The 56,467-nt window shown below is 57.9% G+C and carries 59 protein-coding genes (2 of these 59 running past the window's edge); 46 read left to right on the forward strand and 13 right to left on the reverse strand.

What is annotated here, in order from left to right; all coding sequences use genetic code 11:
* The 5 genes from thyA to G5332_RS09025 all read left to right on the forward strand — a co-directional run.
* Positions 1-76 carry the end of a thymidylate synthase gene (thyA, locus tag G5332_RS09005; RefSeq protein WP_421172261.1) on the forward strand. 719 nt of this gene lie to the left of the window's left edge, so the window shows 76 of its 795 coding nt (coding positions 720-795); the start codon falls outside the window, past its left edge; it ends in the stop codon at positions 74-76.
* A gap of 223 nt (positions 77-299) precedes the next feature.
* Positions 300-1,490 carry a Na+/H+ antiporter NhaA gene (gene nhaA, locus G5332_RS09010; protein WP_421172260.1) on the forward strand — a complete coding sequence of 397 codons (1,191 nt, stop codon included), beginning with the start codon at positions 300-302 and terminating at the stop codon, positions 1,488-1,490.
* A gap of 38 nt (positions 1,491-1,528) precedes the next feature.
* A complete protein-coding gene (locus G5332_RS09015) occupies positions 1,529-1,894 on the forward strand; it encodes a hypothetical protein (RefSeq protein ID WP_421172290.1) in 366 nt (121 codons plus the stop codon).
* Positions 1,881-2,813, forward strand: coding sequence for a transcriptional activator NhaR (gene nhaR / locus G5332_RS09020; RefSeq protein WP_005340434.1), 933 nt, complete (start codon positions 1,881-1,883; stop codon positions 2,811-2,813). Before G5332_RS09015 ends, nhaR begins: the two co-directional genes overlap by 14 nt.
* A gap of 51 nt (positions 2,814-2,864) precedes the next feature.
* Positions 2,865-3,167 carry an ArsR/SmtB family transcription factor gene (locus G5332_RS09025; protein WP_013724128.1) on the forward strand — a complete coding sequence of 101 codons (303 nt, stop codon included), beginning with the start codon at positions 2,865-2,867 and terminating at the stop codon, positions 3,165-3,167.
* A gap of 49 nt (positions 3,168-3,216) precedes the next feature.
* Here the strand turns inward: G5332_RS09025 and rpsT are convergent, their stop codons facing one another.
* Positions 3,217-3,480, reverse strand: a complete 264-nt coding sequence (rpsT, locus tag G5332_RS09030; RefSeq protein WP_005308808.1) for a 30S ribosomal protein S20 — start codon at positions 3,478-3,480, stop codon at positions 3,217-3,219.
* A gap of 191 nt (positions 3,481-3,671) precedes the next feature.
* On the opposite strand from rpsT, the gene murJ reads away from it, so the two are divergent.
* From murJ to tppA, 12 genes are all read left to right on the forward strand, one after another.
* Positions 3,672-5,234, forward strand: a complete 1,563-nt coding sequence (murJ, locus tag G5332_RS09035) for a murein biosynthesis integral membrane protein MurJ (RefSeq protein WP_227341907.1) — start codon at positions 3,672-3,674, stop codon at positions 5,232-5,234.
* Between the two features lie 154 nt (positions 5,235-5,388).
* A complete protein-coding gene (gene ribF / locus G5332_RS09040) occupies positions 5,389-6,363 on the forward strand; it encodes a bifunctional riboflavin kinase/FAD synthetase (protein ID WP_019445579.1) in 975 nt (324 codons plus the stop codon).
* Positions 6,363-9,224, forward strand: a complete 2,862-nt coding sequence (ileS, locus tag G5332_RS09045) for an isoleucine--tRNA ligase (protein ID WP_421172258.1) — start codon at positions 6,363-6,365, stop codon at positions 9,222-9,224. Before ribF ends, ileS begins: the two co-directional genes overlap by 1 nt.
* Positions 9,224-9,721: a signal peptidase II gene (lspA, locus tag G5332_RS09050; RefSeq protein WP_005340447.1), complete on the forward strand. Its 498-nt coding sequence runs from the start codon at positions 9,224-9,226 to the stop codon at positions 9,719-9,721. The genes ileS and lspA overlap by 1 nt, the downstream gene beginning before the upstream one ends.
* Complete coding sequence (fkpB, locus tag G5332_RS09055) at positions 9,718-10,170, forward strand: FKBP-type peptidyl-prolyl cis-trans isomerase (RefSeq protein ID WP_005341354.1); 453 nt, start codon at positions 9,718-9,720, stop codon at positions 10,168-10,170. The genes lspA and fkpB overlap by 4 nt, the downstream gene beginning before the upstream one ends.
* Positions 10,170-11,105, forward strand: a complete 936-nt coding sequence (gene ispH / locus G5332_RS09060) for a 4-hydroxy-3-methylbut-2-enyl diphosphate reductase (protein ID WP_227341909.1) — start codon at positions 10,170-10,172, stop codon at positions 11,103-11,105. Before fkpB ends, ispH begins: the two co-directional genes overlap by 1 nt.
* A 250-nt stretch (positions 11,106-11,355) precedes the next feature.
* Entirely contained in the window at positions 11,356-11,859 is a 504-nt protein-coding gene (gene tppE / locus G5332_RS09065; protein WP_100646794.1) for a type IVa pilus pseudopilin TppE, read from the forward strand.
* A gap of 14 nt (positions 11,860-11,873) precedes the next feature.
* Positions 11,874-12,269, forward strand: a complete 396-nt coding sequence (pilV, locus tag G5332_RS09070; RefSeq protein ID WP_421172257.1) for a type IV pilus modification protein PilV — start codon at positions 11,874-11,876, stop codon at positions 12,267-12,269.
* The gene (locus tag G5332_RS09075) at positions 12,266-13,366 is read left to right on the forward strand and encodes a PilW family protein (protein WP_421172256.1); all 1,101 of its coding nucleotides are present in this window, start codon (positions 12,266-12,268) and stop codon (positions 13,364-13,366) included. The genes pilV and G5332_RS09075 overlap by 4 nt, the downstream gene beginning before the upstream one ends.
* Before the next feature lie 11 nt (positions 13,367-13,377).
* Positions 13,378-13,854 (forward strand): pilus assembly PilX family protein, encoded by a 477-nt coding sequence (locus G5332_RS09080; protein WP_123173790.1) that lies wholly within the window; start codon positions 13,378-13,380, stop codon positions 13,852-13,854.
* Positions 13,855-13,864: 10 nt separating this feature from the next.
* Complete coding sequence (locus G5332_RS09085; protein WP_421172255.1) at positions 13,865-17,218, forward strand: pilus assembly protein; 3,354 nt, start codon at positions 13,865-13,867, stop codon at positions 17,216-17,218.
* A gap of 8 nt (positions 17,219-17,226) precedes the next feature.
* Positions 17,227-17,628, forward strand: coding sequence for a type IVa pilus pseudopilin TppA (tppA, locus tag G5332_RS09090; RefSeq protein WP_421172254.1), 402 nt, complete (start codon positions 17,227-17,229; stop codon positions 17,626-17,628).
* A gap of 3 nt (positions 17,629-17,631) precedes the next feature.
* On the opposite strand, the gene G5332_RS09095 is transcribed toward tppA, so the two are convergent.
* Positions 17,632-18,021 carry a type IV pilin protein gene (locus tag G5332_RS09095; RefSeq protein WP_100654566.1) on the reverse strand — a complete coding sequence of 130 codons (390 nt, stop codon included), beginning with the start codon at positions 18,019-18,021 and terminating at the stop codon, positions 17,632-17,634.
* Positions 18,022-18,116: 95 nt separating this feature from the next.
* On the opposite strand from G5332_RS09095, the gene G5332_RS09100 reads away from it, so the two are divergent.
* From G5332_RS09100 to luxS, 8 genes are all read left to right on the forward strand, one after another.
* Positions 18,117-18,668, forward strand: coding sequence for a GspH/FimT family pseudopilin (locus G5332_RS09100; protein ID WP_216952860.1), 552 nt, complete (start codon positions 18,117-18,119; stop codon positions 18,666-18,668).
* Between the two features lie 20 nt (positions 18,669-18,688).
* Positions 18,689-19,276 (forward strand): PilW family protein, encoded by a 588-nt coding sequence (locus G5332_RS09105; protein WP_216954532.1) that lies wholly within the window; start codon positions 18,689-18,691, stop codon positions 19,274-19,276.
* 4 nt (positions 19,277-19,280) lie between these two features.
* The gene (locus G5332_RS09110; protein ID WP_216952861.1) at positions 19,281-20,387 is read left to right on the forward strand and encodes a PilX N-terminal domain-containing pilus assembly protein; all 1,107 of its coding nucleotides are present in this window, start codon (positions 19,281-19,283) and stop codon (positions 20,385-20,387) included.
* 8 nt (positions 20,388-20,395) lie between these two features.
* Positions 20,396-22,504 carry a type IV pilus modification PilV family protein gene (locus G5332_RS09115; protein WP_421172253.1) on the forward strand — a complete coding sequence of 703 codons (2,109 nt, stop codon included), beginning with the start codon at positions 20,396-20,398 and terminating at the stop codon, positions 22,502-22,504.
* Positions 22,505-22,577: 73 nt separating this feature from the next.
* Positions 22,578-24,200, forward strand: a complete 1,623-nt coding sequence (locus tag G5332_RS09120) for an NAD+ synthase (RefSeq protein ID WP_421172252.1) — start codon at positions 22,578-22,580, stop codon at positions 24,198-24,200.
* Between the two features lie 9 nt (positions 24,201-24,209).
* The gene (gene glnB / locus G5332_RS09125; protein ID WP_005308848.1) at positions 24,210-24,548 is read left to right on the forward strand and encodes a nitrogen regulatory protein P-II; all 339 of its coding nucleotides are present in this window, start codon (positions 24,210-24,212) and stop codon (positions 24,546-24,548) included.
* Between the two features lie 59 nt (positions 24,549-24,607).
* Positions 24,608-25,201, forward strand: coding sequence for a hypothetical protein (locus G5332_RS09130; protein WP_272502552.1), 594 nt, complete (start codon positions 24,608-24,610; stop codon positions 25,199-25,201).
* A gap of 18 nt (positions 25,202-25,219) precedes the next feature.
* Complete coding sequence (luxS, locus tag G5332_RS09135; protein ID WP_005340462.1) at positions 25,220-25,729, forward strand: S-ribosylhomocysteine lyase; 510 nt, start codon at positions 25,220-25,222, stop codon at positions 25,727-25,729.
* A 324-nt stretch (positions 25,730-26,053) separates the two neighbouring features.
* Here the strand turns inward: luxS and G5332_RS09140 are convergent, their stop codons facing one another.
* Positions 26,054-26,671: a type II secretion system protein gene (locus tag G5332_RS09140; protein WP_421172251.1), complete on the reverse strand. Its 618-nt coding sequence runs from the start codon at positions 26,669-26,671 to the stop codon at positions 26,054-26,056.
* 41 nt (positions 26,672-26,712) lie between these two features.
* Between G5332_RS09140 and G5332_RS09145 the strand changes: the two genes are divergently transcribed.
* From G5332_RS09145 to deoD, 7 genes are all read left to right on the forward strand, one after another.
* Positions 26,713-27,492: a TatD family hydrolase gene (locus tag G5332_RS09145; RefSeq protein WP_216952865.1), complete on the forward strand. Its 780-nt coding sequence runs from the start codon at positions 26,713-26,715 to the stop codon at positions 27,490-27,492.
* 216 nt (positions 27,493-27,708) lie between these two features.
* Positions 27,709-28,983 (forward strand): NupC/NupG family nucleoside CNT transporter, encoded by a 1,275-nt coding sequence (locus G5332_RS09150; protein WP_005340466.1) that lies wholly within the window; start codon positions 27,709-27,711, stop codon positions 28,981-28,983.
* A gap of 125 nt (positions 28,984-29,108) precedes the next feature.
* Entirely contained in the window at positions 29,109-29,279 is a 171-nt protein-coding gene (locus G5332_RS09155) for a XapX domain-containing protein (protein WP_005340467.1), read from the forward strand.
* Positions 29,280-29,703: 424 nt separating this feature from the next.
* The gene (deoC, locus tag G5332_RS09160; RefSeq protein WP_005340468.1) at positions 29,704-30,477 is read left to right on the forward strand and encodes a deoxyribose-phosphate aldolase; all 774 of its coding nucleotides are present in this window, start codon (positions 29,704-29,706) and stop codon (positions 30,475-30,477) included.
* Between the two features lie 109 nt (positions 30,478-30,586).
* A complete protein-coding gene (deoA, locus tag G5332_RS09165; RefSeq protein WP_005358033.1) occupies positions 30,587-31,918 on the forward strand; it encodes a thymidine phosphorylase in 1,332 nt (443 codons plus the stop codon).
* A 14-nt stretch (positions 31,919-31,932) separates the two neighbouring features.
* Entirely contained in the window at positions 31,933-33,141 is a 1,209-nt protein-coding gene (locus G5332_RS09170; protein ID WP_216952866.1) for a phosphopentomutase, read from the forward strand.
* Between the two features lie 76 nt (positions 33,142-33,217).
* The gene (gene deoD, locus G5332_RS09175; RefSeq protein WP_040096807.1) at positions 33,218-33,934 is read left to right on the forward strand and encodes a purine-nucleoside phosphorylase; all 717 of its coding nucleotides are present in this window, start codon (positions 33,218-33,220) and stop codon (positions 33,932-33,934) included.
* 60 nt (positions 33,935-33,994) lie between these two features.
* On the opposite strand, the gene G5332_RS09180 is transcribed toward deoD, so the two are convergent.
* The gene (locus tag G5332_RS09180; RefSeq protein ID WP_216952867.1) at positions 33,995-34,630 is read right to left on the reverse strand and encodes an AhpA/YtjB family protein; all 636 of its coding nucleotides are present in this window, start codon (positions 34,628-34,630) and stop codon (positions 33,995-33,997) included.
* 119 nt (positions 34,631-34,749) lie between these two features.
* Between G5332_RS09180 and serB the strand changes: the two genes are divergently transcribed.
* On the forward strand, positions 34,750-35,760 hold the full coding sequence (serB, locus tag G5332_RS09185) for a phosphoserine phosphatase SerB (protein ID WP_216952868.1): 1,011 nt from the start codon (positions 34,750-34,752) through the stop codon (positions 35,758-35,760).
* 28 nt (positions 35,761-35,788) lie between these two features.
* The gene (locus G5332_RS09190; protein ID WP_216952869.1) at positions 35,789-36,694 is read left to right on the forward strand and encodes an alpha/beta fold hydrolase; all 906 of its coding nucleotides are present in this window, start codon (positions 35,789-35,791) and stop codon (positions 36,692-36,694) included.
* 38 nt (positions 36,695-36,732) lie between these two features.
* Here the strand turns inward: G5332_RS09190 and G5332_RS09195 are convergent, their stop codons facing one another.
* Positions 36,733-39,114 (reverse strand): PilZ domain-containing protein, encoded by a 2,382-nt coding sequence (locus tag G5332_RS09195; RefSeq protein ID WP_227341917.1) that lies wholly within the window; start codon positions 39,112-39,114, stop codon positions 36,733-36,735.
* Between the two features lie 100 nt (positions 39,115-39,214).
* Between G5332_RS09195 and radA the strand changes: the two genes are divergently transcribed.
* Positions 39,215-40,582 carry a DNA repair protein RadA gene (gene radA, locus G5332_RS09200; RefSeq protein ID WP_005341318.1) on the forward strand — a complete coding sequence of 456 codons (1,368 nt, stop codon included), beginning with the start codon at positions 39,215-39,217 and terminating at the stop codon, positions 40,580-40,582.
* Positions 40,583-40,663: 81 nt separating this feature from the next.
* On the opposite strand, the gene G5332_RS09205 is transcribed toward radA, so the two are convergent.
* Positions 40,664-41,044 carry a PilZ domain-containing protein gene (locus tag G5332_RS09205; protein ID WP_005340482.1) on the reverse strand — a complete coding sequence of 127 codons (381 nt, stop codon included), beginning with the start codon at positions 41,042-41,044 and terminating at the stop codon, positions 40,664-40,666.
* Between the two features lie 100 nt (positions 41,045-41,144).
* Positions 41,145-41,627, reverse strand: a complete 483-nt coding sequence (locus G5332_RS09210; RefSeq protein WP_005340483.1) for an Rsd/AlgQ family anti-sigma factor — start codon at positions 41,625-41,627, stop codon at positions 41,145-41,147.
* A 337-nt stretch (positions 41,628-41,964) separates the two neighbouring features.
* Here G5332_RS09210 and hupA point away from each other — a divergent pair, with 337 nt between their 5' ends.
* Entirely contained in the window at positions 41,965-42,237 is a 273-nt protein-coding gene (gene hupA / locus G5332_RS09215; RefSeq protein ID WP_005340484.1) for a nucleoid-associated protein HU-alpha, read from the forward strand.
* A gap of 144 nt (positions 42,238-42,381) precedes the next feature.
* On the opposite strand, the gene G5332_RS09220 is transcribed toward hupA, so the two are convergent.
* The 3 genes from G5332_RS09220 to G5332_RS09230 form a co-directional block, all read right to left on the reverse strand.
* A complete protein-coding gene (locus tag G5332_RS09220; RefSeq protein ID WP_265783796.1) occupies positions 42,382-42,780 on the reverse strand; it encodes a PACE efflux transporter in 399 nt (132 codons plus the stop codon).
* Positions 42,781-42,985: 205 nt separating this feature from the next.
* Entirely contained in the window at positions 42,986-43,843 is an 858-nt protein-coding gene (locus G5332_RS09225) for a hypothetical protein (RefSeq protein WP_227341919.1), read from the reverse strand.
* A gap of 111 nt (positions 43,844-43,954) precedes the next feature.
* Entirely contained in the window at positions 43,955-45,178 is a 1,224-nt protein-coding gene (locus G5332_RS09230; protein WP_421172250.1) for an Nramp family divalent metal transporter, read from the reverse strand.
* A gap of 237 nt (positions 45,179-45,415) precedes the next feature.
* Between G5332_RS09230 and rpsF the strand changes: the two genes are divergently transcribed.
* From rpsF to G5332_RS09250, 4 genes are all read left to right on the forward strand, one after another.
* Positions 45,416-45,802: a 30S ribosomal protein S6 gene (gene rpsF, locus G5332_RS09235; RefSeq protein WP_005308887.1), complete on the forward strand. Its 387-nt coding sequence runs from the start codon at positions 45,416-45,418 to the stop codon at positions 45,800-45,802.
* A gap of 30 nt (positions 45,803-45,832) precedes the next feature.
* A complete protein-coding gene (rpsR, locus tag G5332_RS09240; protein WP_005308890.1) occupies positions 45,833-46,063 on the forward strand; it encodes a 30S ribosomal protein S18 in 231 nt (76 codons plus the stop codon).
* Between the two features lie 52 nt (positions 46,064-46,115).
* Positions 46,116-46,562 (forward strand): 50S ribosomal protein L9, encoded by a 447-nt coding sequence (gene rplI / locus G5332_RS09245; RefSeq protein WP_005340490.1) that lies wholly within the window; start codon positions 46,116-46,118, stop codon positions 46,560-46,562.
* A 101-nt stretch (positions 46,563-46,663) separates the two neighbouring features.
* Positions 46,664-47,404, forward strand: a complete 741-nt coding sequence (locus G5332_RS09250) for a ferredoxin--NADP reductase (RefSeq protein WP_201953778.1) — start codon at positions 46,664-46,666, stop codon at positions 47,402-47,404.
* A gap of 50 nt (positions 47,405-47,454) precedes the next feature.
* Here the strand turns inward: G5332_RS09250 and G5332_RS09255 are convergent, their stop codons facing one another.
* The gene (locus G5332_RS09255) at positions 47,455-47,805 is read right to left on the reverse strand and encodes a hypothetical protein (RefSeq protein ID WP_042053367.1); all 351 of its coding nucleotides are present in this window, start codon (positions 47,803-47,805) and stop codon (positions 47,455-47,457) included.
* Between the two features lie 19 nt (positions 47,806-47,824).
* The gene (locus G5332_RS09260; RefSeq protein ID WP_139494910.1) at positions 47,825-48,121 is read right to left on the reverse strand and encodes a hypothetical protein; all 297 of its coding nucleotides are present in this window, start codon (positions 48,119-48,121) and stop codon (positions 47,825-47,827) included.
* Between the two features lie 255 nt (positions 48,122-48,376).
* On the opposite strand from G5332_RS09260, the gene G5332_RS09265 reads away from it, so the two are divergent.
* Positions 48,377-49,387 (forward strand): Preprotein translocase subunit SecY, encoded by a 1,011-nt coding sequence (locus G5332_RS09265; RefSeq protein ID WP_265784091.1) that lies wholly within the window; start codon positions 48,377-48,379, stop codon positions 49,385-49,387.
* A gap of 54 nt (positions 49,388-49,441) precedes the next feature.
* On the opposite strand, the gene G5332_RS09270 is transcribed toward G5332_RS09265, so the two are convergent.
* A complete protein-coding gene (locus G5332_RS09270) occupies positions 49,442-49,609 on the reverse strand; it encodes a hypothetical protein (protein WP_005308905.1) in 168 nt (55 codons plus the stop codon).
* A 56-nt stretch (positions 49,610-49,665) separates the two neighbouring features.
* On the opposite strand from G5332_RS09270, the gene G5332_RS09275 reads away from it, so the two are divergent.
* The 5 genes from G5332_RS09275 to G5332_RS09295 all read left to right on the forward strand — a co-directional run.
* Positions 49,666-50,643, forward strand: coding sequence for an NADP-dependent oxidoreductase (locus G5332_RS09275; protein WP_421172248.1), 978 nt, complete (start codon positions 49,666-49,668; stop codon positions 50,641-50,643).
* Entirely contained in the window at positions 50,640-51,077 is a 438-nt protein-coding gene (locus G5332_RS09280; RefSeq protein WP_005348990.1) for a YqaA family protein, read from the forward strand. Before G5332_RS09275 ends, G5332_RS09280 begins: the two co-directional genes overlap by 4 nt.
* A 27-nt stretch (positions 51,078-51,104) precedes the next feature.
* Positions 51,105-53,918, forward strand: coding sequence for a M16 family metallopeptidase (locus tag G5332_RS09285; protein ID WP_107683770.1), 2,814 nt, complete (start codon positions 51,105-51,107; stop codon positions 53,916-53,918).
* A gap of 61 nt (positions 53,919-53,979) precedes the next feature.
* The gene (gene gshA / locus G5332_RS09290; RefSeq protein ID WP_227341926.1) at positions 53,980-55,578 is read left to right on the forward strand and encodes a glutamate--cysteine ligase; all 1,599 of its coding nucleotides are present in this window, start codon (positions 53,980-53,982) and stop codon (positions 55,576-55,578) included.
* A gap of 120 nt (positions 55,579-55,698) precedes the next feature.
* Positions 55,699-56,467, forward strand: a protein-coding gene (locus G5332_RS09295) for an IS3 family transposase (RefSeq protein WP_421249537.1) whose coding sequence is annotated in 2 segments (ribosomal slippage) — positions 55,699-56,047 and positions 56,047-56,467 — 1,221 coding nt in all (it continues 451 nt past the right edge of the window). Because the reading frame shifts where the segments join, the coding sequence is not laid out codon by codon here.

Raw genomic sequence — 56,467 nt, forward strand, 5'->3', positions numbered from 1 at the left:
CGACTACAAGTTCGAGGATTTCGAGATCGAGGGTTATGACCCCCATCCCGGCATCAAGGCGCCCGTCGCCATCTGATAGCAAGGCGCCTCAGGGCGCCTTTTTTATGCAGTTAAATAATTGAAAATTCATTTTATTGATTAATAAGACGGTAGCCAGAGACGAGGAAAAACCTGCTTATAGCAGGTATGTTCTATTTTGCTTTCGGTTTTTTCGTTGTATTGAGCAGCAAGAAACGATTTTCCATTGGTTGTTGCAAGGGATAGACTCAAACCAAAGCAATACGGTGGAAAATTTAACCATGAGTGACGTAATCAAAAAGTTCCTGAAGCTGGAGGCCGCCTCCGGAATTATTCTGATCATGGCTGCCATGCTGGCAATGATTTTAGCCAATACCGCGCTGGCTGGCGGGTATCAGGCGTTTCTCGACACGCCGGTGCAGGTGCGCATCGCGGCCCTCGACATCAACAAGCCGCTGCTGCTCTGGATCAACGATGGCTTTATGGCGATCTTCTTCCTGCTGGTTGGTCTGGAAGTGAAGCGTGAAATGCTGGAGGGGGCGCTCTCCTCTCGGGTGCAAGCGACTTTTCCGGCTATTGCGGCGGTGGGCGGCATGCTGGCTCCGGCCTTGATCTACGCCTTTTTCAACTATGCGGATGAAGTGGCGCGTGCTGGCTGGGCGATCCCGGCTGCGACCGACATCGCCTTTGCCCTCGGGGTGATGGCGCTGCTCGGCAAGCGGGTGCCGGTGAGCCTCAAGGTATTCCTGCTGGCGCTGGCCATCATGGATGACCTCGGCGTCATCATCATCATCGCACTCTTCTATACCCAGCAGTTGTCGCTTGAGGCGCTGGCGATCGGCCTTCTGGCTACCTTTACCCTATTCTGGATGAACCGTCGTGGCGAGGACAGGATCAGCCTCTACATGCTGGTTGGTCTGGTGCTCTGGGTTGCTGTACTCAAGTCGGGCGTTCACGCGACGTTGGCCGGTGTGGTGGTCGGATTTATGATCCCGCTCAAGGGGAAGCGTTATGAGTCGCCACTCAAGCATCTTGAGCACTCGTTACATCCCTGGAGCGCCTATCTGATCCTGCCGCTGTTTGCCTTTGCCAACGCAGGGGTATCCCTTGAGGGGATAGGTCTCTCCTCCCTGTTGAATCCGGTGCCCATGGGCATCATGCTGGGACTGTTTATCGGCAAGCCGCTCGGGGTGTTTACCATCAGCTGGCTGTCGGTCAAACTGGGTATCGCCCAGTTGCCGCCCGGGGTTAACTTCAAGCAGATTTTTGCGGTCAGCATCCTCTGTGGTATCGGATTCACCATGTCGATGTTTATCGCGTCACTGGCCTTTGAGCATGGTGGGCTGGATTACGGCAGCTACTCGCGCCTCGGGATCCTCGTTGGATCCAGCATTGCAGCGCTGGTTGGCTATCTGGCCTTGCGATTGTCACTCCCCAAGAGTGATGGGGACCAGAATGCGGAGGGTTTATGAGAAAACAGGCATGGTTACTGCTCTTCTTGGTCAGTCCTATGGGATTAGCTGGCGGGTTTGAAGAGTGTCGACAGGAGGCTGGTTCGGCCAGCTGTTCGGCCTATCTCAACGGGGTGGTAGACAGCGCCCTGCTGCTGGGGGACAAGCAGGCCAAGGCGCGCTTTGGCGAAACCTTCTCCGAGCGGGCGCTAAGCAGCCGGGCTGGCGAGATGGTCAAGCGCTCCAACAAGCGTTATTGCGCTGACCGGATGCCGGACAAGGCACGCCTCAAGGCCACTCTGATGGAGCAGCTTGGCGCGAACAAGGTTGACTCGGTCAGCGACATGTATGACATTCTGGCGGTTGAACTCAGCTGCTACCGGAGTCCGCGTCAAGCGGGAACCCCATCGGATGTCACACCTTAACTACAACCATCTCTACTATTTCTGGATGACTCAGAAGAAGGGCTCCGTTACCCAGGCAGCGGAAGCCCTTTTTTTGACCCCGCAAACCGTCACCGGTCAGATCAAGCTGCTGGAGCAGCGCCTCGGGGGCAAGCTACTCAAACGCAAGGGGCGCTCCCTTGAGGCGACCGAGCTGGGCCAGCTGGTGTTTCGCTATGCCGACAAGATGTTCAGCCTCTCCTACGAGATGCTCGATATCGTCAACTACCGCAAGGAGAGCCAGATCCTGTTCGACGTCGGCATCGCCGATGCCCTCTCCAAGCGCCTTGCCAGCCGCGTGCTGCTCTCTGTCATCCCCAATGATGGTTCCATCCATCTGCGCTGTTTCGAATCGACCCACGAACTGCTGCTGGAGCAGCTGAGCGAGCACAAGCTCGATATGATCCTCTCCGACTGTCCGGTGGACTCCAGCCAGCATGCGGGCCTGCTCTCCAAACGGTTGGGCGGCTGTGGCGTCAGCTTCTTCTGCAAGGCGCCGTTGCCTGAAAAGCCCTTTCCAGCTTGTCTGGAAGAGCGCAAGCTGCTGATCCCCGGTCGCCGTACCGCCATGGGGCGTCAGCTGACCCAGTGGTTCGAGCAGCAGGGTGTCTCCCCCAGCATTCTTGGCGAGTTTGATGATGCCGCCTTGATGAAGGCGTTTGGCTTCTTCAATCAGGGCATCTTCATGGCCCCTACCATCTACCGGGAGGAGATCCTTGAGGGGGAGGGGGTGATGTTGATCGGGGAAACTCAGGATCTGATGGAGGAGTATTACGTCATCTTCGCCGAGCGGATGATCCAGCATCCGGCGGTAAAGCGGGTCTGCGAGAGCGATTTTACCTTTCTCTTTTCCGGCCAGGAGAACTTCTCCGCCATCCAGCCAGCCACCCTGTCGTTTTAAAACAGCCCGTCACCACGTATCATCGGCGATGAGTGGTAGAGGAGAGATGTGATGCAACTTGAAGAGATGGAAGCCAATGCGAGTAAAGCGGTGGCCTTGCTCAAGGCGCTGGCCAACGAGCGGCGGCTGTTTATTCTGTGCCAGTTGCTGGAGCGCGAACTGTCAGTGGGGGAGCTCAACGAGCGACTGGGATTGAGTCAGTCGGCCTTGTCACAGCATCTGGCGCTGCTGCGGCGGGATGAGCTAGTGACGACGCGCAAAGAGGCCCAGACGGTCTACTATTCGCTGCGCAGCCATGAGGTGCGTGAAATGATTAGTTTGCTGCATCGACTTTATTGCAGCGCAGATAAATAAAAAACCGGCACTAAGGCCGGTTTTTTCAGCTTTGATCAGCAGAAGCTGATTAAGCCATAGCTTTGATCTGGGCAGACAGGCGGCTCTTGTGACGAGCAGCTTTGTTCTTGTGGATCAGGCCTTTGGTCGCCATACGATCCATGATCGGCTGAGCAACAGCGAAAGCGGCAGTCGCAGCAGCTTTGTCGCCAGAGGCGATAGCAGCAATGACTTTCTTCAGGTAGGTACGGGTCATGGAACGACGGCTGGCGTTGTGCTGACGGCGTTTTTCTGACTGAAGAGCGCGCTTCTTAGCAGATTTGATGTTAGCCAAGGTAAAACTCCTAAAACTGTCTTAGCGAGTGTATTGAAAAGGCCCGGAAATATGCCCTTCCAACCACATATTGTCAAATGATTTGTGCAAATAAACACCGCCTCCCGGTGGTGTGTCAGTAGGGAGACGGTTAAACTGTCGGCCGATTCTAGCAGCATTCTTTTCATTCTGACAGTTCCAGAGGCCTCGTCTTGAGTAAGAAATTGATCAAATCCGGTATGATAGTGTCCGGAATGACGCTGGCATCCCGCGTAATGGGCTTGGTTCGCGATGTGGTCATCGCAAATCTGCTTGGTGCAGGGGTGGCCGCCGACGTCTTCTTTTTTGCCAATCGCATTCCCAACTTTCTGCGTCGCCTGTTCGCCGAAGGTGCCTTCAACCAGGCCTTTGTTCCCGTGATGACGGAGTACAAGAAAAATGGCGACGAGGGGGAAGTGCGTGAATTGCTGGCTGCGGTGGCGGGTACGTTGGGGGGCATAGTGACTGTGGTCACCCTGCTCGGTGTGCTGGGGTCGGGTGTGCTGACCGCGCTGTTTGGCTGGGGCTGGTTCTGGGACTGGCTGCATGGCGGCCCTGCGGCCGAGAAGTTCGAGCTCGCCAGTCTGATGCTCAAAATCACCTTCCCTTACCTCTGGTTCATCACCTTTACCGCCATGGCGGGGGCTATCCTCAACACCTTCGGCCGCTTTGCGGTCTCGTCGTTTACGCCGGTGTTTCTCAACATCACAATGATTGCCGCGGCCTGGTGGATTGCACCGCTGATGGACAAACCTGAGATCTCGCTGGCGATTGGTGTCTTTTTGGGCGGTTTGGTGCAGTTTTTGTTCCAATACCCCTTTTTGCGCCAAATCAACATGCTGGTATGGCCCAAGTGGGGATGGAATCACCCTGGGGTAGTGAAGATCCGCACACTGATGATCCCGGCCCTGTTCGGGGTCTCGGTCAGCCAGATCAACCTGCTGGTCAACACCATGCTGGCTTCCTTCCTGGCGACTGGTGCCATCAGCTATCTCTACTACTCGGATCGCCTGCTGGAGTTCCCCCTCGGGCTGTTTGCGGTGGCCATCAGTACCGTGATCCTGCCAGCGCTGGCCAAGAAGCATGTGGATGCCGATCCGGCGGACTTCTCCCGCACTATGGATTGGGGGGTGCGGATGGTGATGCTGCTCGGCCTGCCCGCCATGATAGGCATTGCGGTCATGCGCGAGCCCATTTTGCGAGTGCTGTTCATGCGCGGCGAATTTGGCCTGCATGAAGTGAGCATGTCGAGCGCCAGCCTGCTGGCCTCCACTACCGGTCTGCTCTCCCTGATGCTGATCAAGGTGCTGGCCCCCGGTTATTACGCCCGTCAGGATACCAAGACGCCGGTGCGGATCGGGGTGATGTCGATGATTGCCAACATGGTCTGCAACCTCATCTTCATCTACCCGCTCGGTTACGTGGGGCTGGCGCTCTCGACCGCCTGCTCGGGCACTCTGAATGCGGCCTTGCTGTTCAAGGGGTTGTACCAGCAGAGCGTCTATCGTCCCTCCCGCCATACTGGCGTGTTCTGCCTCAAGCTGCTGGTCGCCAGCGTGCTGATGGGCTGTGTGCTCGCCTATCTGTCGCCGGATTTGGCCCAGTGGGGGGCGTGGAGCATGGGCAAGGCCAGTTTGCAGCTGACCATGCTGCTGTCGCTGGGGGCTGCGGTCTATGCCGTGGTGTTGCTGCTGCTGGGCATTCGGCCGCGTCACCTTAAATCGGGGCAGCAGTAGCCGTGATCCTGCGGCGCCATGGGGATAGTGCCTCATGGCGCCGCAGGGGGCGTGATTGGGCCCGGATAGTTGAAATCAGGCTATGAGGGCTGACCCTGCCTGCTGCCTGATATATAATCCGCCGATTTCCATGGCAGCAACGCACAAGGCACTGATGGAGCTTATTCGCGGCATTCACAATCTCAAGCCCCGTCACCGGGGATGTGTATTAACCATTGGCAACTTTGATGGGGTTCATCAGGGTCACCATGCGGTATTGGCACGTCTCAAGGAGAAAGCGGCCCAGCTGGGATTGCCCGCCTGCGTCATGCTGTTTGAGCCGCAGCCGCTGGAACTGTTTGCCGGCACGGCAGCGCCCGCCCGGCTGAGCCGGTTGCGGGAAAAGTACGAAGCGCTGCAGGGGCTGCATATCGATCGCATGCTCTGCGTGCGCTTCAGCCACCGTTTTGCCGAGCAGGCGGCCTCGACCTTCATCGAGCAGTTGCTGGTGGAGAAGCTCGGGGTGCGCTATCTGGTGGTCGGCGATGATTTTCGCTTCGGCAAGGGGCGGGAAGGGGATTTCCACCTGCTGGAGGAGGCGGGCCATCGCTTCGGCTTCGAGGTGATCAGCACCCAGAGCTTCCAGCTCGAACGGCAGCGGGTCAGCAGCACCCTGGTGCGTGAAGCCCTTAAGGCGGGCCGGATGGCGGAGGTGGAGCTGATGCTTGGCCGCCCCTACACCATCAGCGGCCGGGTGGCCCACGGCGACAAGCTAGGGCGCACCATAGGTTTTCCCACCGCCAATCTGGCCCTCAAGCGTCAGGTGATCCCGGTCGGTGGCGTGTTTGCGGTGGAAGTGATATGTTCCGGCAAGACCTTCCCCGGTGTAGCCAATGTGGGTGTTCGGCCGACCTTGAGCGGTACACAAGCCAGATTGGAAGTACATCTATTTGATTTTTCTGGTGATCTATATGGTCAGCAGGTCAAGGTGCTGCTTCGCCACAAGCTGCGCGAAGAGCAGAAGTTTGCCTCTTTCACTGCCTTGAAAGAGCAGATCGAACGAGATGCCCTGGCGGCCCGAGCCTGGTTCGGGCTGCCACAATTCAATTTACCCAGCACTCTTTTAGAAAAGAAGGGAACCCAGGACTGATGAGCGACTATAAACACACCCTGAATCTTCCGGAAACCGAGTTTCCGATGCGTGGCGATCTGGCCAAGCGCGAACCCAACATGCTGAAACGTTGGTACGATCAGGATCTCTACGGCGCTATTCGCCGCGCCAAAGCGGGCAAGCCTTCTTTCATTCTGCACGATGGCCCCCCCTATGCGAACGGCAACATTCACATCGGTCACTCGGTCAACAAGATCCTCAAAGACATCATCATCAAGTCCAAGGGCCTCTCCGGTTTCGATTCCCCCTATGTGCCGGGTTGGGATTGCCACGGTCTGCCTATCGAACTGAAAGTGGAAGGCATGGTCGGCAAGCCGGGCGAGAAGGTTTCCGCTGCCGAATTCCGCGCCGAGTGCCGCAAATACGCCAAGACCCAGATCGAAGCGCAGAAGACCGACTTCATCCGTCTGGGTGTGCTGGGCGACTGGGAACATCCCTACCTGACCATGGATTTTGGCACCGAAGCCAACATCATCCGCTCCATGGCCAAGATCGTTGAAAACGGCCACCTGCACAAAGGTTCCAAACCGGTGCACTGGTGTACCGATTGCGGCTCCGCGCTGGCTGAAGCCGAAGTGGAGTACTACGACAAGAACTCCCCCTCCATCGATGTGCGCTTCAAGGCCGTTGATGAGGCATCCGTTGCCGCCAAGTTTGACTGCGCCGAAGGCCACACCGGCAAGGGCCCGATCTCTGCGGTGATCTGGACCACTACTCCGTGGACCCTGCCAGCCAACCGCGCCATCGCCATGCACGCCGATCTGGATTACGCACTGGTGCAGGTTGAAGGTGAGCACCCAGAGCGTCTGATCCTGGCCGCCGAGCTGGTCAAGGACGTGATGGATCGCGCCGGTATCGAGAAGTTCCACAATCTGGGCTATGCCAAGGGTGCCGCGCTCGAGCTGCTGCGCTTCAACCACCCCTTCTACAGCTTCGATGTGCCGGTGGTACTGGGTGATCACGTTACCCTGGATGCCGGTACCGGCGCCGTACACACCGCCCCTGGCCACGGTCAGGAAGACTTCGTGGTCGGTCAGAAGTACGGTCTGGAAGTGGCCAACCCGGTTGGCAGCAACGGTGTTTACCTGCCGGATACCGAACTGTTTGCCGGCCAGCATGTGTTCAAGGCCAATGCCTCCGTGATCGAAGTGCTGACCGAGCGCGGCGCCCTGCTGCATCACAAGGTGTTCAACCACTCCTATCCGCACTGCTGGCGTCACAAGACCCCGATCATCTTCCGTGCCACCCCGCAGTGGTTCATCAGCATGGAGCAGAAGGGTCTGCGCAAGCGCGCACTGGAGGAGATCGAGCGCATCGAGAAGGACGGCATTGCCCAGCAAGGCCAGAGCGGCTGGGTACCGGCTTGGGGTAAAAACCGCATTCAGGCGATGGTCGAGAACCGTCCTGACTGGTGTATCTCCCGTCAGCGCACTTGGGGTGTGCCCATCTCCCTGTTCGTCCACAAAGAGACCCAGGAACTGCACCCGGAATCCGTGCGCCTGATGCACGAAGTGGCCAAGCGGGTCGAGCAGTCCGGCATTCAGGCATGGTGGGATCTGGACAAGGCCGAGCTGCTGGGTAGCGACGCCGACATGTACGACAAGGTGCCTGACACTCTGGACGTCTGGTTTGACTCCGGTTCTACCCACGCCTCCGTGGTCGATGCCCGTCCCGAGTTCAACGGCAAGCCGGCCGACATGTATCTGGAAGGTTCTGACCAGCACCGTGGCTGGTTCATGTCCTCCCTGATGATCGGTGTGGCCATGAAAGACAAGGCTCCCTATAACCAGGTGCTGACTCACGGCTTCACTGTGGATGGTCAGGGTCGCAAGATGTCCAAGTCCATCGGCAACGTGGTGAGCCCGCAAGACGTAATGAACAAGCTGGGTGCCGACATCCTGCGTCTGTGGGTAGCGAGCACTGATTACACCGGCGAGATGACTGTCTCCGATGAGATCCTCAAGCGCTCTGCCGATGCTTATCGCCGTATTCGCAATACAGCCCGCTTCCTGCTGGCCAACCTGAACGGCTTCAATCCGGCGACCGACATGGTGGCACCTGCCGACATGGTGGTGGTGGATCGCTGGGCTGTGGGTCGTGCCAAAGCGGTACAGGCCGAGATCATGGCGGCATTCGACGAGTACAACTTCCACGGTGTAACCCAGAAGCTGATGCAGTTCTGCTCCATCGAGATGGGCTCCTTCTATCTGGATGTCATCAAGGATCGTCAGTACACCGCCAAGGCTGACAGCCTGGCCCGTCGCTCCTGCCAGACAGCCCTCTATCACATCGCCGAGGCCATGGTGCGCTGGATGGCGCCGATCATGAGCTTCACCGCCGATGAAATCTGGGCACTGCTGCCGGGTGAGCGCGGCGAGTTCGTCTTCACCGAAGAGTGGTACGACGGCCTGTTCGGGCTGGAAGCGGGTGAAACCCTCAACGACGATTTCTGGGCCGAGATCCTCACCGTGCGTGGTGAAGTGAACAAGGCGCTGGAAGTGGCCCGTGGCGAGAAGCGTATCGGCGGCTCCCTGCAGGCCGAGCTGACCCTGTTCGCCAAGCCGGAGCTGGCTGCACGCCTGAATGCCCTGGCTGATGAGCTGCGCTTCGTGCTGCTCACCTCCAAAGCCAATGTGGTTGAGGCTGACACTGCGCCGGAAGGCTCTGTGGCGACCGAGCGTGATGACCTGTGGCTGAGCGTGGCCCAGTCTGCTGCCGCCAAGTGCGACCGCTGTTGGCACCATGTAGAAGATGTGGGCACCATCGCGGGTCACGAAGAGATCTGTGGTCGCTGTGTGACCAACGTTGAGGGTGACGGCGAAACTCGTCAATTTGCCTGATGAACATGACTCAACATAAAAGCGGCCTGCGTTGGCTGTGGCTGGCAGTGCTGGCCTTTGTACTGGACCAGGCGAGCAAGCTCGCCGTGGTCAAGTTGCTGCCATTTGGTTACCCGGGGGTGGAGATCACCCCCTTCTTCAATCTGGTTCACGTCTACAACAAGGGGGCCGCATTCAGCTTTCTGGCTGATCAGGGGGGCTGGCAGCGCTGGTTCTTCGCGGTGCTGGCTTTTGCCATCTGTGGATTGCTGATCCACTGGCTGCGCAAGCAGTCGGTGACCCAGCGTTGGAGCGGTATCGCCTATTCACTCATCATCGGCGGCGCCCTTGGCAACGTCTTTGATCGACTGGTGTTGGGCCATGTGGTCGATTTCCTCGACTTCTACTGGCAGCGTGCGCACTGGCCGGCATTCAATCTGGCCGACAGCTTTATCTTTATCGGGGCCGCCATGATTGTGCTGGACGGTTTCCGTGGTGAGAAAAAGGAGCAGGCATGAGCCAGCAGATCACCGCTAACAGCAGCGTGCTGTTCCACTTCTCCATCAAGCTGGAAGATGGCTCGGTTGCCGACAGCACGGCGCTGCACGGCAAACCTGCCCGCCTGCGGATGGGCGATGGCAGCCTGACCCCCACCTTTGAGCAGTGCCTGCTGGGGCTGAGCGAAGGGGAGAGCAAGAGCTTCACGCTGGCGCCGGAAGAGGCCTTTGGTCTCTCCAATCCCGACAATATCTACCATCTCGACCGTGCCAAATTTGGCGCCGATGTGGAGCCAAAAGTCGGCACCATCATCCTGTTCGATCAGCCCAATGGCAGCGAGCTGCCGGGCATCATCCGGGCGGTAGCCGGGATGTCGGTCACGGTCGATTTCAACCACCCGCTGGCCGGTCATACCGTCACCTTCGAGGTGGAGATCCTGGGCGTTGATGATGAGGAGAAGGTGCATTAATGGATATTCTGCTCGCTAACCCTCGTGGTTTTTGCGCCGGTGTCGATCGCGCCATCAGCATTGTCGAGAGCGCGCTGGAGAAGTTCGGTGCCCCCATCTATGTCCGCCACGAAGTGGTGCATAACCGTTATGTGGTGAACAAGCTGAAAGAGGCTGGAGCAGTCTTCGTCGAGGAGCTGGACGAGGTGCCGGACGACAGCATCGTCATCTTTTCTGCTCACGGCGTGGCCAAGACAGTGCGCGAGATGGCCAAGTCCCGCGCCCTCAAGGTATTTGATGCCACCTGTCCGCTGGTGACCAAGGTTCACATGGAAGTCCATCGCGCCAGTCGCAAGGGCTCAGAAGCTGTGCTCATCGGCCACGCCGGTCACCCCGAGGTGATCGGGACCATGGGGCAGTATGAGAATCGCGAAGGCGGCATGTATCTGGTGGAGACGCCGGAAGATGTCGCCAAGCTCAAGGTGAAGAATCCGGATGACCTCTGCTTCGTCACCCAGACTACCCTGAGCGTGGACGAGACCTCTGATGTGATCGATGCGCTGCGCAAGCACTTCCCCAAGATCCAGGGGCCGCGCAAGGATGACATCTGCTATGCCACCCAGAACCGTCAGGATGCGGTGCGGGAGATGGCGGGGCTGGTGGACGCCATGCTGGTGGTGGGGTCTCGCAACTCCTCCAACTCCAATCGTCTGCGCGAGCTGGCAGAGAAGGTGGGCGCCAGAGCCTATCTTATCGATGATGCGTCGATGATTGAGGCGAGCTGGCTGGAAGGCGTGAAAGCGATCGGCGTCACTGCCGGTGCGTCCGCTCCCGAGGTGCTGGTGCAGTCCGTGATTGCACGCCTGCGGGAGTTGGGTGGCAAGGTCGTTGCCGAGCACCCCGGTCGCGAAGAGAACGTGGTGTTTGAGGTACCACCCGAGCTGCGGATCCTCTGATCCCTGTCATCTTGCTAGATGTCGGTTTATTGCCAGAGCCACCTCGTTGAGGTGGCTTTTTTGGTCCTAACGAGTCCTTTGTGCATGTTCGCAACCAGATCGCAGCAAAAATTGATGATGTAGCTCGAACTTTTGCATTGCCGGGATTGAAACCCCAAGTGCCCGGCATAGACTTGCCAGCAAGCCCTTATTCTGGCTTAGCACACATGGAGTGTGTCTGTCCTCCTGGAACAAATCAGAGCGAAACAGGATGTTTTTGCGTTCAGGTTTTAGCCTTATCGAGCTTATGGTCACCATAGCGCTCGTCTCTTTGTTACTCACGTTGGGGGTTCCTTCCTTCAACGCTTTGCTGCGCACTATTTCTCTCAATACTCAGGCTAACAACTTTGTTGCGGCCATCAACCTTGCCCGCTCAGAAGCCATTCGCCGCAACACGGTAGTGACCCTCTCCGCCTCTGCCGATAACCTGACCCAGCATCACTGGGAGGCTGGCTGGCAGATCTGGGTCGATGGCAACGGTAACGGCATACTGGATAATGGTGAGTTGTTGCGAGGCTTTCCCGACATGGGGGGCGGGGTATTGAGCAGCAATACCTCCCTGCTGCGTTTTAATAGCGAGGGTTTTCTTGATGGCCGCACTCCGTTGGCACGGGTATTTTCCCTGCGTCCTGATGAGTGTCGAAATGAGCCCTCCCGTGATATCAACATCACAGTGGCTGGTCGCCCTTCCATTACCGAGGCTAGCTGCCCATGATGCGAGAACGGGGTTTGTCACTGCTTGAAATCATGATCTCGGTACTGGTGCTCTCCATCGGTATTCTGGGCATGGCGACTCTGCAACTGCAGGCTCTCAAGAGTAACCAGTCGGCGCTGACGCGTACCGAGGCGACCCAGTATGCATACATGATCAACGACATGATGCGGGCTAATCGCAGCGCGGCTCTGAACGGGCAATACAATATCGACTTGGGCGAAACTGTCTCGGGTAGCTCTATGGCGGTTCAGGATCTGCAACACTGGAAGCGGGTCGTAGCCGAGCTACCAAGTGGCGATGGCGCCGTATCGGTCAGTGCCGGAAGGGCCACCATCACTATTCAGTGGGATAGCAGTCGGCTGTCGACTGATCCTGCGTCGCGCAGCATGATCCTGAGGACGGACCTATGAGCAGGAGCGGTTTGCCGCTACACCAGCACGGGATCGGCTTGGTCGAGGTGATGATCGCCTTGGTGCTCTCGCTGATAACGGTGGGGGTCATGATTCAGGTGTTTCTCGGCAATCACAAAACCTATCTCACTGGCGAGGCCATTGCCCGGGTGCGGGAAGATAGCGGATTTGCCACCAATCTGCTGCAAAAAGAGCTGCGTATGGTGGGCTATCAGGGGTGTCTCAGCAAACAGGGGGTCAATATCACCAATACCCTCAATAACAGTACGGCACTGCCCTACAACTTCACCACCTTTTTGCGTGGTTACGACAATGTGACGTCCACTTTGCCAGCCGAGCTGTCTGCTCTGTTCAGCGGTTCCGAGCCCAGACCCATGCCGGGTAGCGATATCCTGTTGGTTCAGGGGCCGGTTGGGGTTGGGGTTCCGCTCAGTCGTGATAATCATAACAGTGCCGCCCAGCTGTTTGTGCAGCAGCTATCCAGCAAGGCCGACTATTGTGGTTCCGGCGCACAGGGTTATAGCGATCTGTGCGAGGGAGATATCGTCATGGTCTCCGACTGTCAGAAGGCCAGAATATTTCAGGTCACCAAAGTACAGGGCGTGGCAGGGGGGCGTGAGGTCAATATCGTCCACTCCAATGACAACAAATATACGCCAGGCAATGCCAGCAGTTCCTGGGGGGGGGCCAGCAGCCCACCCGAGGAGCGGTTTGGTCTTGGCTCGGTCGTGAACAGGGTGGAAACCCGTCTCTACTATATCGCCCGCCCCTCAGCCAGCAGCCCCTATGCGCTTTATCGCAAGAACGGGGTGGCTGCAGGTATGCCCCTTATCGAAGGGGTGGCCAATATGCAACTTACATTCGGCGAGGATCAGAACCGGGATCGGGCGGCAGATCGCTATGTGAGCGCCGCCAGCAATCCAAACTGGAACAATGTACTGGGGATTGGAGTACAGCTTCTTATGCGCAGTAACCAAGGCAATGTGGTGTCGTCTCCGCAGGCCCTTAGCTTTGCCGGAACCACCTTCCGGGCGACCGATCGCAACTGGTACTGGGTCGCCGAAACCACAGTTGCGCTGCGCAATCGGCTACCTTGAGGAGCCCAGTCATGATGGATCGACAGCAGGGGATGGCGCTGGTGATCAGCCTGATTTTTCTGGTCATGGTGAGCCTGCTGGGTATGGCCAGCATGCGTGGGGCGCAGTTGCAAGAGAAGATGGCGGGTAACCAGAAAGAGGCACTGCAGGCATTGCAGGCGGCAGAAGCGGGCCTGCGCGCTGCCGAGCGCTATATCGAGGCTGGCAACTCGGGTCCCTATGACAACAGCGCGGGCCTGTATGAATTTATCGACACCGCGGTGGATCCTGCCTCCCCTTCGACCGCCTGGCGTACCTATACCAACAGTGGTCTGGCGGGGCGCGCTCCCGAATACTTTATCGAACGGTTGCCCTATACCCAGGGGGGGAGCGAGGATCTGGCAGTCGATGAGCCCATCAGTGAGCGTCGTCTATATCGTATTACTGCAAGGGGATTTGGTCTCTCTGACGAGAGCCGGGTGCTGTTGCAATCGACCTATAGTCGCTAGGAGGCGGTGTATGGGCAAACTTGGTTTTGGCCTTTCAGTGATGCTCTGCTGTGCTTCGGCACAGGCGGCGCTCGATATTGCCCAGGTTCCCCTCTATCTCGGCACCCGGGCCGATCCCAATATCATGTTTACCCTGGATGATTCAGGCTCGATGCATTTCGAGTTGATGCCGGAGGGGTTGATCGAGAACAGCGCTCGCTACGTCTACCCCAGAGCCGACAATGTCTATGGCAGCGAGGATTATGACAACCGGACCGTGACCTTCACCAGCAATAACGACCGCAATGCCTATACCCGCTCAAGCAACAACAACAAACTCTACTACAACCCGCAGCAGAGCTATCGGCCCTGGGCCAAGGCGGATGGTACCCCGATGGCGAATGCCAGCATCAGCTGTGCACCGCACAACCCCTTCAATACCGCCGCCGGCTGTCGTGACCTGACCAAGAACAACCGCTCCAAGTCCCTGCGTTACTACACCGGATTCTCTTCCACCGATTACAACGATGACGAGACCTTCTGGCCAGCCGTCTACTTTGCCTACAAGGGCAGTGGTGACGTGAAGAAAGTGAGCAGTTATACCCGGGTCGAGATAAAGTCCGGCAGCACCTATGGCGGGCGGTCCAATCGCAGTGATTGTAAGAGCGCCCCCGTTTGTACCTATGACGAGGAGATCCAGAACTTTGCCAACTGGTATACCTACTACCGCTCCCGGATCCTAGCGGCTCGTGCCGGGGTCGGCCGTGCCTTTGCCAGCCAAGGGCAGGCCCTGCGGGTGGGGTTTGCCACCATCAACGCTAGCGGCAGTGTGATCCGCGGGGTGGCGCCTTTCTCCGGAACCGATCGCAGCGCCTTTTTCAGCGACCTTTACAGCCGCGATATTCCGGCCGCCGGCACGCCGCTGCGCACCAGTCTGAAGGACGTGGGGGAGTACTTCTCCCGCACCGACAAAAACGGCCCCTGGGCGGCCAGTGCCGGCAGCACCTTGCCCCACCTCACCTGCCGGCAGAGCTACAACATCCTGATGACTGATGGCTACTGGAACGGAAATTCTCCCTGGGTCGGCGATCAGGACAAAGATAGCATCGAGAATACGCTGGCCGATGTGGCCTACCAGTACTGGAAGACCGATCTGCGCCCCGATCTCGCCAACAAGGTGCCGACCAGCACGGCGGATCCGGCCAATTGGCAGCATCTGGTCAACTTTACCGTCGGACTCGGCGTCAACGGTTCCCTCAATCCTGCCAACGGTATCCCGAGCCGTTGGCCCAATCCCCATGATCCGGATGACAAGGAGTACAAGAATGCGACCTACATTCCGGAGTACAAGATTGATGACCTGTGGCACGCGGCACTCAACAGCAAGGGCAGTTTTTTCAGCGCGGGTGACCCCGATATCTTTGCCGCAGCTCTGAGCAGTACCCTTGCCCAGATCGCAGCGCGCAACAGCTCCGCCAGCTCGGTAACCGCCAACGCAACCCGGCTGGACAGCAATACCCACATCTACCAAGCCCGCTACAACAGCGGCGACTGGTCGGGGCAACTGGTCTCGATCCCGCTTAACAGCGATGGCACCCTTGGGGAGATCGCTTGGGATGCCGCTACCTTGATCCCCGAGCCTTCGGCACGCAATATCTTCACCCGGCAAGATGGTGTCGGCATCCCCTTTCGTTGGGATACGCTGAATGTGACCAACCGGGCTCTATTCAATGTCGCTGGTGACAACCAGGGAGAAAGTCGTGTCGCCTATCTGCGCGGTGATCGCAGTGGTGAGCAGCGCAATGGTGGTGCGTTTCGTAATCGTAGTGGTCTGCTCGGCGACATCATCAATTCTGATCCCGTCTACGTGGGCAAGCGTGATTACGGTTACAGCAGTGCAGCCGGTCTGACCCAGACCGAGCGGGAGGGTTACCAAGCTTTTCTAAGCTCGACGGCGATTACCCGGCGCCCACCCATGCTCTATGTCGGTGCCAATGACGGTATGCTGCACGGATTTCGAGTCGCCGACGGTGTCGAGCGACTGGCCTATATCCCGTCCAGCCTGCTGGGCGAGCTGAATCAGTTGACCAGACCGAATTACAGCCATCGCTACTATGTGGATGGGACGCCCAGGGTAGGCGATGCCTATCTGGGCAGTCGCTGGAAGAGCATCTTGCTGGGATCCACCGGTGCCGGTGGCAAGGCGGTATTTGCCATCGATGTGACGGCCCCGGATAACTTCACCGCCGACAAGATGCTGTGGGAGTTCACCGATAGCGAAATGGGGGTTGCACTGGCGGCACCCACTCTGGTGCGGGTCAAAGCCGACAACAAATGGGTTGCTCTGGTTGCGAATGGTTACAACAGCACCAGTCAGACTGCGAGGCTGTTTGTGCTGGATCTGGCGACTGGCGCCATCATCAAAGAGATTGATACCGAGGTAGGGTCTTCCAGCGAGCCCAACGGTCTATCTTCCCCCTTGCCGGTAGATCAAGACGGGGACAGGGTTGTCGACTATGTCTATGCCGGTGACCTGCACGGCAATCTGTGGAAATTCGATCTGACTGACAAAAACAGTGCCCAGTGGGGAAGTGCTTTGAAAACGGGCAACAAGCCCAAGCCGCTGTTCCAGGCTTGTAATGGCAGCTGCAGTGCCGGTACGCGTCAGCCGATCACCATGCGTCCTTTGGCTATTCGGCACCCTAAAGGGGGGGTTATGGTGATGATGGGGACTGGCAGTTATTTTACCAATGATGACAAACTGGTTCCCGCCACGCCGAGGCTGGAAGCGGTGTACGGTATCTGGGATACGGGGGCTACCGTGCTCAGTAGCCAGCTGTTGCAGCAGAGCATCACCCATGAGTTTGTGGCCAACGGCACCACTATCAAGTTCAACGTGAGGGTTGTCTCCAACCGGAATGTCAATTACACCAGCCAAAAGGGTTGGTATCTGCTATTGAAATCGCCAAGCTTGAGCAAGGGGGTCGGTGAGCGGGCCGTCTCCGAGATGCTCTATCGGCATAAGCGATTGATCTTCAATACCTTGATCCCGTCGGCGGATGCCTGTGACTTTGGTGGCCGCTCCTGGCTGATGGAGCTGGATCCCATCTCGGGGGCCAGACTCACCTACTCGGTGTTTGATGTTAACGGCGACGGGGCCGTCAACGATGATGATTACGTCGCGATCGAGGATGAAGCCGGCAATGACATCAAGGTGCCGGTCAGCGGCAAGCAATTTGATGAGCTCACCACGACGCCAAGCGTAGTGGAAGATGCCGAGATGGAGCGCAAATATATCAGCGGCTCCAGCGGAAATATCTCGGTCACGCTGGAAGAGGGGGCTGGCGATCTGGGTGGCCGCCAGTCCTGGTTGCAACTGGAGTAGAGGTTGGCATGGAACGTGGTTTTACCCTGATTGAGTTGATGATAGTGGTCGCAGTGGTCGCCATTCTGGCCGCGATCGCGTATCCCAGTTACAACAACTACATGGCGGCTGCCAAGCGGGCCGAAGCCAAGGCAGTGTTGCTGGAAGCGGCGCAATATCTGGAGCGGGAGTTTACTGCCAGTGGCAATTACGACGCCGGTAACCTAGCCTCTGCCGGCTTGGCGACCCTGCCGAGGGATGGGGGGGCTGCGTATTACAATGTAGCGCTCAATGCCAGTGGGGCCCGTTATACCCTGACCGCCATTCCGACCGGTGTGATGAATGGCGATCCCTGTGGATTGTTGACTCTCGATCAGAGCGGACTGCAGGGGGTATCACGAGCCACCATGACAGCCACCGAATGCTGGTAGCGTTCAGTTCCAGCACTCGGCAGGCGTCTTGATGTCGGCCTTGTTGATAGTCAGGGTATCACAGGCCGTATTGCCGGCCTTGTCGCCGACCTGGGCCCCCTTGCTGGTGGCCACCAGTGTGTAGGCGGTGGCGCTGGCGCCAGAAATGCTAAAGGTGTAGTAGTCGCTGGTTGGGTTGCCCACACTGGCTATCGCACTGCTGTAACTGGCATTGGAGATGCGAAATTCTTCTTGTTTGAGCTGCATGGTCAGCAAGCCCTTGATGGCATCGGCTCGACGAGATTTACGCAGACCGTCAGTAAAGCTCGGGTAGGCGACAGCGGCAATGATGGCAACGATGGCAACGACCACCATCAATTCCAGCAGGGTGATTCCGGATTGTTTGATTCTCATGGGCGCGGCAGGGTTCGTTAAACAGATAGATACTATAGGATAGTACTGACATCATACTCTACTGGCATGTGCGAAAAGAAAGGAGTCTTTAGCAAATGGAATTCGCAGAGGGGCGCTCAGCCGGTTTTACCATGATTGAATTGATGATCGCCATGGCTCTGGTCGCCCTGCTGCTAACCGTAGCCATCCCCAGTTATCAGTCATTGCGCCAGGAGCAGATAGTCAAGGCGGCTACCCAAGCCGTTTACACGGATATCATGCTGCTCAAGTCTGAGGCTATCAAACGTAATAAACCGATAATCTTCAAGATATTCAATGCGGGGCAGGCCAATTGGTGCTATCGCATCGCTCTTGATTCGGCATGTAATAGCTGCTCGGATTCATGTTCTGCTATTGAAGGTCGCAAGGGCGTTGATGCCAGCGAGTTTAACGGCATTACTCTGACGACAAACTATGAATTATCCGGTTCTGAAAATGCTCTTGAAATCAATAACCGTAGAGGCTCATTCAAAGATCTTCACGGCAGTGGCGGTTTGGGCAATGGTTCTATTTGTCTGAAGAACGGGACCTCTGAGCACAGGGTTATTATTGCCACAAATGGGCGAGTGAGAACCGAGCCAGTCACGGGGAGCTCTCCATGCGATTAGGTCTAGCACGAGGCTTTAACATCGTCGAGTTAATGGTGGCCATGGTCGCAGGTCTGTTTTTGGTTGCAGCCGTAACATCCTTGTTCGCCACTATTCTCAAGGCCAATCAAACATCGATGCAGGTAAGTCGTCTAAATCAGGAGTTGCAAAGTATCACGGACATGATTGCCCGTGATGTACAGCGAACTGGTTACGATCAGGGAGCTACTGTGTTTCTCAATGCTGCATCAGGCTCCAGATCCCCCTTCTATTTTGATACTGGCAGCGACCTGATGAATGAGACGATCACTGGTTCCAAGATTTATCGCTGTATCCGGCTGAAATACGATGATGATAACAATGGAACCCTCGGTGCCAATGAGATCTTTATTTACAGCTACGACAGTACCGACAAAGGGGTGCAGCTCGGTACCAGTTGCAGCACGGGGAATTTACTCAGTACCGATGACACCATTGAGGTGACTGACCTCACTTTTTCGCTGCTTGGAAGCAGTGCGTCGGCTGGCGCGAGAACGGTGCGCTTGGCCATATCGGGTCAGTTAAAGGCAAATAGTGCACTTAAACTCACCTTGCAGCGTGATATCAAGCTGCGTAACGACGGGTATTGATGCCATGAAACGTTATCTTGGCTTTACCACATTCACTATTACGCTGCTGCTTATTGTGATCCTGCTTGGCATCTCTTTGCTGGTGGGCAAGCTGATGGTTGCTGACCGTCGTGTCAGTCTTAATGAAGTACAGTACCGGCAGGCGTTGGCACTGGCCGAGCTGGGTCTCTCGGATGGGGTCGGACGGCTTGCGCAGGATGCAGCTTGGCGCACCCCCAGTAGCGGTATATCTATCACTGTTTCGGCTGGCAATTATACCCTGTGGGCTCTGGATGAACCGACCGTGATTGTCGGTGGGGCGAACGTAGTTCCGGTTAAAGTGCGCACTATGGCAACCCTGGTGGACAGTACCGCCAATGCAGAGGTTGAGGTGAAGGCCATCAAGATAAGCGTGTTGGCCGGCACTCCCGCAGCCCCCCTGACAGTTGCCGGTGGTATGGCAGTATCCGGCAACTTCACTGTGGTGGCCAACCCTAACGGTGGGGGGCCAGGGGTTCCGTTATCTGTCTGGACGAATGGCAATGTGGATTTGACCAATGGTTCTGGTCAGACTTGCCATCAGGGAGACTACAGCGGCGGGTGCAGTACCTACATTAGCCAGAAGGGTGATAAGCAGTCGGACATCAAAGATAATGATACGGCATTCCCCACAGACCTGGTCTGGTATCTGTTTAACGAGAATGATGACGCTACGGGGTGGGCCAATCTGGAGTCACGAGCAGTACAACGGTTGAATAATTGCGACTCGCTCTCGACCGCCTCAAGCGGCCTTATTATCGTCGATGGAGACTGCAAACCGGGTGGGTCTATCGGCTCGGTTGCTGCGCCCGTGGTACTCATCGTTCGCAATGGCAATCTGATGGTCAATGGGAGCGCTACCCTCTATGGGCTGGTGTTTGCCTATTCATCCACGCCTGCTACGGCGACTACTGATATCAGCTTGAAGGGGGGGGCTATCGTCAACGGTGCCGTGGTGGCCAACTATCAACTGGGCAAAACGGCTAACGGTACCTTTGATGCCAAGTATGATCAGGCGGTGTTGAGCAATATCGAAAATGGGGCTGCGTTTCAGAGCATCAATCTGGTGCCTGGTAGCTGGCGCGACTGGTAGGAGCATGTATGAAACCGCACAAGGGATTTGGGCTGTTAGAGATTTTGATCACTCTGGTTCTGCTGGGAGTGGGGGTCGCAGGATTGGTGGCTATGTCTCGTTCGTTGCTCAATACCTCCCAGGATAGCCGCCGTTATGAGGTAGCCATGCGTCTGGCGGAGTCAAAACTGGATGCGTTTCGTACCTTCAATGGAGTGGTAAGCGCGGTTTCACCGCTTACTGCTTATAACAGTATCGCGGCAGGTTCCAGTTCGGCGACACCTCCTGATGGCGGTGGGACTTATGCCCTTAGTTGGACCGTCAGCAATCAGTACTGGAATGGTTCTGGCTGGCAAACGGCTATCCCGGCGGGTTATTTGCATGCCTATTCTGGCCGAAAGGTGGTCAATGTCACTGTCAGTTGGAGCGACAGCGTCGGGCAGTCCCATTCCTTGTTGCTTTCCGGTGCGGTATCGCCTGTTGAGTCATTAACCCAGAATCAGTTTAACGGGGGGTTGGATACCAGTCGTGAACCGCCCCATGTGGTTTATACCCCCGGGGTCGCGCCCGATGTCATTTCCATCCAGATTGACCAGGAAGGGCGCAAGCAAGAGACCAGCAAGCCATTGCCCACCGTGACCTCCAAGGATGGTTCTGTTGGCAAACTGGTGCAATTCGAGACTGTTACCTATAAGCCAGACAATGGTGGCAATACTCAACAGGTGCTGCAGGATCTGGCATCGGTCTCCTGTTCCTGCAGTTATGGCTCGAGTGTCAATGCCTACCTGCCCGGTAAGGCCATTTTGACCAGCAGCAACCTGTTGTACTGGAATGTGGGCTCCCAGGTTACCAAGCAGACCGGGGTACTCAACAGCAGTGTCAGAGATCAGCCGAGTCTCTGCACCAGTTGCTGCAAGGATCATTTCGATGGCAGCGGCAGCAGTTTCGAACAGTTTTACGCTCCACTCAATACCAGTCGACTGCGTTACAACAGTGGCCTCTCATCGGTCAATAGTGGCGATTATGTGGATGCCTGCCGCTTTGTCAGACTTGATGGTTACTATCGCCCGCTGCCTGACTGGAACCTGATCAAAGTTGTCGTGACCAGCGCTGATTTTCTTGCCAAGCCCGCAAACCAGACCAGCTATCAGAACTACATCAAGTACGTAGTTACTACCTACATCACCTGGCAGAAAAACACCCTCAACTGGACCGCAAACCCCACGGCCACGCCGCCGACGATCACCGAATTTGCAGAGTGGTTGCCTGCCAATGCTGCGACAGGGGGAGATACCAGCACCAAGATCACCATGAATACGGGGACCGCCCAGTTGATTGCTAGAGGTATCTACGTGGATCTGCTCTCGCCGGACAGTCTCTCGAAGCTCGATCTGACTTCTCAGGATCTGTTGGCCAAGGTTCCGTTTCAGGATATCAATCTGACCATGCTGGCGGAGTGGAGCTTGGTGCCATTGAGTGGCCAGTTGACTGGCAGTGCCTCTGACTATGTCGGTGTGACCAACGAGCCTGTCAAGACAGTCGTTGATCTTGGCAGCTATTATTTTGGTAGCTACAGCCGTGGTTATTTGTCCGCCAAGAAGAGCACCAAGGATGCATCCAACGTGTTGCAAAGTGCATCGATCAAGGTGACGGCCTACCAAGGTAACTCGGGGATCACAGCTTCACTTATCTCACCGGTAGATCGAAGTGAGGCCAAGGTCGCCACCATGCCTATCTCGATCGATACCAGCTCCCAGACTGTGCCAACTCTCACGGTATCGGGACGGATCGAGTGTCTTGAGCAGGGGAATGGCAACAATACTGCGCCAGTATCTTGCAGCAAAAATACCTTCGGTGGCTTGAATGTCAGTACCACAACTACGGGGGCTACTTGCCGTATTGATAAACCCCAGGCTAACAACCAGCCGGCTACCTATGTCTGTACGGCAGCGCAAAATAGTAGCTTGGTGGTGAACTTCTCCTACAGTGCACAGGGAAATAAAACTTACTTGTTGAAACCAGCTTCCCTCAGCATCGCCATGACGCCACCCGCCAACGGTCAGGTGATTAGTGGTCCTTGTGCCCTGCTGGTGGATAATGGTGTAACCAATGCGGCCAATCTAAGTTGTACCCCTTGAATCCGGGGCGCTGGCACAGCCAGCGCCTTTTCTTTATCATTCCCCATCATTTTCGAATACAAGATGCATCGCCATGGCAAAAGCCCTCTCTCTGATGCTTGCCCAGTTGAATCTGACGGTAGGCGCCATCGAAGATAACACTGACAAAGTGCTCGCTGCGGCGGCTCAGGCCGAGCAGCAAGGTGCCGATCTGCTGGTCTGCTCCGAGCTGGCCCTGACCGGCTATCCACCGGAAGATCTGCTGCTGCGCGCCGATCTGATGATCCGGGTCGAAGCCGCGTTGGCTCGTGTTGCCGAATGGCAGGGCAACTGTGCCATTTTGGTGGGTCACCCTTGGCGTGAAGGAGAGGCGCTCTACAACGCGGCTTCCCTCTATGAGCAGGGCCAGCTGATTGCCCGTTACTTCAAGCAGGATTTGCCCAACTACGGCGTGTTTGATGAGAAGCGCTACTTTACCGCGGCGACCGAGACCTGCGTGGTGCCGTTCCGTGGTTATCAGCTAGGGCTGCTCATATGCGAAGACCTCTGGCAGCCAGGCCCGGCGCTGGCCGCCAAGGCGGCAGGAGCCGATCTGCTGCTCACCATCAATGCGTCTCCTTACGATCAGGAGAAACCCTGGATCCGCCGCGAACTGATGACTGAGCGCTGCGATCAGACCGGTTTGCCGCTGGTCTACCTCAATCAGGTGTGCGGTCAGGATGAGCTGATTTTCGATGGCTGCTCCAAGGTGTTCAACAGCCAGGGTGAGTTGACCCATAAGCTCGCCCCGTTTGCCGAAGAGCTGGCGCTGGTACGTTTTGCTGATGGCCAGCCGGTGAAAGAGCGGGAACCGGCTGCGCCGCTGGAGCCGTTGGCCGAGACCTATCAGGCGCTGGTGCTGGCGGTGCGCGACTATGTCACCAAGAACGGTTTCCATGGTGCTGTGCTGGGCCTCTCCGGCGGTATCGACTCGGCGCTGACGCTGGCCATTGCAGCCGATGCCATCGGTGCCGACAAGGTGCAGGCGGTGATGATGCCGTTCCGCTACACAGCCCAGATGAGCGTAGAGGATGCCAAGGAGCAGGCCGAGCGGATGGGGGTTGAGTTCAACATCATCTCCATCGAGCCAATGTTCGAAGGATTTATGACCCAGCTGGCGCCGTTGTTTGAAGGTACCGCTCGCGATACGACCGAAGAGAACCTGCAGGCCCGCTGCCGCGGTGTGTTGCTGATGGCGCTCTCCAACAAACGTCGTCGTATCGTGCTGACCACCGGCAACAAGAGCGAGATGGCGGTGGGTTATGCCACGCTGTACGGTGACATGGCGGGCGGTTTCGACGTGCTGAAAGATGTGCCCAAGACGCTGGTCTTCAAGCTGTGCGAATATCGCAACTCGGTTGACTACGTGATCCCGCAGCGGGTTATCGATCGCCCCCCTTCAGCGGAGCTGGCGCCGGATCAGGTGGATCAGGACAGTCTGCCGCCATACGACATCTTGGATGCCATCCTCAAGCGTTACGTGGAAGAGGATGCCTCGGTCGCCGACATGGTGGCAGAAGGGTTCGAGGAAGCGGTGGTGCGCAAGGTGATCCGCCTGGTGGATCTCAACGAATACAAGCGCCGTCAGGCGGCAGTCGGGCCCCGCATTACGGCTCGCAACTTTGGTAAGGATCGCCGTTACCCTATTACATCCGGGTTCGGCAAACAGAACTGGTAAGGAGTCACCATGAAGAAGATTGAAGCCATCATCAAACCGTTCAAGCTGGACGATGTGCGCGAGGCCCTGGCCGAGATCGGCATCAACGGCATGACCGTATCCGAAGTCAAAGGCTTCGGCCGCCAGAAGGGCCATACCGAGCTCTATCGCGGCGCCGAATATATGGTCGACTTCCTGCCGAAAGTGAAGGTGGAGCTGGTGGTGCAGGACGAGGATCTCGATGCCTGCCTGGAAGCGATCCAGAACACCGCCCGTACCGGCAAGATTGGTGATGGCAAGATCTTCGTCTGCGAGGTGGAGCGTGTCATTCGTATCCGTACCGGCGAAGAGAACGAAGACGCGATCTGACCTTGGCTATCTCTTTACCTGACCAGAGGCGTGAAGTGTGGCCTCATTTGATGGGGTGGATGCGCTTCGTGGTGGTCGCAAGCCTGTTGGCGGGCCTGACTGCTTGCAGTACCCGTCCACCGGCCCAGCCGGAGAATCTGTGCCAGATCTTTCGCGAGAAGCCTGACTGGCACAAGGCCGCGCTCAAGATGAACGAGAAGTGGGGGACGCCGATCCATGTGGTGATGGCCATGATGTATCAGGAGTCCTCTTACGTACATGATGCCCAGCCGCCGATGCAGTATTTCCTCTTCATCCCGACCGGGCGGGCCAGTTCGGCTTATGGTTATGCTCAGGTCAAAGATGAAACCTGGGCTGATTACCAGCGGGAAACCGGCAACAGCTGGAGTGACCGCGATGACTTTGCCGACGCCATCGATTTTATGGGTTGGTACACTAACAAGGCCCAGCGGCTAAATGGCACCTCCAAGTGGGATGCCTATGGTCAGTACCTCAACTATCACGAAGGGTGGGGTGGCTACCGGCGTGGCAGCTATCGCAGCAAGGGGTGGTTGATGAAGACCTCTCGCAAAGTGGAAGCTCGCGCCCAGCGCTACGGCGCCCAGTACCGTCAATGCAAGGACCAGCTCTCCCGTGGGGGCTGGTTCTGGTAACCAAATCAGGAGTCAGAAATGCCGTTATTGGACAGTTTTACCGTTGACCACACCCGTATGGAAGCGCCAGCGGTGCGTGTGGCCAAGACCATGCAGACCCCGAACAAGGACACCATTACCGTGTTCGACCTGCGTTTCTGTGTGCCGAACCAGGAGATCCTCTCCGAGCGCGGTATCCATACGCTGGAGCACCTGTTCGCCGGTTTTATGCGTGATCATCTGAACGGCAATGGTGTGGAGATCATCGACATCTCCCCCATGGGTTGCCGTACCGGCTTCTACATGAGCCTGATCGGCGCGCCGGACGAAGCCCGTGTTGGCGCAGCCTGGCAGGCGGCCATGAGCGACGTGCTGACTGTGCAGGATCAGGCCAAGATCCCCGAGCTGAACGAGTATCAGTGCGGCACCTACAGCATGCACTCGCTGGAAGAGGCGCACGCCATCGCCCGTCATGTGCTGGAGCGTGGCATCGGTGTTAACCACAACGACGAGTTGGCTCTGCCGGAAGAGAAACTGAAGAGCCTTTGAGGCGGATGAGCTATCGCTCATCTGATAACCTCTTCAGGGAATGTTAAAAGAGCCGGTCAGCCATGCTGACCGGCTCTTTCTATCTCAACCGACCGCAAAAATTGGGATGGCTTGCTCCCCTTGTCGACTCTGATTAGGATGGTTTTTGACCTGAACCTGTTGGCGGAGGTGTGACGATGAAAGGGGTATTGCTGCGTTGGCTGGCCCGTTACGATGCGTGGTGCGAGGAGTGGGGGCTCACTCAGGAGAACCGGCGCTGCTGCACACCGGTTCGTTATAATGAGGACTCAAGCAAAGAGCGAGCTTGCGCAGAAGAGGCTGAGCTCAATCAAAATTGCGGGTCACGGCACCGGTAACACTGTTGTACTCGAAGCCGAGGCCGTTGGGGTGATCCGGGAAGCGGCCGATAGAATCACGCAGGATATAGCGGCAGTTGTGATGCTCTAACCCTCCGATCTCAGTTTGGTCATCTGCAATAATAAGTTCGGAACTATAGTCAGTTTCAGTGTTGTTATTGTCTAAGTCAGGAACAGTCTGCTCTGTATCAAGTAATCCAGTGAAGAGTAGCTTGCAGTCATCTTCGTTGTTAACAGAGATCTGGTTTTCGTTAGAGCCAGGTGGAAATGTTGTATCTGGCGCTTGGTTATAGTCCTCTTTCGTGCCTACAGGCCAACCATAGCGATTAATATCAAGATCGCCTTTGCCAAAGCTACTCAAGTTGTAGAGCCCGATAGACTCCCCCTTCACTTTCACCGACCAGCCGGCATTTGCCAGTTGAACTGCACTGGCAAAGCTGCCAGCAGTCGCCGAGACCGTGCTTTTCAGGGCATCATCCTTGATATTGATAAAGCGTGGCAGGGCGGTGACGGCCAGGATCCCCAGCACTATGATCACCAACACCAGTTCAATCAGGGTAAAGCCGTTGTTTCTGTTGTTCATCATGTTCAATGACCCATTAAATACCGCAAACAGGTGTGAGTGATATGCAGCTGATAGATACCCATTGCCATCTCGACTTTCCGGTGTTCGACCAGGACAGGGAGGCGCTGCTGGCCCGTTGCCGGGCATTAGGGGTGACGCAGTATATCATTCCTGCCATCGCAGAGGATAACTGGACTCGTGTGATGGCACTGGCAGATCAGCATGACGGCCTTTTTTATGGTTTGGGCATTCATCCCTGGTATACCGGTGAGCAGCGGGAGGGGGTGATGGAACGGCTGCGAGCGTTGGTGATGAGTCAACCTGCCAGGCTGGTGGCCATTGGTGAGTGCGGGCTGGACCTCCGTTCTCACGTGCCGCAGGAGGGGCAGCTTGCGCTGTTTGAGGCTCAGATCCGGCTGGCTGCTGATGCTGGGCTCCCCCTGATGATCCACTCGGTGCGCGCCAATGACACTGTGGTCAAGCTGTTGCGCCGCTTCAAGCCGCCTCGTGGCGGGGTGATCCATGCTTTCAGCGGTTCGTTGCAGCAGGCGGAGGCTTTCTGGCAACTGGGCTTTCGGCTCGGGGTGGGCGGGGTAATCAGTTTTGAGCGGGCGAACAAGACGCGAGAGGTATTTCGTGCTATGCCGCTCGAGGCCCTGGTGCTGGAAACCGATTCGCCCGATATGCCGTTACAAGATGAGCAAGGCACTCGGAATACCCCGGAAGCGCTGCCGAAAATAGCTGAAATATTGATGACTTTGCGGGAGGAATCATCGGTAGATGTTGCTAAGGTGTTATTTGAAACTGCCCGGCATATTTTCCATCACGACCCATTGCCATGAAACAAATTCGCAACACCTGATTTAGTTGTCAGGAAAAAAAATGAGCGTAAAAATCGTTTGCTGTCTAATTTTGTGACACTTGGACATTTTGATAACGATAAAATGTGACCAGCATTCTATTTTATCGGACTTTAATTAGTATAATGCGCTCCCCTTGATTAGTTGGGTTTGATAACAACTCGCTAACAAGCCAGGTGCTACTAGAGGAAGATAATAATGAATTTGTTCATGGGTCTGGTAGGGATGGCGACGCTCGTCCTTATCGCGGTGCTGTTCTCCAGCAATCGCAAGGCAATCAACGTCCGTACCGTTGTCGGTGCGTTCGCAATTCAAGCCGGTCTGGGGGCGTTTGTTCTCTATGTTCCGGTTGGTCGCGATATCCTGGTCGGCGTGTCCGACGCGGTATCCAGCGTGATCAGCTACGGCCAGAACGGGATCGACTTCCTGTTTGGCGGTCTGGTCAGCAACAAGATGTTTGAAGTGTTCGGTGGCGGCGGCTTTGTTTTTGCCTTCCGTGTTCTGCCGGTCATCATCTTCTTCTCCTCCCTGATTGCAGTGCTCTACTACCTGGGCATCATGCAGATGGTCATCAAGTTGCTGGGCGGCGGTCTGCAGAAAGTACTGGGTACTTCCCGCACCGAATCCCTGTCTGCAACTGCCAACATCTTCGTCGGTCAGACCGAAGCGCCGCTGGTGGTTCGTCCTTACATCGCCAAGATGACTGACTCCGAGCTGTTCGCCGTCATGTGTGGTGGTCTGGCTTCCGTTGCCGGTTCCGTACTGGCAGGTTACGCCTCCATGGGCGTGAAGATGGAGTACCTGATTGCTGCCTCCTTCATGGCTGCACCGGGTGGTCTGCTGTTCGCCAAGCTGCTGGTTCCCGAGACCGAGACCCCGAACTACGACGAAAGCTCTGCCGATGCCGAGCTGGATGACAAGCCTGCCAACGTCATTGACGCTGCTGCTGCTGGCGCCTCTGCCGGTATGCAACTGGCCCTGAACGTCGGCGCCATGCTGCTGGCCTTCATCGGTCTGATTGCCATGATCAACGGCATCTTCTCCGGTGTGGGTGGCTGGTTCGGTTATCCGCAACTCTCTCTGGAACTGCTGTTGGGCTGGATCTTCTCCCCGCTGGCCTTCCTGATCGGTGTGCCCTGGAATGAAGCAGTGGTTGCCGGTTCCTTCATCGGTCAGAAGCTGGTAGTGAACGAGTTCGTGGCTTACCTGAACTTCGCTCCGTACCTGAAAGACGAAGTGCTGATCAACGGTGTGGCCATGTCCGATCACACCAAGGCGATCATCTCCTTCGCGCTGTGTGGTTTTGCCAACCTCTCCTCCGTTGCCATCCTGCTGGGTGGTCTGGGGTCCATGGCGCCGAACCGCCGCGGTACCATTGCACGCTTTGGTCTGAAAGCCGTACTGGCTGGCTCTCTGTCCAACCTGATGTCTGCCACTATCGCAGGCTTCTTCCTGGCACTGTCCGGCATGTAATCGCCGCCTGACTGACAGGGTATAAACACGAACGCCACGGCATCTGCCGTGGCGTTCGCGTATGGAGCGGTGACAACCGTTTTCCTATCTAAACTAATAATAAAATGAGTCAAATCGGAGGTTATATGAATGAAGTGCTACTGGCGATGGTGGCCGGCTTTATAGTTGGTTTGTTGTTTTCTTTCCTCAAATTGCCGATCCCGGCGCCTCCTGTTTTATCCGGGGTAATGGGGATCGTCGGGGTCTATTTGGGGGGATTGGCCTACTCCTGGATCCTGACTCGTTTCTTTTCGTAAGGCTTTTTTAGACCTGGATTTGCCAGATGTGAGGTACCTCTGAAATTGGCAAATCCGGCTTGCAAACAGGGGGTATCTCGGCTGAAATAGGCATTGCCAGCAGGGTGCTGGTAATGACTAATACTCGATGAAATCGGGTGTTGGCGGTCAAATGGAATTGATTGGGAAGTCGGGTCAGATGTTGTCGGCCTTTCTCAAGTCTTCATGGAACCAAGTCCGCACTTTTGTAAGAAAGTGACAGGGCTCTTGCCTTATTTACAGTCGCAGTGCCTGCAGGGTGTTTTGAATAGCATCCCGATAGTGCCGGTGCCTTCGCACTGTAATTCCATTCCCGTATAGCTGGGGATTACTGCCTGTGCATCCATCGCTGGATGGTATGGTGGTGCCCGGTTATCTGGATTAAATCGAGACTTTGGAGAACAGAATGACTGATCTGAAAGTGGCCGCTCAGCGCGCCCTGAACCTGATGGACCTGACCACCTTGAACGATGACGACACCGATCAGAAGGTGATCGACCTGTGCCATAAGGCCAAGTCACCGGCTGGCCTGACTGCCGCCGTCTGCATCTACCCCCGTTTTATTCCTATCGCTCGCAAGACACTGCGTGAGATCGGCGCTGCCGACGTACGCATTGCGACCGTGACCAACTTCCCGCACGGCAACGACGACATCGAGATCGCCGTGGCCGAGACCCGTGCCGCTGTCGCCTACGGTGCTGATGAAGTGGACGTAGTGTTCCCGTATCGCGCCTTCATGGCTGGCAACGAACAGATCGGTTTTGATCTGGTCAAAGCCTGTAAAGAGGCCTGCGGTGCCAACGTGCTGCTGAAAGTGATCATCGAAACCGGCGAGCTGAAAGAAGAGGCGCTGATCCGTCGCGCTTCCGAGATCTGTATCGATGCTGGTGCCGACTTCATCAAGACCTCCACCGGCAAGGTGCCGGTCAATGCGACTCCCGAAGCGGCCCGCATCATGATGGAAGTGATCAAGGCCAAGAATCCGAAAGTCGGCTTCAAGCCAGCTGGTGGCGTGAAAGATGCCGCCGTTGCCGGTCAGTACCTGGCCATGGCCGAAGAGATCCTCGGCAACGACTGGGTATCCGCCCGTACCTTCCGCTTTGGTGCATCCAGCCTGCTGGCCAGTCTGCTGGCCACTCTGGGGCATGGCGACAAGCCGGCCAACACCAGCGGTTACTAATAGGTCGATGAGAGGGCGGACAGCTGTCCGCCCTGTTAGCCCCCACCATGCGGTGTGCGGGCAAAGATTCAGGCTTGTGTAACGCCAGCAATGGCGGAGGGAATGAAAGATGTTTTTGCCTCAAGAAATTATTCGCAAGAAGCGCAACGGTGAAGCGCTCAGTACCCAAGAAATTCAATTCTTCGTTCAGGGCATTACCAACAACACCATCGGTGAGGGGCAGATTGCCGCGCTGGCGATGGCGGTCTACTTCAAAGACATGACCATGGATGAGCGGGTTGCCCTGACCTGCGCCATGCGCGACTCCGGCATGGTATTGACCTGGGATCACCTCAATCTGGGTGGCCCGATTGTCGACAAGCACTCCACCGGCGGGGTGGGTGACGTTGTCTCCCTGATGCTTGGCCCGATGGTCGCTGCCTGCGGCGGTTTCGTGCCGATGATCTCCGGCCGTGGTCTGGGCCACACCGGCGGCACCCTCGACAAGCTGGACGCCATTCCCGGCTACCAGACCTCGGTCGACAACGACCGTTTCCTGAAAGTGGTGAAAGAGGCGGGCGTGGCCATCATCGGCCAGACCGGCGATCTTGCCCCCGCTGACAAGCGTATCTATGCAGTACGTGACATTACTGCCACCGTCGAATCCATCGCGATGATCACCGGCTCCATCCTCTCCAAGAAGCTCGCCTCCGGGCTCGAAGCGCTGGTGATGGATGTGAAAGTGGGCTCCGGCGCCTTTATGCCAACCTTCGAAGCCTCCGAAGAGCTGGCCAAGAGCATTGTGGCCGTGGCCAACGGTGCCGGTTGCCGCACCTCTGCGCTCTTGACCGACATGAACCAGGTGCTGGCCTCCAGCGCCGGTAACGCGGTGGAAGTACGTGAAGCGGTGCGCTACCTGACCGGTGAATACCGCAACCCGCGCATCCACGAAGTGACCATGGCGCTGTGCGCCGAGATGCTGATCTCCGCCGGTCTGGCCAGCGACGAGCGCGATGCCCGCACCAAGCTGCAGGCGGTGCTGGATAACGGCAAGGCGGCCGAGATCTTCGGTCGCATGGTGACAGGTCTCGGTGGCCCGGCCGATTTCATGGAGCGTTACGACGCTTACCTGCCCAAGGCAGCCATCGTACGCCCGGTCTTCGCGGCCAACAGCGGCTTCGTGACCGCCATGGATACCCGCGAGCTGGGTCTGGCGGTGGTCGCCATGGGCGGTGGTCGCCGCGCTGCCGGTGACAAACTTGATTATGCGGTCGGTCTGACCGACTTTATCCGCCTGGGTCAAAGCGTTGATGCTGACAAGCCGATCGCGATGATCCACGCTCAGACTGAAGAGCAATATGCTCAGGCTGCCAGCATGGTGCAGGCGGCTGTCCGGATTGGTGGCGAACGGCCGGAGGCACTGCCTGAAGTGTACCGCCGTATCACCCTGGCCGATTTGTAACAAGGGGAAGACCCATGAAACGTACCTTTATTCTGATGATGGACTCTTTCGGTATTGGCGCTGCTGCTGACGCCGACAAGTTCGGAGATGTGGGCGCCAACACCCTTGGCCATATCGCCAAGGCGTGTGCGGCAGGTGAAATTGAAGGCCGTGGCGCCCTCAATCTGCCCAACCTCAACAAGCTGGGTCTGGGCCACGCCTGCGAGCAGGCTTCCGGCTACTTCCCGGAAGGGCTGAAAAAAGATATCGAGGTAGTCGGTGCCTACGGCTTTGCGCAGGAGCTCTCCTCCGGCAAGGATACCCCGTCCGGTCACTGGGAGATCGCTGGTGTGCCCGTGCTGTTCGAGTGGGGCTACTTCAAGGATCACCACAACAGCTTCCCGCAGGAGCTGCTGGACGCCATCGTCGAGAAGGCTGGTCTGCCGGGTTATCTCGGCAACTGCCACGCCTCCGGTACCCAGGTGCTGGACGATCTGGGCGAAGAGCACATGAAGACCGGCAAGCCGATCCTCTACACCTCTGCCGACTCGGTGTTCCAGATTGCCTGCCACGAAGAGACCTACGGCCTCGAGAATCTCTATGAGCTGTGCCACATCGTGCGCGAGCTGCTGGAGCCCTACAACATCGGCCGCGTGATTGCGCGTCCGTTCGTGGGCAGTGGCAAGGGCAACTTCAAGCGTACCGGCAACCGTCACGACTACTCAGTGCTGCCACCGGCGCCGACCGTGCTGGATTACATGAAAGATGCGGGCGGTCAGGTGGTCTCCATCGGCAAGATTGCCGACATCTATGCCCAGCAGGGCATCACCAAGCAGGTGAAAGGGACCGGTCTGACCGAGCTGTGGGATCGCACGCTGGAAGAGGTGAAAGCGGCCGGTGACAACACCATCGTCTTCACCAACTTTGTGGACTTCGACTCCTCCTACGGCCACCGCCGTGATGTTGCCGGTTATGCCGGTGCGCTGGAGTATTTCGATTCCCGCCTGCCGGAGCTGTTTGAGCTGCTGCAAGATGGCGACGTGGTGGTGCTGACTGCCGATCACGGCTGTGACCCGACCTGGGGTGGGACCGACCACACCCGCGAATACATTCCGGTGCTGTTCTTCGGCAAGCCGGTCAAGGCCGGCTCCGTCGGTCGTCGCGAGACCTTTGCCGATATCGGCCAGAGCATCGCGGCTTACCACGGCCTGCCGAAACTGGCGTACGGTACCAGCTTCCTGTAATTTACCCGCCCGCCACTTCGGCGGCGGGCAATTTATAAAACAATAAAACTCAACCTAGTGTGAAGGAATCAAGAGAATGGCAACTCCTCATATCAATGCGAAAGATGGCGCCTTTGCTGATACCGTGCTGATGCCGGGCGACCCCCTGCGCGCCAAGTACATCGCTGAAACTTTCCTGGAGAACGTCGAGCAGATCTGCGACGTGCGCAACATGTTCGGTTTCACCGGTACCTACAAGGGCCGTCGTATCTCCGTCATGGGTCACGGCATGGGTATCCCGTCCTGCTCCATCTACGCAAAAGAGCTGATCACCGATTACGGTGTGAAGACCCTGATCCGCGTGGGCTCCTGTGGCGCTGTGCGTGAAGACGTGAAACTGCGTGACGTGGTGATCGGTATGGGTGCCTGCACCGATTCCAAAGTAAACCGTCTGCGCTTCAAAGATCACGACTTCGCTGCCATCGCCGACTTCGACCTGGTTGCCAATGCCGTGCAGGCCGCCAAGAACAAGGGCGTTGCCGTGCGTGTGGGTAACATCTTCTCCGCCGACCTGTTCTACACCCCGGACCCCTCCATGTTCGACGTCATGGAAAAATACGGCATCCTGGGTGTCGAGATGGAAGCCGCCGGTATCTACGGCGTGGCCGCAGAGTACGGTGCCAAGGCGCTGACCATATGCACCGTCTCCGACCATATCCGTACCGGTGAGCAGACCACCTCTGAAGAGCGTCAGCTGACCTTCAACGACATGATCGAAATCGCACTGGATTCCGTCCTGTTGGGCGACAACTAATCCCGCAGCCTCTGGAACCATGCAAAAACGGCGACCTCTGGTCGCCGTTTCTTTATCCGTTTACTGCGCCGGATCATTGTTGGTTGGCGGCGGGGAGGGGGGAGGACTTCGTTTTTTGTGCTTGCGCACTCGCATATAGTTGCGACGAATGCCATAGGAGATAAGCAGACCTGCCAGCAGCGCAATCAGCAATATCAGCCGCTGTTTCTCCTGAATCGTTTTGAGTCTGGTGTCCTTGTCCGCCAGCATCTGCTGCTCTTCCAGGGTGATGCGCAGGTAGCCCAGTGTCTGATCGCCATCCAGGACCTCCTGTACGAACTGGATCCGCCCCTTGCCTTGTTCCGGCATCGATTTGTTATTGTCACCGATGGGTAGCAGGCTCTCCAGCGGTACGGCCTGTTCCGACTGGGCGAGGGGAATGCCGCGTCCATCATAGAGTGTGACATCGAGGATCTCCGGCTCGGTCGCCAGATCCCGGGCCAGCCGTTCCAGCTCACTGCTGTTCTCCTCCTTGAGCCAGCGCTTCATGTCGCGGGCAGCATAGGCGACCAGTGCCTGGGCGCGGTTGCGTGCTTCGGTGTGCAGCGCAGCCTGGCTCTCTCCCTGCATATGAAGGAGAACAACCAGTACCCAGCAGCCGAGCAGCAGGCCGGCTACCAGACTGAGTACACGTTTGATGGGAAGATGACGCTGCAAGCGCGAGACCTCATGCTGACAATGAGTGCTGGATCTTGGCGCTTGCCTGCGCAAAAAGCAATACGCTACTCTGGGTCAGCATTGTTAACCCCCTGATCACCAAGGAAGGCGTATCTCTTATGTTGTTGTCCCGGCTCCCCCCTCTGTTATCCGATTGGCCTGCGTTGTTGTCCGGCTCACCCTGTTGGCAGCTCAACGCCGATGCGTTGCAACCGACAGAGACCCCGCAGGCGGGCGGCTGGTTGGTACTGTTTGGCAAGGGGCTGGGCGCCTCCCATCTGACGCATCTGTCACCACTGTTGGCTGCGCAGGGGCTGGTGGCCACCCTCTATCCTCCCACCGAGGTGACGGAGGTGCCGCTGCTGCTGCTTGGCTGCGATCGCTTCTCTTCCGAGTTGGTGGCCGAGCTCAAGAGCGGTGAGTGGGAGATCGATCTCTGCCACCTGCCGGCACTCCCCACCCTGAGCGAACCCGGCCTGTTGGTGATGGACATGGATTCCACCGCGATCCGTATCGAGTGCATCGACGAGATCGCGCGGCTGGCGGGGGTCGGCGATCAGGTGGCGGCGGTAACAGCTGCTGCCATGCAGGGCAAACTGGAGTTCTCCGACAGTCTGCGCAACCGGGTGGCCCTGCTGGCTGGAGCGCCGGTCACCATTCTCGACGAGGTGGCCGCCAACATGCCGTGGATGCCCGGCTTGCAACTGATGGTCGATACCCTCAAAGAGGCTGGCTGGAAGGTGGCCATCGCCTCCGGCGGTTTTACCCGTTTTGCCGGCGAGTTGCAGCAGGCGCTGGGGCTCGATGCCATCTTCGCCAACGAGCTGGCGGTGGAAGGGGGTCAGCTGACTGGCAAGGTGAGCGGGCGCATCGTTGATGCCAGCGTCAAGGCCGAGGTGTTACAGCAGCTTGCTCAGGAGTACGGCATTGCTGCCGCCCAGACCGTGGCCATCGGCGATGGTGCCAACGATCTCAAGATGATGGGCGTGGCAGGTCTTGGGATTGCTATTCATGCCAAGCCGCTGGTGCGGGCGCAGGCTGCGGCCACCCTCAATCATCACGATCTGGAGGGGGTGATCTGCCTGCTGGCGGCGCGGGCCTGCAGCGAACAACGCTGGGACAAGCGCTGACTGTGTTTCAAGGAGGAAACCAATAAAAATGGAATTGTTGCAGCAGTCTCTGTTTATCCCCTGTGGCGCCCATCAACTGCATGTTCGCCACATCAAACCTCGGGTCGCCGTGCATGGCGAGCCGATCCTGATGGTGCACGGCGCCATCGAGAACGGCCGCATCTTTTACACCGAATCGGGCAAGGGGCTGGCCTGTTTTTTGGCCCGCCACGGCTATCAGGTCTATGTGGCTGATTTGCGGGGACGGGGGCTCAGCACTCCGGCCATCGCCGAGCAGGCGGAGCACGGCCAGCACGAGCTAATCACCGAGGACTTGCCCGCCCTGCATCGCTGGATTGCCGAGCGCCATCATGGCTTCAAGGTGCACTGGGTGGCCCACTCCTGGGGTGGCGTCATCATGGCCTCGACCCTGGTGCGCTTTCCCGAGCTGGCGGAGCAGGTGGCCAGTCTGCTGTTTTTTGGTACCAAACGCGGCGTGTCGGTGCACAATCCCGAGCGCTGGCTGAAGGTGGATCTGATCTGGAATCGGCTGGCCCCCTGGCTGGCTCGCCGCCGTGGTTTTCTGGCTGCTCGCACTCTGAAGATAGGTGCTGACGACGAGCCGCTGCGCTATCTGCAGGAGACCATCCCCTGGGTCAAGTGTGGCCCCTGGCGGGATCCTCACGACGGTTTTGCCTATGACGAGGGGGCGGCACGGGTCAACTGGCCGCCACTCTGGATGATCTCTGCCAGAGCCGACAAGGTATTGGGCCATCCGACCGATGTGCGCCGTTTCAGCGACGAGATAGGCTCGGCTGCTCGTCACACCCGCCTGGGGCGTGATAATGGCAACCGGCTTGACTATGACCACATCAATATGCTGACCGCCCCGCAGGCGCAGGAGGATCACTTTCCCCGGATCCTAGAATGGCTGCTCAATCCGCAGGCAGCATGACAAAAAACAGGGCACATAGTGCGCCCGTGTCGATGGGATCAGCGGGGCGGCTGCGTGATGCCGAACCGGAACAGAGTTGCCTGGGTGGTGTCGGTCAGCTCGCCAACCCCCACGACACTCCACAACTCCTCTTCCAGCCGCTTTGCCTTGTGAATGGCGAACTTGGCGATGTAGTCCAGCTCATTGGCAATGAAGTTGGTGTCGGGGCGTCCGGTGCGGGAGATGCCGACCAGCACCGAGTAGAATTCTCCCTGCTGCAGTGCCAGCTCGATGAACTGGCGCTTCTCTTTTAGGTTGCTAAAGCTGCTGGCGAGGCGGCTGGTGAAGATGGGGAGGCCCGCCTTGGTCTGGATGCTGGCAATATAGACCTCATCTTCACGCGGTTTGTCCTCCCGCTCGATGGCTCGCAACGGATTCATCAGCAGCTCCTTGAACAACTCCCCCTGAAACAGCGGATAGAGGTTCTCCTGCTCAGGTTGCTCGGCACAGGCGGTTAACAGTTGTTGCAGGCTGCGCGGAGTGAGTGACTTGCCGATGGCGGCTGGCTTGGGGGCACCCTTCAGTTTGTTGATATAGACCGGTGAGTTGAACAGGTGGTGGGTGTAAATATTGCGCAGGGCTCGCGCCAGTCCGCGATAACGGCGCTGCTCCTGCGCCGCCTTGAGCTTGTTCTGGTTGCTCTCGATCAGCAGGCTGAAGAACTGACGACCGGTATGACGATCGGAATCCCCGTCGATACAGAGGTGCAGCACGGTGCGAGTCATGTTGAGACTAACCAGCCGGTAGGAGAGATGCTGCAGATCCATGCTCTTGGATAACTCCTGCAGACGGGGCAGGGCGATGGTCACCACATCGTTTTTATCACCAGCAAACGCCTCTTCCAGCTCGACCTGCAGGCCATGGGCAGAAATATCTCGGGTCCAGCCAAGCCATGACTTGCCATTGTGATGGATGGCAACGGCTGTTTTGTGGATATAGCGCAGCTCCTTGCGCAACTGGACATAGTGCAGGGATTCAATCTCGAAGGGGGCAACGCCCAGCTCGTGACCAAAACGTTGCAATTCATTGGCATTATTGCCCAGCTCGCCCTCCGGGCGGAACTCCTCCCGTTGGGACTCCAGACTGATCTCCTGCAGCAGGCCGCAATACCCAATCAGTTTGAGACGTTCGAGTAACAGAATATCCTGCAGTTGCGAATTTTCGACCCCCTGCAACTGCCCTACATCTGCCTCCAGCGATTCACACGCCTCCAGTGAAAACTTGTAGACACGCCAGCTGGGACGTCGGGAGCCCACCTGGAAGAAGAGGGCGGTGAGACCACTCTGGCGCAGCTCTTCAGCAGTGGCAGAGAAGAAATAGATATGGCTGCGTACCGTGTGGGTGAAGCAGTAGATGAGGGTTTCGGTCGTGGTGCCGGGAGCAGGGCAGAGGCGTTTCATCCGTTTTGCTGAGAAGAGTCCCGCCAGGGCATCGCGGTTTTTCTCGTCGCGCCAATACTCCAGCAGGTGCTGGTTGTTCTCGGTGCGCAGTGCTATCTCGAGTGAGGGACAATCTCCTGTGCTGAAGAAGAGCGGCATGCCGGTCATCCGTGGCAGGTAGAACTGCTCATATCCCTTGATGATGGCGGCGGAGAGCAGATAGTCGACGCTGACCCGATAGCGGATCTTGTTGGCTTCGATAAAGTCGCTGAGGAAGGCATCGAAGGCGGGCTGCTCACCGGAGCGTACCAGCCTCAGCCAATACTTCCCTTCCTTGCTCTCTTCACCGAGGATCTGGTAACCGACCGGCTGATGCAGCACCGGATTGGGGTGATCCCGCTCCAGCCCGGTAAAGAAGACCTCGACCTGAGCGCCGGTCTGGTAATTGGGCAAATAGGGGACCGAGACTCTCATGCCGCCGAGGGAAAGATCGGAACTTTTGGCGAACAACTTCTCCCCGTCATGAAGTTTGATGAGCAAGGGCGAGCTAAAGTGCATCCGCTCTTGTCGTCGCCCGTAGTAACTGGCAAAGACGATGGTGTTGACGTCGTATTGCCGGAAGGGGCTGACAGGGGGTTGCAGCAGGCCATCCACCCGGGCGTGGTGATGGTTCTTTTGCCATTGTTGCAGTGCTTCGTAAACGCCAAGGGTATAGGCGTCACGGTAGAGATAGCACTGGGACTGAAACAGTCCGATGGCCTCGGCCGGCATAAAGTGGGTGATACCGTCGAACTCGTGCACCAGGCACTCGTCCTCCAGTTCATCGCGCATGTCGATAACCCTGCGGCAAGGGGAGCATTTGCGATTGAGCTCCATCTTGATCAGAAAACGGCCGTTACTGTTTTCGTCCTGGGTCAGACGGTTGAAGATCTCTTCGAAATCTTTCTCCCGCAGCAGGGGTACAAGTTGTTCAATCAGATGTTGTTGGTGTACTGAATCCATGTGTTCCTGCCACGGAAAGTCACTTTTCCGATTCTGGGTTTGATCTGTCGGTCGCAAACAAGTATATCAAGCAGGAATTCATCCTGTCCCCGAGTTATCAATGGCTAAAAATAAAACTGCTTATGTTTGTTCCGAATGTGGTGCCGACTTCACACGCTGGCAAGGTCAATGCAGCGAGTGCAAGGAGTGGAATACCATCACCGAGGTACGCCTTGGCTCCGTCACTCCCGCTGGCAAGAGTGCCCGTTACACCGGTTATGCCGGCGCGGTTGGCAGTCAGGTACAGACACTGGCAGAGATCGCTACCACCGAAATCCCCCGTTTTACTTCCGGTTTCAAGGAGTTGGATCGGGTGCTTGGTGGCGGTGTGGTGCCCGGCTCGGCGATTCTGATCGGTGGTAACCCGGGGGCGGGTAAATCGACCCTGCTGCTGCAGACCATGTGTGGTCTGGCAGAGCGGATGAAAACTCTCTATGTCACCGGTGAGGAGTCGCTCCAGCAGGTGGCAATGCGGGCCAACCGCCTTGGGCTACCTACCGACAAGCTGCGGATGCTTTCCGAGACCAGCGTCGAGCAGATCTGCCTGATTGCCCAGCAGGAGCAGCCGCAGATCATGGTGATTGACTCCATTCAGGTGATGCATGTGGCGGATGTGCAATCGTCCCCCGGTTCTGTCTCACAGGTGCGCGAAGCGGCTGCGTTGCTGACCCGCTACGCCAAGCAGAATCATGTGGCCATCTTCATGGTGGGCCATGTGACCAAGGATGGCAGTCTGGCGGGCCCCAAGGTGCTGGAGCACTGCATCGACTGCTCTGTGCTGCTCGATGGCGGTCATGACTCCCGTTTTCGTACCCTGCGCTCTCACAAGAACCGCTTCGGTGCGGTCAACGAGCTGGGGGTCTTTGCCATGACCGAGCAGGGGATGCGCGAGGTGAGCAATCCCTCCGCCATCTTCCTCAGCCGTGGGCAGGAGCAGGCGCCCGGTTCCATCGTCATGGTGATCTGGGAGGGTACCCGACCACTGCTGGTGGAGTTGCAGGCGCTGGTGGACTACTCCCAGCTCTCCAACCCGCGCAGGGTGGCGGTGGGGATGGATCACAACCGGCTCGCCATGTTGCTGGCGGTGCTGCACCGTCACGGCGGGTTGCAGATGGCGGATCAGGATGTCTTCATCAACGTGGTTGGCGGGGTCAAGGTCGAGGAGACCAGTGCGGATCTGGCGCTGCTGCTGGCGATGGTCTCCAGCTTCCGGGATCAGGCGCTGCCCAAGGATCTGGTGGTGTTCGGCGAAGTGGGTCTTTCCGGTGAAATTCGCCCGGTGCCGTCCGGCCAGGAGCGGTTGCAGGAGGCGGCCAAGCACGGTTTCCGCCGTGCCATCGTGCCGCATGCCAATGCCCCCAAGCACCCGATCGAAGGGATGGAAGTGGTGCCGGTCAAGAAGCTGTCTGAGGCACTCGAGGCGCTGTAATCCCTCAGCATTGCAATCGATACAACAGCACAACGGAAAAAGAGCGCCTCGGCGCTCTTTTTTATGGGCTGGAACCTGCCATCAGGGCTGGCTATGTTCCAGATGTTCGCTCAGCAGTTGTTCCAGCTCGCGGTGGAGCAGCTCTTCGTCGCCGACGTTAAGCTCGATCATCCGCTTGAGATGGGTGGCGCTGTCGATATCGATGTGGTGGCAGTAGAAACCCAGCTTCTTGCTGGCTTCGTGGGTCAGCTCGACCTGCATTTTGATCTCGATATCGCTACCGCTCAGGATAAAGCTGAGCTGGTACTCCTTGTTGTCACGGCTCTCCCAGTCGTCGGGGCGGATCAGCAGGGCTCCCTGCAAGGAGACGTCGACAAGCTGGGTCTGCCACTTCTGTTCCCCCTGGGTAAGTTCTGCCATGGTCAAGTAGAGGATCCGTGCAAAACGGCGGCGCTCAGACATGCTCATCTCCTGTATGCAATAAGTGTGGACGCTAGGGTCATTACTCTGAGTGTAATCCACCTTGGTTGCCAGTATCTTGAACTTGCTCCGAAAATGGCATTCAGGCTTGCTGGGTACTCAAGGATTCCACTACATGAAGCGCCTTGACCAGGCGATCTTCCTGTTTGAACCGCTCTTCCAGAACCGGACCCAACTCATTGAGATCATCATCCAGTAGCAGCAATTGGGCCTCGTCGGCATCACTGTATTTGTCGTTGAACTCGAGGGCGAATTCGGTGCTGGTACGAATATGGGGATAGATGCGCTTGGCCAGCTCCAGTGTTTCGCCGCTGGCTTGCTCGAAGGCGGTGACGACGTGGTGGTAGATCTCGAAATGGCCCGCGCTGACATAGTCGACCAGGCGGTCGCAAAACTGATGCAGCTCTTCTGTTTTGGGCAGGCTGCGTTGCTTGGTCCGCGCCGGAGTAAGGCCTGCCAGCTGCATGTATCCGACCAGCAACGCTTGCCTTGCATCCAGCCAGTCGTCGATAGCCTTATGCTTGCCTGCCAGCGCCTGCTTGGTCTGTTCCAGTTTCGTCAACATAATCCCTATCCCTCCGTGGGGCAAAGGCTGGCCGATTGTTCGGTATTCCGAGCCGTTTGAGCAGTGACACAACCTATAACTAGGGAAAATCTGGGCAAGCGTCAATAGCCATGGGGGGATAATGTTAAGTGGCGAAGAAATAGTCAGCGGATTGTGTCTGCGTGCTAGCAGGTTTCAGGCCTGCTCACGGTTTTTCGCGTGTGGAATGTGACTATTTCCGCAGATCTTGATGAAAACCCCAGCGTTTGACGCGTTCGGCTCGATAAAGGCTTTGCCTGTGCGTTTTTTTTTGCATAGAGTGACCCAGCGCTAAATGCCCGATCATAAAGGAAATGTTATGAACAAAGCTCAACTTGTCGATGCGATTGCCGCCAAAGCAGATCTGAGCAAAGCTCAGGCCAAAGTGGCTCTGGAAGAGATCATCAATGGTATTACCCAGAGCTTGAAAGAAGGCGATGCTGTGCAACTGGTCGGTTTTGGCACCTTCAAGGTCACCCACCGCGCAGGCCGCACCGGTCGTAACCCGCAAACTGGTAAAGAGATCCAGATTGCTGCTGCCAACGTGCCTTCATTCGTGGCTGGCAAGGCTCTGAAAGACGCCGTCAAGTAAGTCCGAAAGTCTGTTTTGTCCAATGCCAGTCAGCTTGCTGACTGGCATTGTTTTTATGGGGCTTTCCCATCCTTCCGGTTTTAGTGCTCCCTGGCTTTTCCTGCCTTTTTGGTTTCTTCTGTCGGCCTCGTTGCGGCTGAGGCCTTATGCCGTCTGCGGGTTGGATGGTAGCGGCCAGATCCGCTCATAGGCCCAGGTAAAGACCATGATGTAGACGAGGTAGAAGGCGACGAAGCCGAGATCCAGCATCAGGGCGTCCCACACTCCCAAATCGAGCCAGAACATGACGCAGGGGAGGGAGAGCATCATAAAGCTCGCCTCATAGCCAAACGCGTGCAGGAAGCGGTCCAGTGGTCGCTTGTTGGTGCGCCCGCACAGTTTGAGCAACCCCTTGTCGAACAACAGATTCCAGCCGTAGGTCCAGGCGGTGGCGACGATGGAGAAGAAGATGGCCAGCGAACCGACCTCTGCCACGCCCTGACCGAACAGCTGGCTGATCAGCGGTGCGACCAGTGCCAGCCCGATGCCTTCGTAGAGAACCAGATAACGAAGTCGATCAGGGGGGGCGAAGTTGAGTACTACTCATGGGGATGTGCCTCCTGTGGGAGGCGCATTCTAATCAGGGAGTGGTTAAAAGAGAAGCATCGGCCCGTCATGACGGGCGTTGAGGGGCATGATGATGCGCCCTCTTTGCGATACTTCTCTATTGCCAACTTGGGCGTTAGCCCTGAGTGGTCAAGTCTGCGACTCAGGCGCCGGTTGGCGTGACCCGGGTCAGCATTGCAAAGCCCTCTTCCACTTGAGTGAGCTCTACCTTGACCTCTCCCAACTCGGCGAGCGAGGCAACATGGGTGCCGCCACAGGGGATGGTGACCTCCTGGCCTTCCAGCGAGCAGTGCCAGTAACGGGAGTCGATGATCGCCTCGCCGGCCCGGCTTCGGCGAATGTCAGCTCCGCTTGCTACCCAGTCGGCCAGTTGTTGGTTGACTTTCTCTTCAATCAGCGCCAGATCTGCCAGCAGCGCCTCGCTGTTGACTCCTTTCTTGCGCAGGCTCTTGCCGATTCGGTACTGCTCCCACGATCCGCAAGGCTCGACCCGCGAGCTTTGAATAGCAAGACGATCGAAGTCGGGCTGGCCCAGTGCATCGCGCTCGCTTACCTCCTTGCGCCAGTAGGGAGTCAGTACTCGATTGAGCGCCAGCGCGGCCAGATGGCAGCCGCTATGGCCCAGACTCAGGGCGTGGCGGGCAGCGCTATCTACTTGCAATTCGACCTGGCTGCCAACGGCTAGCGCGTGGTCACCGGTCATTGGATGGACCACCACGAAACGCCACCCTTCAGCCCCCCGTTTTACCGGAATCGCAGTATCGACAAACAGCTTGCCATCCGGGCTGATAGCCCCCATCCGGCAAGGGCCAATGGCGGCTTCGCCCCCTTCCCAGCGAGCATGGCCCACATCCCCCGGCTGATCGGGCCAGAGGTGGCTCTGGGGATGAAAGGGGGTGAGGTCGGTGACCAGCAGTGTGGTGTCGCCACGCTGACAGCAGACCACGCTGGCTTGCTCCTGATGATGGCCCAGCACGAAGCTGACTCGGGTATGTTCCATGGCAAGGCTCCCGCAACGATAAATGAGAAAAGAAAGCGGCAGCATACGCCAAAGTGCGAAGAGGCTCATTAACCAGAGTTAATGAGCCCCTCTTCTCGGTTTGACGGTTCGCTAGATCATGGCGACCAGCAGATAGGCGTTGAGGCCAATCACCAGCGCAACGATAAGGCGGCCTATGGCTTGTGTGACCGGATGGTTGCGATGTTGCCCCATCAGCGCCCGATCGCCGGTCAATATCAGCAGCGGGATGAGCGCCAGCGCGATGCCGAAGCTCAGCACCACCTGGCTCAGCACCAGGATCTCGGTGGTGTTGAGGCCCATGGCGATTACCACGAAGGCAGGGGCCATGGTGATGGCGCGGCGCAGCCAGAGCGGGATGGTAAAGCGCACGAAGCCCTGCATCACCACTTGGCCGGCCAGCGTGCCCACCACGGTAGAGCTGATGCCGGAGGCGACCAGCGAGAGGCCGAACAGAGTCGCGGCCGCCTGACCCAGCAGCGGGGTGAGGGTCTGGTAGGCCGACTCCAGCTCGGCTACTTGCTGGTTGCCGTAGCTGTGGAAGGCGGCCGCCGCCATGGCCATCATCGCCAGATTGACGAAGCCGGCGATGGTCATGGCAATCGCCACATCGACCCGGGTGGTGTGCAGCCGCTGGGGGACCGAGCCCTGATCCTGGGTGTGCTGGGTCAGTGCCGAGTGCAGGTAGATAACGTGGGGCATCACGGTGGCGCCGAGCACGCCGGCCGCCAGATAGACGGCGTCACTGTTGGGCAGGCCGGGGAAGAGGGCGCCCTCCAGCAGGCTAGGCAGATGGGGGCGGGAGAACACCAGCTCGACGATGTAGGCCGCCGCCACGAACAGCAGCAGGCCGCCCACCACGAACTCCAGCGGTTTCTGGCCGCGGGATTGCAGCATCAGGATCCCCCAGGTCACCACGGCGGTGATGCAGGCCCCTTCAAGCAAGGTCACGCCAAGCAGCAGCTTGAAGCCGACGGCGGCGCCGATAAATTCGGCGAGATCGGTGGCCATGGCGATGATCTCTGCCTGCACCCAGTAGGCCCAGACCGCCGGTTTCGGCAGTCGGTCGCGGATGTGCTCCGCTAGATTCTTGCCGGTGACGATACCGAGTTTGGCCGAGAGGGTTTGCACCAGCATGGCCATCAAGTTGGCCCATACCACCACCCAGAGCAGTTGGTAGCCAAAGGTAGAGCCCGCCTGAATATTGGTGGCGAAGTTGCCCGGGTCGATATAGCCGATGGCGGCGATAAAGGCAGGCCCGAGCAGGGTAAGTTTGAATTTGCGGACTGGAATCGTAGTCGTCAGTGCGGGTTGCATGGCATCACCCTCCATAAGGATATGGAGAGAGAATAGATCTAAGTGATAATCATTATCAATTGTTGTTTCTGATGATTTCCATCGGGAAAAACATTTAAAGCGGTCAGTTGCAGTGAGGGATGTGATTTCGTACAATACGCCGCCCTAGAAAAGCAGCGACTAAACACCTTTATGTTCCTTGCCTCCGAGGTCTGGCTGCACCTGGGCGGAGGCTGAATTAATCCGTAAGGAGCTAAAATGCGTCATTACGAAATCGTCTTCATGGTTCATCCGGACCAGAGCGAGCAAGTTCCCGGCATGATCGAGCGTTACACCGGCGCCATCACCACCTCCGGTGGTACCATTCATCGCCTGGAAGATTGGGGCCGTCGTCAGCTGGCTTACCCGATCGACAAACTGCACAAAGCCCACTACGTTCTGATGAACGTAGAAGCAGAGCAAGCCGTTATCGATGAGCTGGAAACCAACTTCCGCTTCAACGATGCCGTTATCCGCAACATGATCATGCGCACCAAGCACGCCGTGACTGAAGTTTCTCCGATGGCCAAGGCCAAAGAAGAGCGCTTCACCCGTCGTGACGACGAGCGCCGCGAAGAAGCTACTGAAGCTGCTTCCGAAGAGTAATTCTGGATCACTGACTAGAGGATAAAGGCCATGGCACGTTATTTCCGTCGTCGTAAGTTCTGCCGCTTCACCGCCGAGAACGTTACCGAGATCGACTACAAAGATATCGTTACTCTGAAAAACTACATCACTGAATCTGGCAAGATCGTACCGAGCCGTATCACCGGTACCCGCGCCAAGTATCAGCGTCAGCTGGCACGCGCCATCAAGCGTGCTCGTTACCTGGCTCTGCTGCCGTACACCGATCTGCACAACAAGTAAGAATCGGCCCGGCACTTAAGCCTAACTCAACGAAATTTATAGAGGAAAGGTAATGCAAGTTATCCTGCTCGACAAAATCGCCAAACTGGGCGGTCTGGGTGACCAAGTTTCCGTGAAATCTGGTTATGCCCGTAACTACCTGATCCCGCAAGGCAAAGCTGTTATGGCTACCAAGGCCAACATCGAAGCTTTCGGTGCTCGTCGCGCTGAGCTGGAAGCCAAACTGGCTGCCAACAAAGCTGCTGCTGAAGAGCGTGCTGCCAAGCTGGCCGAACTGGCTACCGTGGTTATCGCTTCCAAGTCTGGCGACGAAGGCAAGCTGTTCGGTTCCATCGGTACCCGTGACGTGGCTGAAGCCATCACTGCTGCCGGCGTAGCCGTTGCCAAGAGCGAAGTCCGCATGGGCAACGTTCTGCGTAACACCGGTGACTACGAAGTTGCTGTTCAGCTGCACGCTGACGTTAAAGCAACCGTACAGATCCAGGTTGTTGCCCTGTAATAGCGATTCGCTTTTGCAGAAAAAACCCGCGCTCTTGCGCGGGTTTTTTATTTTCCGGCCCGGGGGTAGAGTGAAGGCCTGTTCCACTGGAGGAGATCATTATGGCTTGGGTAGAAGGTCGCGTCATCGAACGCATCGAATGGACACCCACCCTGTTCTCCCTGCGGGTAGCGGCCGAGCTGGTCCCCTACAAGGCAGGCCAATTCACCAAGCTGGCCCTCGAGCAGGGCGATCGCCGCATTCAGCGCGCCTACTCCTTCGTCAATCCCCCCTCTGCGCCATACCACGAGTTCTATCTGGTCGAGATCCCGAGCGGTGAGCTGACTCCGTCCCTTGGCTTGCTGCAAGCGGGCGATACATTGCTGGTGCAATCCCAGGCCACCGGCTTCCTGACGCTGGATGAGGTGCCCGCCGGGCGCGATCTCTGGCTGCTCTCGACTGGCACTGCCATCGGCCCCTTCCTCTCCATGTTGGCAGATGGGGAAGCCTTCAACCGTTTCGAGAATCTGGTGCTGGTGCACGGGGTGCGCAAAGGCGAAGAGCTGAGCTATCAGGATTTGATCGCCAGCTTTGCCGAGCAATATGGCGAGCGTTTTTGCTATGTCCCCTTTGTCAGCCGCGAGCCTTGGCCCGATGCAATGGCAGGGCGGATCCCGGCGGCTATCGCCAATGGTCAGCTGCAGGCTAGAGTGGGGTTGGAGTTCTCACCCGAGCTGAGCCAAGTGCTGATCTGCGGCAATCCGGAGATGGTGAAAGAGACCCAGCAAACCTTGCTGGCGCTGGGGTTGGCCAAGAATCTGCGGCGGGCACCGGGCAATATCAGTGCGGAGAATTATTGGTAAAACAATCAGCACAGGGGCGCCAGGCCCCTGCTGGATAAGGAAAGGGGGGGTCAGTTTTTCTTGCCGTTACCCTTGTTTTTATCCTTCTGTTTGTCGTGACCCTGTCCCGGGTTATTGCCGCTGTGGATGCTGCGGTTGTAGTGATCCCGGTACTTGCCATCCATCTTGTCGCAGTTGAGTTTGATCCGGCTGTCGCCAATGCCAAGATCCAGACAGTTGTCTTGCCACCAGTCGTACTCCTTGTCATCCCAGTCGAGATTGATCTTGATGTCATCACCGGAGATCTTGATGCCATCGCTATTTTTGCTTGGCGGTGCCGCAACCGCGATGCCGTGCGCCATGAGCAGGGAAAGCAGCAGGGCGCCGCGTCGGATAACGGGGTTGTGTTTAGCTTGGGTCATCGCAAGGGTACTCCTGTTGTTACTGGTCGCTCTGCGAGTTGGCAGGGACCTGGTTGGTTTTCGGTGGCTGGTTGCGATTCTCTTCATCTTCCAGATTGAATTTGACCGCCTTGCAGTCGACGGTGGAGGTCTCCCCGATATCCAGAGTGAGGCAGTCGTTCTGGGTCCAGCCGAACTGTTTGTCATCCCAGTCCAGATTGAATTTAAGCTCATCGACGGAAAATTCGGTGCCACCGCTCTCTGGATATTGCTGTGTCGCAGCGGCGCCGCCGGTAACCAGAAGAAGGGAGAGTAGCAAGGTGGTCGTACTGTTCATGATGGCCTCGGATAATTGCAACGGTGGATGAGTGTACGGATCTGGGCTGAACCCGGGCGGAATCGCACCTCATCTCACCACATGATCAAGTCAGGGAGGAATTGTATCGCTTTTCTGCTGCCGATTTGTCCGTTTTGGTCGCACTCTGGGCAGCTGGTTGCCAATCTGAAGGAATTCAGTCATTTGCCCTTCTCTGTGCGAGTCTGGCGACTATAATCGGCAGCCAACTTTTCCTGCACAGCACACCCCTTCATCATGACCACACAGGACTCCTCCACACAGCGCTACCCCAAGGGGTGGTTCGCTCTGACGACGGTATACAGTTTCACCGGATTGGCCATTCTGGCCTCCATTATCTTCTCCCTGCTGCTGTTCCTCTCCATCGATGACAACCCGCTGATGAAGTGGCTGTTCGGCGGCTTGGCCATCATCTTCGAGCTGGGCAAGTTTTACGTCTGGTACGAGTACGGCGAGCGCAAGGCGCGGCGGGATTTGAGTGGTGCTCTCTGGTCGCTGCTGTTTTACAGCGTGCTGGCGGCCATCTCCATCGGCGGCAGTATCGGTGGCATCAACAGCGCCACCAATACGGTGTTGAGCCAGCAGGCGCGCCACGAGCGGGAGCTCGCCCGTTTCGACGAGCAGATCGCCAGCATCGAGCGGCAGATCCAGCTCAACGAAGAGGCAGCCCGCAAATACATCGAGCTGGAGCGCATCTCCAGTGGCGTCTCCTCGTTGCAGCACGCCAACACCAAGCTGCGCTTGCAGCAGGATGAGCTGCGTCAGCAGCGCGATGCGAAGCCGGTCAACGAGCAATCCTCCATGCTGGGGCTGATGAGCAGTCTGGCGGACGGGGTCGGGATGAGCATCAGCCAGGTGCAGTTCCTGCTGGTCTGCTTCCTCTCGGTGCTGCTCGACGTGTTCGGCGCCTTCTTCGTCAGCCTGATCGGCGAGGAGAACCGCTTTCGCCGGATGTGGCGCTGGCAGCAGGATCAAGCTCGCAGAGAGGCGCAGGCAGAGTTGGCGATGGCAGCCCAGCCCGAGCCCATCATGCCCCCAGAACCAGCCCCCGAAGTGCTGGCGCAGGTGCGCGGTGCGCTGATGAGTGGTGAGCTCAAGTGCAGCAAGCGCTCGGTGGCGCAGGCGCTGTCACTCTCGCTGGAGGAGGTGGATCGGGTGTTCCACCATCTGCTGTCGCAAGGGGTGCTGGGGCAGGGGAGCAATCGCCACTACTACCTAAATCCGGCGCTGGAGCAGCAAGCCGGATAGTGAGAAGGCCACCGGAACGCGGTGGCCTTTTTCGTTATCGAGTGGCGATAGCACTCAGTGAGTCAGCACCATCATCAGGCTGAGGAAGGCGGCCAGTCCGCCACCGATGCCGATGATCCAGTAAAACCCCTTGGCCCCCTGTTTGAGCGGGATGCGGAAGTAGAGTAGAAACGCCCACCACCCCAGTGCCAGCAACAGAGGAATAAGAAACATTCGAGCCATGGTGTCCTCGCTGTTATTCTGTTGACCCTTGATCAATCAACAGGATGGATTGTGCAATGACGCAACTACAGATTACCGCATTCGGTGACCCCTCGGTACTCAAGCTCAACCCTTCCCTCGATAAGGTGCCAGCCGATGGTGAAGTGCGGGTGCGCATCTGCTTTGCGGGGGTCAATCCCATCGATGCCAAAACCCGCGCCGGTCTTGGCTGGGCGGCGGCCCAGAACAAGGACAAGCTGCCCTGGACACCGGGTTATGACATCTCCGGCGTGGTGGAGAAGATAGGCCCCGGCGTGACCTCGCTGGTTGAGGGGGATCTGGTGTGCGGCATGGTCGGTTTTCCCCTCGCTGCCGGTGGCTACGGGGAGTCTGTGGTGGCAAGCGAAGGCGAGCTGGTCAAGCTCGACGGAGTGAGCCTGCAGCAGGGTGCGGCGCTGCCACTGGCCGGTCTCACCGCCTGGCAGGGGCTGCTTGAGCACGGCGGCCTCCAGAGCGGTCAGCGGGTCTTGATCCTCGCCGGTGCCGGTGGAGTCGGCCATCTGGCAGTGCAGTTTGCCAGCGCCTATGGCGCCGAGGTGGTGGCTACCGCCAGCCCCGATAACCATGGCTTCCTGCACGCACTGGGGGCGCGCTGGATGGTGAATTACCATGATGCGAACTGGCCAGCACAGGTGGTGGCAGAGGCCGGTCAGGTCGATCTGGTGCTGGATCTGGTGGGCGGCGAGAGCGGCAAGGCGGCGCTGGCCTGCGTCAAACCGGGTGGCCGCCTGGTGACTGTGCCTACCATTACCGCCCAGCAGATCAAGGATGCTGGGGCTGCGGCGGGTATCGAGGTGGTCGGCATGCTGGTTCACCCCGACCAGAAGCAGCTGGGTCAGATGTTGATGCTGCTGCGTCAGGGGGAGGTGAAGGTCACCCTCGCCGGTGAGTTCGCTCTGGCTGAGGGGGCGCTGGCCCATCAGACCATCGAAGGGGGCCATGTACGCGGCAAGCTGCTGCTGCGGATGCCTGCCGCCGATGGCTATCCCGGATGAGCGAGATGATGGAGATGGGGCTGGGGTGGCTCTTTTTAAGTGCATTCACCTCAGCCACCCTGCTGCCCGGCAGCTCGGAAGTGCTGCTGGGGGCCATGGCGGCCAAGGGGGAGTGGAGCATGGCTAGCCTGCTGCTGTGGGCGACGCTGGGCAATACCCTCGGTTCCATGACTACCTGGTGGCTCGGCTGGCTCGCCACCTTCAAGAAAAAACCGGAAGATTTTCAAGGCCGTGGGGAACAAAAAGCCTTAGGCTGGCTCAAACAACATGGTCACTGGTGTCTGCTGCTTGCCTGGACGCCGGTGGTCGGTGATGGTCTCTGTCTGTTGGCCGGTTGGCTGCGCCTCTCCTTCTGGCGCTCTCTCATTTTGATCGGGCTCGGCAAATTGTTCCGTTATGCCCTGGTTTTTCTGCTGGCCAGTCACATTTTCTAGCCTGTTTTTGTCACTCACGAGGTTACCGTGAACAAAGTCATACCTTTAACGATTCTGCTGGGCTTCACCCTGCCGGTGCTGGCGGCACCGACCCTGATCGCCGAACAGGGCAAGGAGGAGGGCAAGCTCGCCATCCCCTACCAGATGTACAAGCTGGACAACGGCCTGACCGTGATCCTGGCCCCCGATCGCTCCGATCCGCTGGTGCACCTCGATGTGACCTATCACGTCGGTTCATCCCGCGAGACGGTCGGTAAGTCCGGTTTCGCTCACTTCTTCGAGCACATGATGTTCCAAGGCTCGAAACACGTCGGTGATCAGGAGCATATGCGGATCATCAACGAAGCCGGTGGCGACATGAATGGCACCACCAACAAGGACCGCACCAACTACTACGAAACAGTGCCGGCCAACCAGCTGGAAAAAGTGCTCTGGCTGGAGGCGGATCGGATGGGCTTCCTGCTCGATGCGGTGAGCCAGAAGAAGTTCGAGATCCAGCGCGCCACCGTCAAGAACGAGCGGGCCCAGCGGGTCGATAACCAGCCGTACGGGCTGGTGAGCGAGAAGGTGGGGGAGGCGCTCTATCCGCGTACTCACCCCTACTCCTGGCAGCCTATCGGTTACGTGGAAGATCTCGACCGGGTCGATGTGAACGACCTCAAGCAGTTCTTCCTGCGCTGGTATGGCCCCAACAACGCTACCCTGACTCTGGGCGGCGACTTTGACAGCAAGCAGGCCCTCGAGTGGATCGAGAAGTACTTCGGCTCCATCCCGCGCGGCCCGGACGTGGCCGAGCCGACGCCAAAGCCGGTGACTCTGCCCGAGACCCGCTACGTGACGTTGCAGGACAAGGTACACCTGCCGCTGCTCTATATCAGCTACCCCACCGTATCTCTTGGCGATCCGCAGGAGCCTGCACTCGACATGTTTGCCGACGTGCTGGGTGGTTCCGCCAGCTCCATGCTCTACCAGTCGCTGGTGAAAACCGGCAAGGCGATCGATGTGGGGGCGTCCCACTACTGTGAAGAACTGGCCTGTACCCTGACCGTCTACGCCTATCCCAATCCGTCACAGGATGGCAGCCTCAAGACCCTCAAGGGGGAGGTGGACAAGGTGATCGGCGAGTTCGCCCAGCGCGGCCTCAAACCGGAAGATCTGGAGAAGGCGATCGCCAAGTACCGTGCCTCCGCCATCTGGGGTCTGGATAGCGTCTCCGGCAAGGTGAGCCAGCTCGCCATGGGTCAGGTGTTTGCCCAGGATCCCAACTATGTGTTCAAGACACTGGATGCCATCGGCAAGGTGACACCTGAGCAGGTGAAGGCCGCCTACGACAAGTTCATCGCGGGCAAGCCTGCGGTGGTGCTGAGCGTGGTGCCCAAGGGCAAGACTGAGTGGCAGGTTGCCACCCCGAACTTTACCCCCGCCAAGCGCGAACTGCCGGATTACAGCAAGCATGACGAGGCGCTGGCCGAACGACCGGTAAAAGACAATTTCGATCGCAGCGTGCAGCCCAAGGCGAGCGAGGCGGTGAGCGTCAAGGTGCCCGCCATCTGGCACGGCAAGCTCGACAAGAACATCGAGATCATCGGCACCAAGAGTGACGAGATCCCCGCGGTCTCCATCATGATCGCCCTGCCGGGCGGCATTCGTGCCGAAGATAAGGGGCAGCTTGGACTGGCCAATCTGACCGCCGCCATGATGGGGCAGGGCACGGTGCGCCTGACCGAGGCTCAGCTCAGCGACGAGCTGCAAAAGCTGGGCTCAAGCATTGATGTCTCCAGCGCCCAGTACAACAACCTCATCACCGTCAGCTCGCTGGCGGACAAGTTGCCCCAGACCCTGGCGCTGGTGCGCGAGGTGCTGGAGCGCCCGGGCATGCGGGAGGCGGACTTCGAGCGGGTCAAGGCGCAGCTGCTGCAAGGAATGCAACAGGCCCAGCAGCAGCCCGAGTGGCTGGCCGGGCAGGCGTTCCGCGAGCTGGTCTACGGCAAGCAGAACCGCCTCGGTCAACCTACCGACGGGGTAGCGGCTGATGTGGCCAAGCTGACCCTGGCGGACGTGAAGCACTTCTATCAGGCCTACTACAACCCCACCAATGCCAAAGTGGTGGTGGTCGGTGATGTGGGCCAGAAGCAGATCGAGGAGCAACTTGGCTTTCTGACCGAGTGGAAGGGGGCCACGCCGACTCTGGGGGATCTCAAGCTCAAGGGTGAGCAGGCCAAGCCGGGCATCTATCTGGTCGACAAGCCGGGGGCGCCCCAGTCGGTGATCCGCATCGGCCGTCGCGCCATGCCGTTCGATACCACGGGGGATTACTTCACCGCCGGGCTGATGAACTTCAACCTGGGTGGCAACTTCAACAGCCGCATCAACCTCAACCTGCGGGAAGACAAGGGTTACACCTATGGTGCCAGCTCGGGTTTCTCCGCCAACCGCGAGGTGGGCACCTTCGCCACAGGCGCCAATGTGCGGGCCGATGCGACTGTGGATGCCATCCGCCAGTTCCTCAAGGAGATGGACAACTACCGCAAGAGCGGCCCGACCCCGGTCGAGCTGGCCTATATGCGCAGCGCGGTTTCCCAGCAGGATGCCCTCTCTTACGAGACCTTGGGCCAGAAGGCGGGCTTCCTGCTGCAGATGGTGATGTATGACCTGAAACCGGACTATGTGCAGGCCCAGAACAACCTGATCAAAACGGTGTCGCCCGAGGCGCTCAAGGCCAGTGCCGCCCGTTGGCTCAATCCGGCCGACATGGTGATCGTGGTGGTGGGAGACAAGCAAAAGCTTGAAAAACCCCTGAAGGAGCTTCATCTTCCCATCTATCCGCTGCAGTTGCCGTAACTGACGCTTTATAAAAATCAAGAGCCGCCCCGGATGGGGCGGCCTCACATGAGCCGTGAATATGACTACAACAAGCTTGTCGCTCACCGAGTTGCTGAATGCGTTGGGATCACCGGAGCGCCTCACCGCGCTCAAGGGGATCCGGCGCGGGATCGAACGTGAATGCCTGCGCATCACGCCGGATGGCCGACTCGCCCAGAGTGACCATCCACGGGCGCTGGGCTCGGCCCTGACCCATCCCAATATCACCACCGACTACTCGGAGAGCCTGCTGGAGTTCATCACCCCGGCCACCGACTCCATCGACAGCCTGATGGAGCAGCTCGGCGACATCCATCACCATGTGATTCAGCATCTGGGTGACGAGCGGATTTGGCCGCTCTCCATGCCATGCTTCGTCGGTGGGGAAGAGAGCATCCGGCTGGCCCAGTACGGCAGCTCCAATATCGGCAAGATGAAGACCCTCTACCGTCAGGGATTGAAGAACCGCTACGGCAGCCTGATGCAGGTGATCGCCGGGGTGCACTTCAACTTCTCCATGCCCGACAGCTTCTGGAGCGAGTGGCAGGATCTGGTGTGCGAAGGGTGCTGCAGCCAGCGCTTTATCTCCGACAAGTACATGGGGCTTATTCGCAACGTCTACCGCTTCGGCTGGCTGGTGCCCTATCTGTTCGGCGCCTCCCCGGCCATCTGCGAATCCTTCCTCAAAGGGCGCAAGAGCAACCTGCCGTTCGAGAAGACCGGCAAGGGCACCCTCTATCTGCCTTACGCCACCGCGCTGCGTCTCTCCGATCTCGGTTACACCAACAGCGCCCAGGCTGGGCTCAAGATCAGCCACGACAGCCTGCCAGCCTATGTCAGCAGCCTGCGCCGCGCCATCAACACCCACAATCCCGACTTTGCCAAGATCGGGGTCAAGGTGGATGGGGAGTATCGTCAGCTCAATGACAACGTGTTGCAGCTGGAGAACGAGCTCTACGCTCCAATCCGTCCCAAGCGCACCCCGCGCAGCGGCGAGAAGCCCTCGGATGCGCTGGATCAGCGCGGCATCGAATACATCGAGCTGCGCACCGTGGACGTCAACCCCTTCACCCCGCTCGGTATCGATGCCGACCAGATCCGCTTCTTCGATCTGTTCCTGGTCTGGTGCTTGTTGCGCCCCTCTCCGGTGCTGAGTGACGAGGAGATTGCCCGCAACCGCCGCAACCAGAACAAGGTGGTGCTGGAGGGACGTCGTCCCGGCCTCGAGCTGGAGGACGAGCAGGGTCATGCCATTGGCCTCAAAGAGTACGGCCTCAAGCTGTTCGACGAGCTGGCTCAGGTGGCCGAATTGCTGGATCGCTGCTGCGGCCGTAACCACTATCGCAAAACGCTGGCAATGCACCGTGAGAAGCTGCTCAATCCGGATTTGACCTACTCCGCCCGCATGCTCAAGGAGCTGCTGGAGAGTGGCAAGGATAACGGCTGTTACGGCGACAAGCTGGCGACCCGCTATCGCGAGGAGCTGCTGGCAGGGGAGCTGCAATACTGGGATGAGGCCTACTTTGCCGGTGAGGCGAAGGATTCCCTGGCCAAACAACGGGAGCGCGAGCGCAGCGACAGCCTGTCATTCGATGACTTCCTGGCCGACTACTTCGGTACCAGTACCACCACGGCCTGAAGGCGGGTTCGTTCCGACCCAAGTGCCAGCAAAAAGCCGCTCGAGTGAGCGGCTTTTTTATTTCTCTTGTCCCGTCCTGAATATGGTTTACACCTTTCCCCCCAATAAATGGAGAACCCGATGGGACAAGGGGTGAAACGGACACAGCGCGATTACTCGCTGACTTTTAAACTGGCACTGGTCGAGCAGATTGAAAAAGGCGAGCTCACCTACAAACAGGCTCAGGTGCGTTATGGCATTCAGGGCCGCTCCACCGTTCTGGTATGGTTGCGTAAACATGGTCGGCAAGATTGGAGCCAGGGGGCTTCTGTACGTGCCGGCAGGAGCATCACCATGCCTGACCCCGACAACCAGACGCCCGAACAGCGTATCAAGGAGCTCGAGCAACAGCTGGCGCTAATGAGCCAGAAGGCCCAGTTCTTTGAGGCCATCGTCGATGTACTGAAGAATGACTACGGCGTCTCCATCGTAAAAAAGCGACCCGGCAAGTCCTCTCGCAGCGGCAAGTCGAGAAGCTGACCATCGTCAGGGCTTGCCTGTTTCTGGGGATAAGCCGGCAGGCTTACTACAAGCGCAATCGAGTCGCCGACGAGCGCCATGCTCAAGGGCTGCAGGTGGTGCGCTTCGTGCGTCAGGTTCGACTGCGACAACCTCGGGTGGGCACTCGCAAGCTGCATTATCTGCTCCAGGGTCAGGATGATGGCGGGCTCAAGGTAGGGCGGGACAGGCTGTTTCAGATATTGGCCGAGCACCGCCTGCTAGTGCAACCTAAGCGGGCGTATCACAAGACCACCCACAGTTTTCACCGTTTCTACCGTCATCCCAACTTGCTCAAGGCGGGGCCAGAGCAGGTCACGCCGGTGGCCCCGGAGCAGGTCTGGGTCGCTGA

The organism is Aeromonas sp. 603757 (assembly GCF_049171255.1).
GTDB classification, from domain to species: Bacteria; Pseudomonadota; Gammaproteobacteria; order Enterobacterales; family Aeromonadaceae; genus Aeromonas; species Aeromonas veronii_A.

Bases quoted from the DNA above. Each gene is read 5' to 3' on its own strand.
- nhaA (WP_421172260.1), top strand. From the start codon at position 300: ATGAGTGACGTAATCAAAAAGTTCCTGAAGCTGGAGGCCGCCTCCGGA.
- G5332_RS09015 (WP_421172290.1), top strand. From the start codon at position 1,529: ATGGGATTAGCTGGCGGGTTTGAAGAGTGTCGACAGGAGGCTGGTTCG.
- nhaR (WP_005340434.1), top strand. From the start codon at position 1,881: ATGTCACACCTTAACTACAACCATCTCTACTATTTCTGGATGACTCAG.
- G5332_RS09025 (WP_013724128.1), top strand. From the start codon at position 2,865: ATGCAACTTGAAGAGATGGAAGCCAATGCGAGTAAAGCGGTGGCCTTG.
- ribF (WP_019445579.1), top strand. From the start codon at position 5,389: ATGGAGCTTATTCGCGGCATTCACAATCTCAAGCCCCGTCACCGGGGA.
- ileS (WP_421172258.1), top strand. From the start codon at position 6,363: ATGAGCGACTATAAACACACCCTGAATCTTCCGGAAACCGAGTTTCCG.
- lspA (WP_005340447.1), top strand. From the start codon at position 9,224: ATGAACATGACTCAACATAAAAGCGGCCTGCGTTGGCTGTGGCTGGCA.
- fkpB (WP_005341354.1), top strand. From the start codon at position 9,718: ATGAGCCAGCAGATCACCGCTAACAGCAGCGTGCTGTTCCACTTCTCC.
- ispH (WP_227341909.1), top strand. From the start codon at position 10,170: ATGGATATTCTGCTCGCTAACCCTCGTGGTTTTTGCGCCGGTGTCGAT.
- tppE (WP_100646794.1), top strand. From the start codon at position 11,356: ATGTTTTTGCGTTCAGGTTTTAGCCTTATCGAGCTTATGGTCACCATA.
- G5332_RS09075 (WP_421172256.1), top strand. From the start codon at position 12,266: ATGAGCAGGAGCGGTTTGCCGCTACACCAGCACGGGATCGGCTTGGTC.
- G5332_RS09080 (WP_123173790.1), top strand. From the start codon at position 13,378: ATGATGGATCGACAGCAGGGGATGGCGCTGGTGATCAGCCTGATTTTT.
- G5332_RS09085 (WP_421172255.1), top strand. From the start codon at position 13,865: ATGGGCAAACTTGGTTTTGGCCTTTCAGTGATGCTCTGCTGTGCTTCG.
- tppA (WP_421172254.1), top strand. From the start codon at position 17,227: ATGGAACGTGGTTTTACCCTGATTGAGTTGATGATAGTGGTCGCAGTG.
- G5332_RS09095 (WP_100654566.1), bottom strand. From the start codon at position 18,021: ATGAGAATCAAACAATCCGGAATCACCCTGCTGGAATTGATGGTGGTC.
- G5332_RS09100 (WP_216952860.1), top strand. From the start codon at position 18,117: ATGGAATTCGCAGAGGGGCGCTCAGCCGGTTTTACCATGATTGAATTG.
- G5332_RS09110 (WP_216952861.1), top strand. From the start codon at position 19,281: ATGAAACGTTATCTTGGCTTTACCACATTCACTATTACGCTGCTGCTT.
- G5332_RS09115 (WP_421172253.1), top strand. From the start codon at position 20,396: ATGAAACCGCACAAGGGATTTGGGCTGTTAGAGATTTTGATCACTCTG.
- G5332_RS09120 (WP_421172252.1), top strand. From the start codon at position 22,578: ATGGCAAAAGCCCTCTCTCTGATGCTTGCCCAGTTGAATCTGACGGTA.
- glnB (WP_005308848.1), top strand. From the start codon at position 24,210: ATGAAGAAGATTGAAGCCATCATCAAACCGTTCAAGCTGGACGATGTG.
- G5332_RS09130 (WP_272502552.1), top strand. From the start codon at position 24,608: ATGCGCTTCGTGGTGGTCGCAAGCCTGTTGGCGGGCCTGACTGCTTGC.
- luxS (WP_005340462.1), top strand. From the start codon at position 25,220: ATGCCGTTATTGGACAGTTTTACCGTTGACCACACCCGTATGGAAGCG.
- G5332_RS09140 (WP_421172251.1), bottom strand. From the start codon at position 26,671: ATGATGAACAACAGAAACAACGGCTTTACCCTGATTGAACTGGTGTTG.
- G5332_RS09145 (WP_216952865.1), top strand. From the start codon at position 26,713: ATGCAGCTGATAGATACCCATTGCCATCTCGACTTTCCGGTGTTCGAC.
- G5332_RS09150 (WP_005340466.1), top strand. From the start codon at position 27,709: ATGAATTTGTTCATGGGTCTGGTAGGGATGGCGACGCTCGTCCTTATC.
- G5332_RS09155 (WP_005340467.1), top strand. From the start codon at position 29,109: ATGAATGAAGTGCTACTGGCGATGGTGGCCGGCTTTATAGTTGGTTTG.
- deoC (WP_005340468.1), top strand. From the start codon at position 29,704: ATGACTGATCTGAAAGTGGCCGCTCAGCGCGCCCTGAACCTGATGGAC.
- deoA (WP_005358033.1), top strand. From the start codon at position 30,587: ATGTTTTTGCCTCAAGAAATTATTCGCAAGAAGCGCAACGGTGAAGCG.
- G5332_RS09170 (WP_216952866.1), top strand. From the start codon at position 31,933: ATGAAACGTACCTTTATTCTGATGATGGACTCTTTCGGTATTGGCGCT.
- deoD (WP_040096807.1), top strand. From the start codon at position 33,218: ATGGCAACTCCTCATATCAATGCGAAAGATGGCGCCTTTGCTGATACC.
- serB (WP_216952868.1), top strand. From the start codon at position 34,750: ATGTTGTTGTCCCGGCTCCCCCCTCTGTTATCCGATTGGCCTGCGTTG.
- G5332_RS09190 (WP_216952869.1), top strand. From the start codon at position 35,789: ATGGAATTGTTGCAGCAGTCTCTGTTTATCCCCTGTGGCGCCCATCAA.
- G5332_RS09195 (WP_227341917.1), bottom strand. From the start codon at position 39,114: ATGGATTCAGTACACCAACAACATCTGATTGAACAACTTGTACCCCTG.
- radA (WP_005341318.1), top strand. From the start codon at position 39,215: ATGGCTAAAAATAAAACTGCTTATGTTTGTTCCGAATGTGGTGCCGAC.
- G5332_RS09205 (WP_005340482.1), bottom strand. From the start codon at position 41,044: ATGTCTGAGCGCCGCCGTTTTGCACGGATCCTCTACTTGACCATGGCA.
- G5332_RS09210 (WP_005340483.1), bottom strand. From the start codon at position 41,627: ATGTTGACGAAACTGGAACAGACCAAGCAGGCGCTGGCAGGCAAGCAT.
- hupA (WP_005340484.1), top strand. From the start codon at position 41,965: ATGAACAAAGCTCAACTTGTCGATGCGATTGCCGCCAAAGCAGATCTG.
- G5332_RS09225 (WP_227341919.1), bottom strand. From the start codon at position 43,843: ATGGAACATACCCGAGTCAGCTTCGTGCTGGGCCATCATCAGGAGCAA.
- G5332_RS09230 (WP_421172250.1), bottom strand. From the start codon at position 45,178: ATGCAACCCGCACTGACGACTACGATTCCAGTCCGCAAATTCAAACTT.
- rpsF (WP_005308887.1), top strand. From the start codon at position 45,416: ATGCGTCATTACGAAATCGTCTTCATGGTTCATCCGGACCAGAGCGAG.
- rpsR (WP_005308890.1), top strand. From the start codon at position 45,833: ATGGCACGTTATTTCCGTCGTCGTAAGTTCTGCCGCTTCACCGCCGAG.
- rplI (WP_005340490.1), top strand. From the start codon at position 46,116: ATGCAAGTTATCCTGCTCGACAAAATCGCCAAACTGGGCGGTCTGGGT.
- G5332_RS09250 (WP_201953778.1), top strand. From the start codon at position 46,664: ATGGCTTGGGTAGAAGGTCGCGTCATCGAACGCATCGAATGGACACCC.
- G5332_RS09255 (WP_042053367.1), bottom strand. From the start codon at position 47,805: ATGACCCAAGCTAAACACAACCCCGTTATCCGACGCGGCGCCCTGCTG.
- G5332_RS09260 (WP_139494910.1), bottom strand. From the start codon at position 48,121: ATGAACAGTACGACCACCTTGCTACTCTCCCTTCTTCTGGTTACCGGC.
- G5332_RS09265 (WP_265784091.1), top strand. From the start codon at position 48,377: ATGACCACACAGGACTCCTCCACACAGCGCTACCCCAAGGGGTGGTTC.
- G5332_RS09270 (WP_005308905.1), bottom strand. From the start codon at position 49,609: ATGGCTCGAATGTTTCTTATTCCTCTGTTGCTGGCACTGGGGTGGTGG.
- G5332_RS09275 (WP_421172248.1), top strand. From the start codon at position 49,666: ATGACGCAACTACAGATTACCGCATTCGGTGACCCCTCGGTACTCAAG.
- G5332_RS09280 (WP_005348990.1), top strand. From the start codon at position 50,640: ATGAGCGAGATGATGGAGATGGGGCTGGGGTGGCTCTTTTTAAGTGCA.
- gshA (WP_227341926.1), top strand. From the start codon at position 53,980: ATGACTACAACAAGCTTGTCGCTCACCGAGTTGCTGAATGCGTTGGGA.